Annotated in this window: 53 protein-coding genes and 6 pseudogenes (1 of these 59 only partly in view); 31 read left to right on the plus strand and 28 right to left on the minus strand. The window is 61.3% G+C overall.

Features of this window, described 5'->3' with window-relative positions; all coding sequences use genetic code 11:
- Positions 1-244: the 3' end of a metallophosphoesterase gene (locus RQ479_RS29320; protein WP_352465796.1), read on the plus strand. It extends 509 nt beyond the left edge of the window; 244 of the gene's 753 nt are visible here — the last part of the coding sequence; the start codon falls outside the window, past its left edge; the stop codon is at positions 242-244.
- 320 nt (positions 245-564) lie between these two features.
- Here the strand turns inward: RQ479_RS29320 and RQ479_RS29325 are convergent, their stop codons facing one another.
- Together RQ479_RS29325 and RQ479_RS29330 are read right to left on the minus strand one after the other, a co-directional pair.
- Positions 565-2,178, minus strand: a complete 1,614-nt coding sequence (locus tag RQ479_RS29325) for a DHA2 family efflux MFS transporter permease subunit (RefSeq protein WP_376703322.1) — start codon at positions 2,176-2,178, stop codon at positions 565-567.
- Positions 2,175-3,143 (minus strand): HlyD family secretion protein, encoded by a 969-nt coding sequence (locus tag RQ479_RS29330; protein WP_376703323.1) that lies wholly within the window; start codon positions 3,141-3,143, stop codon positions 2,175-2,177. Before RQ479_RS29330 ends, RQ479_RS29325 begins: the two co-directional genes overlap by 4 nt.
- A 474-nt stretch (positions 3,144-3,617) precedes the next feature.
- Here RQ479_RS29330 and RQ479_RS29335 point away from each other — a divergent pair, with 474 nt between their 5' ends.
- Complete coding sequence (locus RQ479_RS29335) at positions 3,618-4,049, plus strand: hypothetical protein (RefSeq protein ID WP_376703324.1); 432 nt, start codon at positions 3,618-3,620, stop codon at positions 4,047-4,049.
- Positions 4,050-4,314: 265 nt separating this feature from the next.
- Here the strand turns inward: RQ479_RS29335 and RQ479_RS29340 are convergent, their stop codons facing one another.
- The 3 genes from RQ479_RS29340 to RQ479_RS29350 form a co-directional block, all read right to left on the minus strand.
- On the minus strand, positions 4,315-5,505 hold the full coding sequence (locus tag RQ479_RS29340) for an NADH-quinone oxidoreductase subunit D (protein ID WP_376703325.1): 1,191 nt from the start codon (positions 5,503-5,505) through the stop codon (positions 4,315-4,317).
- A 66-nt stretch (positions 5,506-5,571) separates the two neighbouring features.
- Complete coding sequence (locus RQ479_RS29345; RefSeq protein ID WP_376703326.1) at positions 5,572-5,997, minus strand: hypothetical protein; 426 nt, start codon at positions 5,995-5,997, stop codon at positions 5,572-5,574.
- A 150-nt stretch (positions 5,998-6,147) separates the two neighbouring features.
- Positions 6,148-6,822, minus strand: a complete 675-nt coding sequence (locus tag RQ479_RS29350) for a DUF2161 domain-containing phosphodiesterase (protein ID WP_376706036.1) — start codon at positions 6,820-6,822, stop codon at positions 6,148-6,150.
- A 341-nt stretch (positions 6,823-7,163) separates the two neighbouring features.
- On the opposite strand from RQ479_RS29350, the gene RQ479_RS29355 reads away from it, so the two are divergent.
- From RQ479_RS29355 to RQ479_RS29385, 7 genes are all read left to right on the plus strand, one after another.
- Positions 7,164-7,991, plus strand: coding sequence for a phosphogluconate dehydrogenase C-terminal domain-containing protein (locus RQ479_RS29355; protein WP_352568083.1), 828 nt, complete (start codon positions 7,164-7,166; stop codon positions 7,989-7,991).
- Positions 7,992-8,255: 264 nt separating this feature from the next.
- The gene (locus tag RQ479_RS29360; protein ID WP_352524517.1) at positions 8,256-9,197 is read left to right on the plus strand and encodes a D-ribose ABC transporter substrate-binding protein; all 942 of its coding nucleotides are present in this window, start codon (positions 8,256-8,258) and stop codon (positions 9,195-9,197) included.
- A gap of 113 nt (positions 9,198-9,310) precedes the next feature.
- Entirely contained in the window at positions 9,311-9,964 is a 654-nt protein-coding gene (locus RQ479_RS29365) for a DUF2291 family protein (RefSeq protein WP_352516976.1), read from the plus strand.
- Positions 9,961-11,505 carry a sugar ABC transporter ATP-binding protein gene (locus tag RQ479_RS29370; protein WP_376703327.1) on the plus strand — a complete coding sequence of 515 codons (1,545 nt, stop codon included), beginning with the start codon at positions 9,961-9,963 and terminating at the stop codon, positions 11,503-11,505. Before RQ479_RS29365 ends, RQ479_RS29370 begins: the two co-directional genes overlap by 4 nt.
- Positions 11,502-12,566: an ABC transporter permease gene (locus RQ479_RS29375; protein WP_376703328.1), complete on the plus strand. Its 1,065-nt coding sequence runs from the start codon at positions 11,502-11,504 to the stop codon at positions 12,564-12,566. The genes RQ479_RS29370 and RQ479_RS29375 overlap by 4 nt, the downstream gene beginning before the upstream one ends.
- A gap of 1 nt (position 12,567) precedes the next feature.
- Entirely contained in the window at positions 12,568-13,602 is a 1,035-nt protein-coding gene (locus RQ479_RS29380; protein ID WP_376703329.1) for a Gfo/Idh/MocA family protein, read from the plus strand.
- Complete coding sequence (locus RQ479_RS29385) at positions 13,599-15,506, plus strand: hypothetical protein (RefSeq protein ID WP_376703330.1); 1,908 nt, start codon at positions 13,599-13,601, stop codon at positions 15,504-15,506. The genes RQ479_RS29380 and RQ479_RS29385 overlap by 4 nt, the downstream gene beginning before the upstream one ends.
- Before the next feature lie 77 nt (positions 15,507-15,583).
- On the opposite strand, the gene RQ479_RS29390 is transcribed toward RQ479_RS29385, so the two are convergent.
- Complete coding sequence (locus RQ479_RS29390; protein WP_352466730.1) at positions 15,584-16,552, minus strand: helix-turn-helix domain-containing protein; 969 nt, start codon at positions 16,550-16,552, stop codon at positions 15,584-15,586.
- Between the two features lie 311 nt (positions 16,553-16,863).
- Complete coding sequence (locus RQ479_RS29395; RefSeq protein ID WP_376703331.1) at positions 16,864-17,577, minus strand: transcriptional regulator NanR; 714 nt, start codon at positions 17,575-17,577, stop codon at positions 16,864-16,866.
- Positions 17,578-17,760: 183 nt separating this feature from the next.
- On the opposite strand from RQ479_RS29395, the gene oiaX reads away from it, so the two are divergent.
- Together oiaX and RQ479_RS29405 are read left to right on the plus strand one after the other, a co-directional pair.
- Positions 17,761-19,035 (plus strand): 3-oxo-isoapionate-4-phosphate decarboxylase OiaX, encoded by a 1,275-nt coding sequence (gene oiaX, locus RQ479_RS29400; protein WP_352466732.1) that lies wholly within the window; start codon positions 17,761-17,763, stop codon positions 19,033-19,035.
- Positions 19,036-19,039: 4 nt separating this feature from the next.
- Positions 19,040-20,374 carry a four-carbon acid sugar kinase family protein gene (locus tag RQ479_RS29405; protein ID WP_376703332.1) on the plus strand — a complete coding sequence of 445 codons (1,335 nt, stop codon included), beginning with the start codon at positions 19,040-19,042 and terminating at the stop codon, positions 20,372-20,374.
- Positions 20,375-20,487: 113 nt separating this feature from the next.
- Here the strand turns inward: RQ479_RS29405 and RQ479_RS29410 are convergent, their stop codons facing one another.
- Positions 20,488-20,991, minus strand: a complete 504-nt coding sequence (locus RQ479_RS29410) for a hypothetical protein (RefSeq protein WP_376703333.1) — start codon at positions 20,989-20,991, stop codon at positions 20,488-20,490.
- A gap of 278 nt (positions 20,992-21,269) precedes the next feature.
- Between RQ479_RS29410 and RQ479_RS29415 the strand changes: the two genes are divergently transcribed.
- The 3 genes from RQ479_RS29415 to RQ479_RS29425 all read left to right on the plus strand — a co-directional run bounded on the left by RQ479_RS29415 (position 21,270) and on the right by RQ479_RS29425 (position 25,049).
- Entirely contained in the window at positions 21,270-22,787 is a 1,518-nt protein-coding gene (locus RQ479_RS29415) for a S10 family peptidase (RefSeq protein ID WP_376703334.1), read from the plus strand.
- A gap of 88 nt (positions 22,788-22,875) precedes the next feature.
- Positions 22,876-24,378: a sensor histidine kinase gene (locus RQ479_RS29420; RefSeq protein ID WP_376703335.1), complete on the plus strand. Its 1,503-nt coding sequence runs from the start codon at positions 22,876-22,878 to the stop codon at positions 24,376-24,378.
- Positions 24,375-25,049, plus strand: a complete 675-nt coding sequence (locus RQ479_RS29425) for a LuxR C-terminal-related transcriptional regulator (RefSeq protein ID WP_376703336.1) — start codon at positions 24,375-24,377, stop codon at positions 25,047-25,049. Before RQ479_RS29420 ends, RQ479_RS29425 begins: the two co-directional genes overlap by 4 nt.
- Before the next feature lie 39 nt (positions 25,050-25,088).
- Here RQ479_RS29425 and RQ479_RS29430 read toward each other — a convergent pair whose 3' ends face one another.
- On the minus strand, positions 25,089-25,550 hold the full coding sequence (locus tag RQ479_RS29430; protein WP_376703337.1) for a hypothetical protein: 462 nt from the start codon (positions 25,548-25,550) through the stop codon (positions 25,089-25,091).
- An 886-nt stretch (positions 25,551-26,436) separates the two neighbouring features.
- On the minus strand, positions 26,437-26,862 hold the full coding sequence (locus RQ479_RS29435; protein ID WP_376703338.1) for a VOC family protein: 426 nt from the start codon (positions 26,860-26,862) through the stop codon (positions 26,437-26,439).
- Between the two features lie 183 nt (positions 26,863-27,045).
- On the opposite strand from RQ479_RS29435, the gene RQ479_RS29440 reads away from it, so the two are divergent.
- The gene (locus RQ479_RS29440; protein WP_376703339.1) at positions 27,046-27,486 is read left to right on the plus strand and encodes a DUF2267 domain-containing protein; all 441 of its coding nucleotides are present in this window, start codon (positions 27,046-27,048) and stop codon (positions 27,484-27,486) included.
- A gap of 117 nt (positions 27,487-27,603) precedes the next feature.
- Here the strand turns inward: RQ479_RS29440 and RQ479_RS29445 are convergent, their stop codons facing one another.
- Genes RQ479_RS29445 through RQ479_RS29475 form a run of 7 tightly spaced genes read right to left on the minus strand, consistent with a single transcriptional unit; the run spans position 27,604 to position 34,494 of the window.
- Positions 27,604-28,416, minus strand: coding sequence for an SDR family NAD(P)-dependent oxidoreductase (locus RQ479_RS29445; protein WP_376703340.1), 813 nt, complete (start codon positions 28,414-28,416; stop codon positions 27,604-27,606).
- On the minus strand, positions 28,413-29,414 hold the full coding sequence (locus RQ479_RS29450; RefSeq protein ID WP_376703341.1) for a sugar phosphate isomerase/epimerase family protein: 1,002 nt from the start codon (positions 29,412-29,414) through the stop codon (positions 28,413-28,415). The genes RQ479_RS29445 and RQ479_RS29450 overlap by 4 nt, the downstream gene beginning before the upstream one ends.
- A gap of 37 nt (positions 29,415-29,451) precedes the next feature.
- Positions 29,452-30,225, minus strand: a complete 774-nt coding sequence (locus RQ479_RS29455; RefSeq protein WP_376703342.1) for an SDR family NAD(P)-dependent oxidoreductase — start codon at positions 30,223-30,225, stop codon at positions 29,452-29,454.
- A 4-nt stretch (positions 30,226-30,229) separates the two neighbouring features.
- A complete protein-coding gene (locus RQ479_RS29460; RefSeq protein WP_376703343.1) occupies positions 30,230-31,327 on the minus strand; it encodes an ABC transporter ATP-binding protein in 1,098 nt (365 codons plus the stop codon).
- Positions 31,328-31,337: 10 nt separating this feature from the next.
- On the minus strand, positions 31,338-32,240 hold the full coding sequence (locus RQ479_RS29465; protein WP_376703344.1) for a carbohydrate ABC transporter permease: 903 nt from the start codon (positions 32,238-32,240) through the stop codon (positions 31,338-31,340).
- Positions 32,233-33,171, minus strand: a complete 939-nt coding sequence (locus RQ479_RS29470; protein WP_352466746.1) for a sugar ABC transporter permease — start codon at positions 33,169-33,171, stop codon at positions 32,233-32,235. The genes RQ479_RS29465 and RQ479_RS29470 overlap by 8 nt, the downstream gene beginning before the upstream one ends.
- 57 nt (positions 33,172-33,228) lie before the next feature.
- Complete coding sequence (locus RQ479_RS29475) at positions 33,229-34,494, minus strand: ABC transporter substrate-binding protein (protein ID WP_376703345.1); 1,266 nt, start codon at positions 34,492-34,494, stop codon at positions 33,229-33,231.
- Between the two features lie 143 nt (positions 34,495-34,637).
- On the opposite strand from RQ479_RS29475, the pseudogene RQ479_RS29480 reads away from it, so the two are divergent.
- Together RQ479_RS29480 and RQ479_RS29485 are read left to right on the plus strand one after the other, a co-directional pair.
- A pseudogene (locus RQ479_RS29480) lies at positions 34,638-34,766 on the plus strand (hypothetical protein); the annotation flags it as partial.
- Positions 34,767-34,814: 48 nt separating this feature from the next.
- Complete coding sequence (locus tag RQ479_RS29485; protein ID WP_376706037.1) at positions 34,815-35,834, plus strand: ROK family protein; 1,020 nt, start codon at positions 34,815-34,817, stop codon at positions 35,832-35,834.
- Between the two features lie 68 nt (positions 35,835-35,902).
- On the opposite strand, the gene RQ479_RS29490 is transcribed toward RQ479_RS29485, so the two are convergent.
- A complete protein-coding gene (locus RQ479_RS29490) occupies positions 35,903-36,862 on the minus strand; it encodes a DMT family transporter (protein WP_376706038.1) in 960 nt (319 codons plus the stop codon).
- A 402-nt stretch (positions 36,863-37,264) separates the two neighbouring features.
- Here RQ479_RS29490 and RQ479_RS29495 point away from each other — a divergent pair, with 402 nt between their 5' ends.
- Positions 37,265-38,614, plus strand: coding sequence for a PQQ-dependent sugar dehydrogenase (locus RQ479_RS29495; protein ID WP_376703346.1), 1,350 nt, complete (start codon positions 37,265-37,267; stop codon positions 38,612-38,614).
- An 88-nt stretch (positions 38,615-38,702) separates the two neighbouring features.
- Positions 38,703-38,879, plus strand: a pseudogene (locus RQ479_RS29500) (FAD-dependent oxidoreductase); the annotation flags it as partial.
- 95 nt (positions 38,880-38,974) lie between these two features.
- On the opposite strand, the gene RQ479_RS29505 reads toward RQ479_RS29500, so the two are convergent.
- The 8 genes from RQ479_RS29505 to RQ479_RS29540 form a co-directional block, all read right to left on the minus strand.
- Positions 38,975-39,232, minus strand: a complete 258-nt coding sequence (locus tag RQ479_RS29505) for a hypothetical protein (protein ID WP_376703347.1) — start codon at positions 39,230-39,232, stop codon at positions 38,975-38,977.
- Between the two features lie 320 nt (positions 39,233-39,552).
- Positions 39,553-40,257, minus strand: coding sequence for a GntR family transcriptional regulator (locus RQ479_RS29510; RefSeq protein ID WP_376706039.1), 705 nt, complete (start codon positions 40,255-40,257; stop codon positions 39,553-39,555).
- 102 nt (positions 40,258-40,359) lie between these two features.
- Entirely contained in the window at positions 40,360-41,100 is a 741-nt protein-coding gene (locus RQ479_RS29515; protein ID WP_023722329.1) for an aspartate/glutamate racemase family protein, read from the minus strand.
- A gap of 8 nt (positions 41,101-41,108) precedes the next feature.
- Positions 41,109-41,831: an ABC transporter ATP-binding protein gene (locus tag RQ479_RS29520; protein ID WP_292659994.1), complete on the minus strand. Its 723-nt coding sequence runs from the start codon at positions 41,829-41,831 to the stop codon at positions 41,109-41,111.
- Between the two features lie 2 nt (positions 41,832-41,833).
- Positions 41,834-42,613 (minus strand): ABC transporter ATP-binding protein, encoded by a 780-nt coding sequence (locus RQ479_RS29525; RefSeq protein ID WP_376703348.1) that lies wholly within the window; start codon positions 42,611-42,613, stop codon positions 41,834-41,836.
- A gap of 4 nt (positions 42,614-42,617) precedes the next feature.
- Complete coding sequence (locus RQ479_RS29530) at positions 42,618-43,592, minus strand: branched-chain amino acid ABC transporter permease (protein ID WP_376703349.1); 975 nt, start codon at positions 43,590-43,592, stop codon at positions 42,618-42,620.
- Between the two features lie 5 nt (positions 43,593-43,597).
- On the minus strand, positions 43,598-44,464 hold the full coding sequence (locus tag RQ479_RS29535; RefSeq protein ID WP_352466754.1) for a branched-chain amino acid ABC transporter permease: 867 nt from the start codon (positions 44,462-44,464) through the stop codon (positions 43,598-43,600).
- A gap of 76 nt (positions 44,465-44,540) precedes the next feature.
- The gene (locus RQ479_RS29540) at positions 44,541-45,743 is read right to left on the minus strand and encodes an ABC transporter substrate-binding protein (protein WP_376703350.1); all 1,203 of its coding nucleotides are present in this window, start codon (positions 45,741-45,743) and stop codon (positions 44,541-44,543) included.
- Between the two features lie 190 nt (positions 45,744-45,933).
- Between RQ479_RS29540 and RQ479_RS29545 the strand changes: the two genes are divergently transcribed.
- Complete coding sequence (locus RQ479_RS29545; protein ID WP_376703351.1) at positions 45,934-46,242, plus strand: DUF4143 domain-containing protein; 309 nt, start codon at positions 45,934-45,936, stop codon at positions 46,240-46,242.
- A gap of 103 nt (positions 46,243-46,345) precedes the next feature.
- Here the strand turns inward: RQ479_RS29545 and RQ479_RS29550 are convergent.
- Positions 46,346-46,645: pseudogene (locus tag RQ479_RS29550) on the minus strand (diacylglycerol kinase); the annotation flags it as partial.
- A 375-nt stretch (positions 46,646-47,020) separates the two neighbouring features.
- Between RQ479_RS29550 and RQ479_RS29555 the strand changes: the two are divergent.
- From RQ479_RS29555 to RQ479_RS29600, 10 genes and pseudogenes are all read left to right on the plus strand, one after another.
- The gene (locus RQ479_RS29555) at positions 47,021-47,191 is read left to right on the plus strand and encodes a hypothetical protein (protein ID WP_352466756.1); all 171 of its coding nucleotides are present in this window, start codon (positions 47,021-47,023) and stop codon (positions 47,189-47,191) included.
- 118 nt (positions 47,192-47,309) lie between these two features.
- On the plus strand, positions 47,310-47,984 hold the full coding sequence (locus tag RQ479_RS29560; protein ID WP_376703352.1) for a protein-L-isoaspartate(D-aspartate) O-methyltransferase: 675 nt from the start codon (positions 47,310-47,312) through the stop codon (positions 47,982-47,984).
- Between the two features lie 669 nt (positions 47,985-48,653).
- Positions 48,654-48,778 (plus strand): annotated as a pseudogene (locus RQ479_RS29565) (IS6 family transposase); the annotation flags it as partial.
- A gap of 304 nt (positions 48,779-49,082) precedes the next feature.
- Positions 49,083-49,520 (plus strand): hypothetical protein, encoded by a 438-nt coding sequence (locus tag RQ479_RS29570; protein WP_292659986.1) that lies wholly within the window; start codon positions 49,083-49,085, stop codon positions 49,518-49,520.
- Between the two features lie 633 nt (positions 49,521-50,153).
- Positions 50,154-50,468 carry a co-chaperone GroES gene (locus RQ479_RS29575; protein WP_352466759.1) on the plus strand — a complete coding sequence of 105 codons (315 nt, stop codon included), beginning with the start codon at positions 50,154-50,156 and terminating at the stop codon, positions 50,466-50,468.
- 50 nt (positions 50,469-50,518) lie between these two features.
- Positions 50,519-52,162 (plus strand): chaperonin GroEL, encoded by a 1,644-nt coding sequence (gene groL / locus RQ479_RS29580; RefSeq protein ID WP_376703353.1) that lies wholly within the window; start codon positions 50,519-50,521, stop codon positions 52,160-52,162.
- A gap of 42 nt (positions 52,163-52,204) precedes the next feature.
- Positions 52,205-52,279, plus strand: a pseudogene (locus tag RQ479_RS29585) (hypothetical protein); the annotation flags it as partial.
- A gap of 49 nt (positions 52,280-52,328) precedes the next feature.
- Complete coding sequence (locus tag RQ479_RS29590) at positions 52,329-52,694, plus strand: 4a-hydroxytetrahydrobiopterin dehydratase (protein WP_023676573.1); 366 nt, start codon at positions 52,329-52,331, stop codon at positions 52,692-52,694.
- The gene (locus RQ479_RS29595; RefSeq protein WP_376703354.1) at positions 52,691-53,281 is read left to right on the plus strand and encodes a hypothetical protein; all 591 of its coding nucleotides are present in this window, start codon (positions 52,691-52,693) and stop codon (positions 53,279-53,281) included. The genes RQ479_RS29590 and RQ479_RS29595 overlap by 4 nt, the downstream gene beginning before the upstream one ends.
- Positions 53,282-53,541: 260 nt before the next feature.
- Positions 53,542-53,829: pseudogene (locus RQ479_RS29600) on the plus strand (hypothetical protein); the annotation flags it as partial.
- Positions 53,830-54,711: 882 nt separating this feature from the next.
- Here the strand turns inward: RQ479_RS29600 and RQ479_RS29605 are convergent.
- Positions 54,712-55,068, minus strand: a complete 357-nt coding sequence (locus RQ479_RS29605) for a hypothetical protein (protein ID WP_376703355.1) — start codon at positions 55,066-55,068, stop codon at positions 54,712-54,714.
- A 269-nt stretch (positions 55,069-55,337) separates the two neighbouring features.
- Between RQ479_RS29605 and RQ479_RS29610 the strand changes: the two genes are divergently transcribed.
- Positions 55,338-56,081: a DUF4336 domain-containing protein gene (locus RQ479_RS29610; RefSeq protein ID WP_376703356.1), complete on the plus strand. Its 744-nt coding sequence runs from the start codon at positions 55,338-55,340 to the stop codon at positions 56,079-56,081.
- Positions 56,082-56,462: the final 381 nt, after the last annotated feature.

A 56,462-nucleotide genomic window follows, 5' to 3' on the forward strand; every position in this document is an offset into this window, starting at 1 on the left:
TGTCGTTCTGCACTACGCGCCTGTCGTCGAGACGGTCGAAGGCGAGCCGCTGGAGATATTCCCGTTTCTCGGTTCGTCACGCCTGGCCGAGACAATAGACCGGTTCCAGGTCAGCGCGGTGGTGCATGGTCATGCGCATCGCGGCGCCTATGAGGGCCGCACGCCGGGCGGGGCGCCGGTCTATAACGTTTCCATGCATGTCGCCAAGCCGACCGGCCGTCCCTACGCCATGCTCGAAATCTGACAGGCGCTGCCACTGGCACAAGCAATCGGCCGACACGCTGCAGAGCGATCACGGTAACTGCCGGCTGAAAGACATCCGCTTCGGCGGAATATCGTTTTCATCCGGATTGGGAATGGGGTCCTCGTCGGGGAGCCTGTCGGGGTCCGGCTCACGCACGGGCTTGGGATCGGGGATGGGAGGCGGCGGTACCGGGGTCGGTGTTGGCTCGGGTGTGGGAACAGTGGCCATCGTAATATTCTCCTCTTGGCGCAGAACAACGCAATGGGTCAGCTGGTTCCCGCCTTCCTTGTTTTTGGAAACCACAGCGTCGCGCCTGCGGGTCAGCCCATTTCCGGATTCGCTTGGCTGCCGCCCGACTTGTTTGACCGCAGCAGCAGCGCAAGCGGAACGAACAGGGCGGTTGCCACCGCGCAGTAACGGAAGACATCGACATAGGCGAGCAGCGTGGCTTGGCGGGCGATCAACTGGCCAAGCCAGCCGATCGCCTGCTGCTTCGCCTCGACCATCGGCGAACCCTGGGCGACGAAATGCTCGGTCGCCTGCCGAAGCACCTGCTGATAGGCGGGCGACGATTGCACGGTGTGGCCGACCAGATTCGATTGATGGATCTGGGAGCTTTGCGCAATGACGGTGTTGGACAGCGAGACGCCGATGCTGCCGCCGATATTGCGTGCAACGTTGATCAGCGCCGATGCCTGGTTGGTCTTCTGCGGGGGCAGGCCGACATAGGCCGCGGTCGAGATGGGAATGAACAGGAACGGCAGCCCGACCATCAGGAAGACACGGGCAAAGGCAAAGAAGCGGAAGCTGGCGTCCGGGGTAAGCGAGGTCATGTGCCAAAGGGCCACTGCGACCACCGACATGCCCATCATGATCAGGTATTTGGGCTGCACGATGCTGCCTACAAATCCGGACACCGGCATCAAGATCAGCATGGCGATGCCGCCCGGCATCATCGAAAGGCCCGAGAGCGTCGCGGTGTAGGCAAATGTCGTCTGCTGCAGCTGCGGCACGATCTGAGTGGTGCTGAACAGGATAGCACCGACCGCCATCATGACCAGGAAGGCCGTACCGAACTGGCGCGTGAACAATAGGCGCATGTCGACGACCGGATCGCTGCGGCTGATTTCCCATGGGATAAGCAGCAGGAACGCGATCGCGGAAATCACTGCGAAAGCGGTGATAAAATTTGAGGCGAACCAATCGTAGCGCTGGCCCCGGTCGAGGAAGATCTCCAGGCATCCCAAGGCTATCGCCACCAGGACGAACCCTACCCCGTCTATCTTCAGGCCGCCTTTCAGCCGTTCCTTGCGTTCGCGTTCGAGGACGTCCGGTTCGACCAACAGCCATTGCACCAGCGCCAGCGACAGGATGCCGAACGGCACGTTGATGAAGAAGATCCAGTGCCAGGAGAAATGGTCGGTCAGCCAGCCGCCGATCGTCGGCCCGACCGTCGGTGCGACGATGACGGCAATGCCGTAAAGCGCGAAGGCTTGCGAGCGCTTTTCAGGCGGGAAGGTGTCGGCAAGAATCGATTGCTCGCTTGGCGCCATGCCGCCGCCACCGAGGCCCTGAAGGACCCTGAACAGGATGAGCAGTTCCAGGTTGGGCGCCAGTCCGCACAGCAGCGACGCGACGGTGAAGGTCGCCACGCAGAGCATGTAGTAGCGCTTGCGGCCGATGACGCTTGCCAGCCAGCCGCTGACCGGGATGATTATCGAGTTGGCAACGAGATAGGTGGTAATGACCCAGGTGCTTTCGTCCATTCCGGCCGCCAGGCTGCCGGCGATGTTGCGCAGGGCGACATTGGCGATCGAGGTGTCCAGCACCAGCATGAAAGTGGCGATCGAAACGACGACGGCGATGAGCCAGGGATTGTGCGTCCCGGCGGCGGATCGGCTTTCGCCCTGATTTCTGGCGGTTTCGCCGCTCATCGCACCTTGACCGTCGGCACCACCGACAGGCCTGGACCGAGAAGCACATCCGGCCGCTTGTCGAAGACGATCTTGACCGGCACGCGCTGCACCACCTTGACGTAGTTGCCCGTGGCATTTTCGGCCGGCAGGAGGCTGAAGGCGGTGCCGCTGCCGGCCTGGATGCTGTCGACGCGGCCATGGAAGGACCTGTCGGGGTAGGCATCGATATCGATGTCGACCGGTTGTCCCTGCCGCATCAGGTCGAGCTGCGTCTCCTTGAAATTGGCCTTCACCCAGACCTCGTCGGGAACGAACATCATCAATACCTGGCCGGGTTGGGCGTAGGTGCCGTCAGCGGCTGAAATGCTCGTTGCCCGCCCGGCTGCGGGTGCCGTGATGGTCGTGCGCGACAGCGTCGTGCGGGCTTGCTCCTGGCTGGCCTTGGCTTGCTCGAGCTGCGCCTCGGCGCTCCTGGCCTGTGCCTGCAAGACCGAAACCTGGCTTTTTGCCGAGGCGACATTGGCCTCGGCGCTGTCCAGCGCGGCCTGATCCTGACGCAACGTCGATGCCGCCTGCTGCGCCTGCTGCTGCGTTGCCGTGCCCCTGGCCAGAAGTTCGCGATTGCGTTGATCCTCGGCCTTGGCGAAATCCAGCGCTGCCTTGGCCTGTGCAACCTGCCTCTGGGCAGCGTTCACCTTAGCGTTTTGAGCCTCGATCTGGGCGGTGACATTGACGATTTCGGCCTCGGCCGCGGCGACGCCGGCATCGGCCTGCTTCAGGTTTGCCTGATAATCGCTGTCGTCGATGCGCAGGAGGACATCGCCCGCCTGTACATGCTGATTGTCGGTAACCGCCAGCTCGGTGATGCGGCCGGCGATTTGAGCGCCGATCGTCACCGTGCGCGCGTCTATGAAGGCGTCGTCGGTCGATTCGTACTGGCGGGCGTTCAGCCACCAGATCGCGACGCCTGCCGCGACGAGCAATAGCGCAAGCGCGATCGCTGCGGTCGCATAGGGATGGCGCCTGGGAAAGCCGAGCAGACCGGCCTTTCGTTGCGAGGCATTGCCGTCGGGCCTTTCCTGCCGGGGCTCTGCCGGTCGCCCATGAGATTCTCGAACCGGGGCCGGTTGCTCCCGGGTTTCATTTACAGGCTCGACGTCTTGTTCGAGGCTTTGAGGCTTCGTGTCCAACGGAATTGCTTTCAAGACTGATATTGCAGCCGCCAGAGCGCACGCAAAGCCAAACGGCAAGCTTCCGCAAAAGTTCCTGCCCGGACAGGTTCGGTTAACGGATCGACATCGAATCCACCGGCGCGCGCGTTTGGGATTCGAGCGCCGCTTCACCGGCCAGATTGTCCGTACGCCTCATGTTGCGGCGGTCTGGCCTTGTCAGCGCTCCACGGCGCGATAATTGCTCATGTAGGCGTGGGCGAATTCACCTGTCGACAGGAGCCGATCATGAAACATCAAACACTCGACCAACTGCAGGCCGTCGCGGAAGTTGAGTCCTTCGCGGCGTATCCGGCGATGACTCGAAACCAACGGATTGAACGTTGGGCGGAACTTCTCGAACAAAACCCGACGCGATGCCTTGGGGCGCTTCCAGGCACCGAATACATGAACAGGGAAGCGCGCGACAGATCGCGTGGCGCTGGGACGCCGCTCACTGTCGCGTTCGAGGATCCGGTTCTGCGTGCCATGGGCCTCAACGATGATACCTATGGTGAGGCAAAGCGCTTCTTCGAACTGAGCGACCGGCAGTTGCACCAAATCGTTTGCCATTGCCATGTTGGCGCTACGATGCAAGCGAGATGGGCCGCTGCCAGGGTGCGCGGGATAGTTCGCGGCAACAGATTTGTTGCCTGGATGAAGGGCTTGATCGTGCATTGACGCGGTACGAGGAACGGCGGAACACGCGTTCTTTCCGCGCCGTGGAGAGCGCTTCCGAACTTGGAAGGGCTCGTGGCCCGTCAGGCCGCGCAGATTGTGAAACTCCTCGACGCTTGGCTGCGCCTTGTCGCGGCCATGCGTCCGTTTTTGATGTGAGAATTTGAGTTGGCCCGCCGCAAGTGAGAGCCTTCGTCCGACTGGCGTTCGAGCGCAGTCCAGGCAGGTGCGATCTGGCTAAGGATGGACCCGCGATCCTTCGACGTGGCTAGCGATCGATTTCTCCGAACACGATGTCTAGCGAGCCGATGATCGCGGCAACATCGGCGATCATATGGCCTCGGGATAGGAAATCCATCGCTTGCAGGTGGGCGAAGGAAGGTGCGCGGATCTTGCATCGGTAGGGAACGTTGCCTCCGTCCGACACCAGGTAGACGCCGAACTCACCCTTCGGCGCCTCGACGGCGGCATAGACTTCACCGCTCGGCACGCGAATGCCTTCGGTATAAAGTTTGAAGTGGTGGATCGTCGCTTCCATCGAGCGCTTCATCATGGCACGCGGCGGCGGCGTGATCTTGCGGTTCGGGATCGCGACCGGGCCCTGACCTTCGGGTGAGCGCAACTTTTCCAGACATTGCCGCATGATCCGGACCGACTGGCGCATTTCCTCCATGCGTACGAGATAGCGGTCGTAGCAGTCGCCATGCTTGCCGACCGGAATATCGAAATCCATCTCCGAATAGCATTCGTATGGCTGCGCCTTGCGCAGGTCCCAGGAGGCGCCCGATCCGCGCACCATCACGCCGGAAAAGCCCCAGGCCCAGGCATCATCGAGGCCGATCACGCCGACATCGACATTGCGCTGCTTGAAAATGCGATTCTCGGTCAACAGCTCTTCGAGATTGTCGCAGACCTTGAGGAACGGATCGCAGAACTTCCAGATGTCGTCGAGGAGTTGCGGCGGCAGATCCTGATGCACGCCGCCGACCCTGAAATAATTCGCGTGCATGCGGGCACCGGACGCGCGCTCATAAAAGACCATCAGCTTCTCGCGTTCGGCGAAACCCCAGAGCGGTGGCGTCAGCGCGCCGATGTCCATGGCTTGCGTGGTGACGTTGAGGAGGTGCGATAACAGCCGGCCGATTTCGCAGAAAAGCACGCGGATGAGCTGCCCGCGTTTCGGAATCGATATTTCGAGGAGCTTCTCGGCGGCAAGACAGAATGCATGCTCCTGGTTCATCGGCGCGACGTAGTCGAGCCGATCGAAATAGGGCAAGGCCTGCAGGTAGTTCTTGTACTCGATGAGCTTTTCGGTGCCGCGATGCAGCAGGCCGATGTGGGGATCGGCGCGTTCTACGATCTCGCCGTCGAGTTCGAGCACCAGCCGCAGGACGCCGTGAGCGGAGGGATGTTGTGGCCCGAAATTGATGGTGAAGTTGCGAACTGCAGCCTCGGCCATGACAGTCCTCCGCGATCAGGCGGACTTCGGTTCCGTGCCGGAACCGGCTTGTCCGCTTTCAGCCGCTCACGTCGTCGTCTGGATGATCAGCGTCAGCGTGCCGTCGCCGTCGATATTGGCCGCCACGACCTGAGTGGAATTAAGTCCGTTCGCCGCCAGTGCCGATGCCGCCTGCGGCGATGCGTCGATCGAACTTTGCAGGATGCGCAAATCCTCGGCGCTGGTCTGGGTGACGACGGCCTCCGCCTGTGCCTTGATTTCAGGAGGCAGATCCTCCATCGCCACGATTGTCACTGCGGTGAAATTCTGGGCGGAGAAGGCTTGGTCAGGTGTAGCCTGGTCGGAGGTGGCCCCTTCTGGCGTGGCTTGCTCTGGCAGGGTTTGCGGCGCCGTTGGCGGCACAGGGGCAAGCTCTGGTCCCACGGATTGCGCATAGACCGGCGAGGCAAGGGCCAGTGCCGAAAGTGTGACAATTGTCGTTGATAGGCGCATGGCCATTCCTTCCGTTTTGCTCAGCGGACGATCAATTCGGTCACGACAAAACCATCGTGTCGAAATATGGTTCCGTTACGGAGGTTGCTGTCTTGCCGAAAGCCGTGATTGTCGCGGAAAGCAGGGCGCGAAATCCGGCGTTGCCCTGTCTCAGGCAGCGGCGTGGCTGCGATCGGGCTGCGGCCAGCGCTGCAATGCTTCACGGCCCTGAGCGGTCAGTTCGTAGATCCCGCGATCGGTGCGCGCGAACCAGCGATACACGTTGTGCAGCAGGATCTTGGGTGCGTTCGGCAGGTTGGGCTTCAAGTCACGTGGCCGCTTTGGGCCGTCGGCGAGCGCTGCGGCGCATGCCAGTGCCTGCTGGCGATACGCGGTCATGATCGGCGCACGCGAGCCGCCGCCGGCGACAGGATCGCCCTGCCGACGCCGATGTTCGTCGATTAGTTTCGAGCGGCGCCGGGGATCCCGACGCGGAGCCAATGCCGTCGGGCTAAGCAGCACCTGAACCTCGCCGTTCGTTCGCACGCCAAGCAGGCCAAAGCCGAGGCGACGGCAGAGATTGCGGTATCTCACATCGCTGTCGCGGCCCTTGCCCCGGGCCGACATGCACGCCGCGAGCCAGACCTCGTCGCTCGCCGCCATACGGTCGACGCCCTGGAGGATGAGTTCGAGATTGAACTTCAGCTTTAGTTCGCAGATGACGACGATCGGTGGAGAGTCGGCACTCAGCGCCAGCAGATCGCAGCCGCCGATCTCGCCCTTGACCATAAATCCCAGGCCTTCCAGGAAGGCCTTGACCGGGCTGTAGAGTGACGTTTCGAGCATGGGCCTTTGTTCGCTGCGAATCATCCCGCCGATCGGCGGTTCAGCGCGATGATCGCTCTTTGCCGTTGAACAGGAGGTAAACGACGGCCAAACAAGTGGTCAGAGCCGTGCCACGGCCGCTTGCCAATTTGGTATGCTGGTATAATGTGTACCTGAGGTAGCATGCTCCGCGTAACTGCACTGTGCTGGACATCCGGGCGCCCGAGACATCGTCCAGGGCATCGTCATTTGAGCGGCGGCTCCCCTGCGTTTTCTAATCCGCCAGCCGGCGGCAATGTGCATACGAGTCAATGGGATGACGATCGGCAGGGCCGTCGTTGGAATTCAGGAGTAACGGACACATGACAACGATTGCGCTGTTTGGTGCAGGCGGCAAAATGGGTTACCGTCTGTCGACCAATTTTCGCGGATCTCCCTACACGATACGCCATGTCGAGGTCAGCGACGCCGGTCGCGAGCGGCTTAAGTCGGGCCTCGGCATCGATGCCGTCAGCGCCGATGAGGCGCTTGATGGCGCCGATGTGGTGATCCTGGCGGTGCCGGACACGCACATCGGCAAGGTCGCGGCGAGCATCGAGAGCAAGCTTGCATCAGGCACGATGGTTGTCGTGCTCGACGCCGCGGCACCTTTCGCCGGGCATTTGCCGAAGCGACCGGACCTGACCTATTTCGTCACCCACCCGTGCCATCCGCCGATCTTCAACGACGAGACCGACATGGCGGCCAAGAAGGATTATTTCGGCGGCGTCAAGGCCAAGCAGCACATGGTCAGCGCCTTGATGCAGGGACCGGAGGAAGATTTCGCCAAGGGTGAGGCGATCGCAAAGATCATCTGGGCGCCGGTTATGCGCTCCCATCGCGTCACGGTCGATCAGATGGCGCTGCTCGAGCCCGGCCTTTCGGAAACGGTATGCGCCTCGCTGCTCGTCGTCATGAAAGAGGCCGTCGACGAGGTGGTGGCGCGCGGGGTCGACAAGCAGGCGGCGCTCGACTTCCTGCTTGGCCATATGAACGTGCTTGGCGCCGTCATCTTCGGCGAAACCAAAGGCGTGTTCTCCGATGCCTGCAACAAGGCGATAGAGTTCGGCAAGCCGGTGCTGATGCGCGACGACTGGAAGCGGGTGTTCGAACCGGAGGAGATTGCCGCGAGCATTCAGCGCATCACTTGAGGAGAGCGACGCGTCTTCCGGAACATGTCACCTGAAATTGTCATTGACTCATTATACCAGTTGGCTTAGCTGTTCGATGGTCGGACCGTTAAGCTTCTCAGCAGGCTCAGGGGCTGGATGAGTGGAGGATAGGGGGAGCGATCCGTCGAGGTGAAGCCGGCAAAGGCTTATGAATCTGACGCGAGCCGCCGCCTACGGCCGGCTAACGAAATCGAATGCATATAGCCTTGGGATCAAGGCACGGGTTTTCAACGGGAGGAATACATGAAACTGACACGCAGAATGACGCTTGCGGCTTTTGCCGGCATGCTGGCGCTTGGCACCGCCGCACCCGCCTATGCGGCGGATTTGATCGCCATCATCACGCCCTCGCATGACAATCCGTTCTTCAAGGCGGAAGCTGTCGGCGCGGAGGCCAAGGCCAAGGAACTCGGCTACGAGGCGTTGGTGCTCGTCCATGACGACGACGCCAACAAGCAGTCGGAATTGATCGACACCGCGATCGGCCGCGGCGCCAAGGCGATCATCCTCGACAATGCCGGCGCCGACGCCACCGTCGCCGCCGTGCAGAAGGCCAAGGACGCAGGCGTTCCTTCCTTCCTGATCGATCGCGAGATCAATGCCACCGGCGTTGCCGTCGCGCAGATCGTCTCCAACAATTATCAGGGCGCCCAGCTCGGCGCGCAGGAATTCGTCAAGCTGATGGGCGAGAAGGGTAATTTCGTCGAGCTCGTCGGCAAGGAATCCGACACCAATGCCGGCATCCGCTCCAAGGGTTACCACGACGTCATCGACGACTATCCGGATCTGAAGATGGTGGCGCAGCAGTCGGCCAACTGGAGCCAGACCGAGGCCTATTCAAAGATGGAATCGATCCTCCAGGCCAATCCCGATATCAAGGGCGTGATCTCCGGCAACGACACGATGGCGATGGGCGCCTATGCGGCACTTGCCGCTGCCGGCCGCAAGGACGTCATCGTCGTCGGCTTCGACGGGTCGAACGACGTGCGCGACTCGATCACCTCCGGCGGCATCAAGGCGACAGTCCTGCAGCCGGCCTTCGCGCAGGCACAGATGGCGGTCGAGCAGGCGAACGACTTCATCAAGAACAAGAAGTCTCCGCCCGAAGAAAAGCAATTGATGGATTGCGTCCTGGTCAATGGCGACAATGCCGCCAAGCTGGAGACGTTCGCGCTCACCAACTGAGCCGGCGTAACATCAAGCAGCAAGGGACGAGCCCCCGGTTCGTCCCTTGCTTCCATTTCGCCCTTTCTTCCATTTCTCTGGGGGCTCCTGACTGCCATGCCGAACGAGCCGACATGTTCAACACGCTGACCCGGCCGATCCTTGTCGCGTTGTTGCTCGCAGCAATAGGCAGCCTGACCGCCTGCAAGATCCTGCCGACGCCGTCGACGGAAAACGGCGGCACTGGCTCCGCGTTCAATCCGGACAAAATGGTCGAGGACATCTGGGCGGCGAAAGTGATACCCTATCTACAGCAGAAGGCCGGGCCGTTTGCCGAGGTTCATGCCTTGGCCAAGACCGATCCCGCCGCTGCCGGCGCCAAATACGGCAATCCGAAGAAGCAGGCGAATTCGCCATGGACCTTCGCGGTTCGGCTCATGGGCAAGGTCGTTGCAGCCAATACACAGTCACGCGCGGCGACGATGGACATCGATGCCGACGGCGACGGCAAGGCGGATGCGCGGGTGCAGATCGGCCCCGCCATGCGCGGAACCGCGCTGCGCGACAGCCTCGACTTCATCCAGTTCAACGATTTCACCAATCAGATTGACTTCGCCCAGTTCGGCAAGGCGTTCAACGCCTATGCCGACAGGGCCGTGCTTTCCAAGCTGCCGCGGGAGGCACTCGAGGGCCGCAGCGTCGAGGTACTTGGCGCCTATACGCCGGGTAGTGGCCAGGACCTGCCGCTGGTGACGCCGGCGGAGGCAGAGATCGGGCCGAAGCCATGAGCGGCGATCAAGATGTCATCCTGAAGCTGGAGGATGTCTCGAAAGTCTATTTCGGCACCGTCGCAGTCAAGCGGGCGAATTTCGAGGTGCGCAAGGGCGCGGTCAACGTGCTGGTCGGCGAAAACGGAGCCGGCAAATCGACGCTGATGAAGATCATCGCCGGTGTCGAGCAGCCGACACTCGGGCGCATCCTGCTGGACGGCGAGGAGGTTTCCTTCTCGTCATCCGGGGATGCGGTGAATCGCGGCATCGGCATGGTTTTCCAGGAGCTGAACCTGTTCGGCAATCTGACTGTCGCCGAAAATATTTTCGCCACCCGCGAGATCACCAATCGGTTCCGCAAGATCGACCGCAAAGAGCAGGAGCGCCGCGCGGCGGAATTCCTTGAACGCCTGGAAGCCGGCATCCGGCCGGACATGCTGGTCGAGGATCTGCGCATCGGCCAGCAGCAGCTGGTCGAGATCGCCAAGGCCGTTTCGCTCGATGCGCGCATCCTCATCATGGATGAACCGACCTCGGCGCTCAGCGCGGCGGAAGTCGAGATCCTGTTCAAGGTGATTGCCGACCTCAAGGCGCGTGGCGTGGCAATCGTCTACATCTCGCACCGGCTCGAGGAACTGATCCGCATCGGCGACACCATCACCGTGCTGCGCGACGGACGCATCACCGGCCAGGCGGAGATGAAAGACGTCGACACCCAGTGGATCGTGCGGCAGATGATCGGCTCGGACGCCAAGGACTTCGCCAAGGCCGACGGCCATGTGCCGGGCGAAGAGATATTCCGCGCCGAGGACATCTGCCTGCCGCGTGTAACCGGCGGGCTCGCGGTCGATCACGTCTCGCTGTCGCTGCGCGCCGGCGAGATCCTCGGCATCTACGGTTTGATGGGAGCCGGACGCAGCGAGCTGTTCGACTGCATCATGGGCCGCCACGGCCATTCGACCGGCACGATATTCATTGCCGGCAAAAAGGTGCACGAGCGCGACACGACGCGGCGCATCCGGCGCGGCCTGGCGCTGATCCCCGAAGACCGCCAGCGCGAAGGGCTGGTGTCGATCCTCTCCGTCGCCAGCAATCTGACTCTGGCCAGCCTGTCGCGGTTCGTGCGTCTGTTCCACATTCGTGGTGCCGCCGAACGGCAGGCGGTGACCCAGACGGTGCGCGAACTGGCCATCAAGGTCGCCGATCCGGCGCAGGAAGTCTCGTCGCTGTCGGGCGGCAACCAGCAGAAGGTGGTGATCGGCAAAGCGCTGCTCACTGGACCGAAGGTGCTGCTGATGGACGAGCCCAGCCGCGGCATCGACGTCGGCGCCAAGGCCGACGTGTTCCGCACCATGCGCAAGCTGTCGCGCAACGGCCTGGGGATCCTGTTTGCCACCTCGGATCTTGATGAGGTGATGGCGTTGTCCGACCGCATCGCAGTGATGAGCAATGGAAAATTGACCGGCATGTTCGACCGCGCCGAGGCGACGGAGGCCGCACTCGTCGCTGCCTCGGCCTTCGGCCACGGACCGGTCCCGCACGGAGAGCAAGGCGCATGACTGACATCCCAGCCAAGGCGACGGTCAACTCCATTTCGAGCGGCTCGGTCCTGCTGATGCTGATGAAGGCGAGGACGTTCATCGCGCTGATCGCCGTACTGTTATTCTTCTCGATAGCTGCCCCCAATTTCCTGTCGGCCGCCAATCTTATCCTGATGTCGAAGCACGTGGCGTTGAACGCATTCCTCGCAATGGGCATGACCTTCGTCATCATCACCGGCGGCATCGACCTGTCGGTCGGCTCGATCGTCGGCCTGTGCGGCATGGTGGCCGGCTATCTCGTGCTCAACGGCATCGACCTGCAGGTCGGCTATACCATCTATTTCAACGTCTTCGAGATCGCGCTGATCACGCTTGCCGTCGGCATATTGATCGGCGCCGTCAACGGGTTGCTGATCACCAGGCTTAACGTTGCGCCGTTCATCGCCACGCTCGGCGTGCTCTATGTCGCGCGCGGCCTGGCGCTGCTGTCGTCCGACGGGCGCACCTTCCCCAATCTCGTCGGCAAGCCGGAGCTCGGCACCACCGGGTTCGGCTTTCTTGGCGCCGGCCGGCTGCTTGGCCTGCCGGTCGCGCTGTGGATTTTGCTCGTTGTTGCGCTAGGGGCGGCCTATCTCGCCAAATACACCCCGCTCGGCCGCCATATCTTCGCCGTTGGCGGCAATGAGCGGGCGGCGCGGATTTCGGGCGTCCGCGTCAACATGGTGAAGATGTTCGTCTACATGTTCTCCGGCTTCTGCGCGGCGATCGTCGGGCTGATCATCTCGTCCGAACTGATGGCCTCGCATCCGGCGACTGGAGAGAGCTTCGAACTTAACGCCATTGCCGCGGCAGTGCTCGGCGGCACCTCGATGTCGGGGGGACGCGGTACCATCGGCGGCACCATTGTCGGCGCCTTCGTCATCGGCATCCTTTCGGACGGGCTGGTGATGATGGGGGTGAGCTCGTTCTGGCAAATGGTGATCAAGGGCCTCGTCATCATCGTCGCCGTCGTCGTCGACCAGGCACAGCGCCGGCTGCAGAGCCGTGTCACGCTGATGCAGATGGCAAAGGCCGGCTGACATGGAGGAGCTGCGTGGAGCGCTGATCGGCTGCGGCTTCTTTGCGGTCAACCAGATGCATGCCTGGCGCGACGTGGAGGGCGCCTCGATCGTCGCTATCTGCGACCGCGATCCGGACCGGCTGCGGGTCGTCGGCGACCAGTTCGGGGTCGCGCGGCGCTATACCGATGCGGCCGCGCTGTTTGCCGGCGAAAGGCTGGATTTCGTCGACATCGCCACCACCGCACCAAGCCACAGAACGCTCGTCGAGATGGCGGCGCAGCACGGCGTTCCGGCTATCTGCCAAAAACCGTTTGCGCCGACGCTTGCCGACGCCCAGGCGATGGTGAAGGCCTGCGCCGACGCCGGCGTGCCGTTGATGGTGCATGAAAATTTTCGCTGGCAGTCGCCGATCCAGGCGGTGCGTGCCGTGCTCGACAGCGGTGAGGTCGGCACGCCCTTCTTCGGACGGATCTCGTTCCGCTCGGCCTATGACGTGTTTTCCGGCCAGCCCTATCTGGCGACCGGAAGACGCTTCATCATCGAGGATCTGGGCATCCACCTCCTCGACATCGCCCGCTTTCTGCTGGGCGACGTCTCGACCGTCACCGCGCGAACGGCGCGCGTCAACCCTGGCATTGCCGGCGAGGACGTTGCGACGATGCTGATGGACCACACGAGCGGCGCCACTACCGTGGTCGATTGTAGCTATGCGACTAAGCTCGCTACCGAGCCGTTCCCCGAGACGCTGATCGAGATCGACGGCAGCGACGGCACGATCCGGCTGGCGCAGGGCTACCGCCTCACCGTCACCGGCAGGAGCGGGACGGCTGTCAGCGATGTCTCGCCACCGCTGCTGGCCTGGGCATCACGGCCGTGGCACAACGTCCAGGAAAGCGTCGTCGCCATTCAAAAGCATTGGGTCGATTGCCTGACCAACGGAACCGAGCCCGCGACCTCGGGCGCGGACAACCTCAAGACATTGGCGTTGGTCGAGGCAGCGTATGCCGGCGCCGCAAGCCGGGAGCCGGTGCAACTCGACGCCTTGCTGAAATGACAGCCGACGCCTTCCTCCTCTACGGCACACGTGCCGTTGAAGCCGAACCGGTCAGGCTGCGCGCCGGCGCGCTGACAGCGGACTTCGTCAACGGCAATCTGCGCACCATCCGGCACGGCGACACCGAAGTCCTGCGCGCCATCGCCTACATCGTCAGGGATCGCGACTGGGGCACCTACGAGCCGACGCTCACCGATTTAGTCATCGACCAGGGCGATGACGCTTTCTCCGTCAGCTATTCGGCAGGTTGTTTCGGGCCAGAGGGAAGCCGGCTCGACTTCCGCGCAACAATCAAGGGCTCCGCCGATGGCCAGTTGGTCTTCGACGTGAGCGCTCGTCCCGACAGCGATTTCGAAACCAATCGCTGTGGTTTCTGCATCCTGCATCCGATCGCCGGCGTGGCCGGCAGCCCGGTCACGGTCGAGCATACCGATGGCAGCGTGGTCGCGACCAGGCTTCCAGAGCTGATCGATCCCTGGCAGCCGTTCAAGGATCTGCGGGCGATCACCCACGAGGTCCGGCCCGGCGTCACCGCCGAATGCCGGATGGAAGGCGATACTTTCGAGATGGAGGACCAGCGCAACTGGTCGGATGCCTCCTACAAGACCTATGTCCGGCCGCTCGCGCTGCCATGGCCATACGTGCTGCCGGCCGGCGAGGCCTTCCGCCAAACCATCAGCTTGCGTATAGCGGGTCGCGGGAAAGTGCCGGCCGCCGCCGCGCGCGCCGAACCGATTCGTGTCAGGCTCGGCCAAGCCGGACCGGTGCTGCCGGATATCGGCGTGATCATCTACCCGGATGAGGTCGAGGCGGCGCTGGACAACCTGTCGGTGCTGTCCGAGCTTGGCCCGCAGCAATTGATGTTCCACTATGACCCGACGCGCGGCCACGGGCTTGCCGCCTTGCGGCCCTACGCCCGGCTCGCCGCCGCCTATCCGGTCCAGACAACGCTCGAATGTGTCATTGCCGGCGACGGCGATCTCGACGCCGAGCTTTCAGGCGTCGCCGACAGGGTGCGCCAGGCCGGGCTCAAGCTTTCGGCCATTGCCGTCTCGCCCTCGGTCGACCGGCAGTCGACGCCGCCGGGCAGCGCGTGGCCGCAATGCCCGCCGCTCGAAGATGTCTATGCCGCGGCGCGGCGTGCCTTTCCCGACATCCGCCTCGGCGGCGGCATGTTCAGCTATTTCACCGAACTCAATCGCAAGCGTGTGCCGGCCGACCCGCTCGATTTCGTCACGCATTGCACCTGCCCGATCGTGCACGCCGCCGACGATCTCAGCGTCATGCAATCGCTGGAGGCACTGCCTTTCATCACGGCGTCTGTACTGGCGGTCTTTGGAACAAAACCTTACCGGATCGGGCCGTCGACCATTGCCATGCGCCAGAACCCTTATGGCGGCGCGACCAAGGCCAATCCCGACCGTCTGCGCATTGCCATGGCCGACCGCGACGCTCGCCACACCGGGCTGTTCGGCGCCGCATGGACGATCGGCTATGCCGCCCGCGTTGCGCCGGCCGGGCTCGAAATGCTCACGCTCTGCAGCTTCACCGGACCATTCGGCGTACTGGCCTCGTCGGGCGAACCTGTCGAAGAAGGTACACCTCGGCCGATTTTCCACGCGGTGAAAGGACTTTGCGAGCTGGCCGGCCATGCGCATGTGGCGGCGACAACGACTGATGAGACGCGGATGCTGGCACTGGCCGGCCGCTCCCAGACAGGCAAGATCATCGTCTGGCTGGCGAACCTTACCCCGGACGACGTTCCGGTCGACGTTTCCGGGCTCGGCTCCGATCAGGGCCCTCTCAAGATTTGGGATGGACGAATGTCACGCCAGATTCAGCAAGACGCGTCGGGCCGAGACCGTCTTGTGATGACGCCCTATGCAATCGTGCGGGTCGGCTGAAGTCATTTGCCGAGGCTCACGGGTAGCCGCCTTCCGCAGCGGTTGCCCGCAGCCGCAGCACTTCCGTTGCCGACTTGTCACCGGATTTGCTTTCGAAACTCGCCTGGCGCCATTCCAGTTGTCCTGGAAAAAAGACGGCTGAACGAGGCGACGTCTTGATATCCCACCCGATAACAAATTTCTGAAACGCTCAGTTTCGTTTCCTCAAGCATGGATTTTGCCAACTCCAGCCGCCGTTCCTGGATCCATTTTCCCGGCGTTGTCTGGAGTTCGTCGAAAAATCTGCGAGACAGGGTTCGCGAAGACATGCCCAATTCGGTTGCGAGAAATTTCAGATCGATTTCCGACATCTTGTCTTTCGAGAGCTCGCGCAGCCTATTCTCGAATGGGCTGGCCTCGTTCGAAATTCCATCGAGAGAAAATTCATAGGGACTCTGGAATGTGCGCGGCGGAGGGAGAACCAGAAGTTTTCGGATGATCCGCTCCTCCTTTGAGAAGCCCAGATCGATCAGCAAAGCCCTGGCGAGTTCGAGCCCGGAAAACCCGCCTCCGCATGTGTAAAGGCGGTCCTGGCGAATGAGCAAGCGGGAAGCGTCCCATCGCACTTGCGGAAACCGGCGGCTTGCCTCGGCTTTCAGCCACCAGGATATCGTTGCGCGTTTGCCGTCCAATAATCCTGAATTGGCGAGTAGATAACATGCACCGCAATGTGCTGCGATGATTGCGCCCTGCTGTTGTGCGAGCGCGATCAGCGGTTTTGAATGTTCACTCTCGTCGTCGAGCGAGCGCAGAAGCTCCGGAATCTCGACACCCGGCATCGCAATGAGAATCAGGACATCCATTTTCCGGGATGGTTGAGCCTTTGTCGGGAAGGAAATTCCGGTGCTTGATGCCGACGGCGCGCCCCTTGAAACGAACTCACAGGAGAGAACCTGCGCACGGCAGACGTCATTCACAAGCTGAAACATTTCCACGAGCGTCGAGACGACGGCCGAATAGAAATTCGACGGCAGCCAGATCACAACGTGGAGGCTCCTGTCAGCCATTGCGGTTCTCCCGGTGTCGTTCTCGTCGAGTGGCAAGTCTAGCATAGTCTTTGTCAAAATTGCCAATTCAAGAAAAAGCGCGGCGCCTCCCGAAGGGCCTAAGCGGGCTTGCTGACGAAAGCGGGCCGCGGAAATCCATGGCTGGGAAGATGCGAATGCTGAAATCGTTGAATGAAAACACGCGGCAAATTCATCGGATTCAGACGGCAACAGAAAACTGCGTCGGTCCGGGCTCGGGCTGATCTGTGGTCAGTCAATAGGCCGAGAACACGGTCCCGACCGCGACGCCAGTAGGAACCTGCACTTGATTTTCAGTTGCCGGAATTCATGACGTAGAGCGCACGCGAGCGTTCGAGGTGCTTGATCATCGCCTTCTCGGCGCCATCAGCATCCTTGGCTTCGATGCGTCCGATGATCTCTTCGTGCTCGGTCAGCGTGAACTTTTCCTTGCCGGTCCAGATCAGCATTTCGGTGTGGTATTCCTTTAGCCAGCCAAGCATTGCATCGCTGATGGCGACATAGATCGGGTTGCCGGATATTGCCGCGATCTGGGTGTGGAATTTCATGTCGGCGGATATGAAGGCTTCCGAGTCGCCACGATGGCTGCGCTGCTCGGCGACCGTTGCCCGCAGCCGCTGCACGTCCTCGGCGGTTGCCTTCTCCGCGGCTTCCCTCACCATGCCGCGCTCGAAGAAGATGCGCGCGTTCTTGAGGTGCTCGAGCGTGTCCTTCGATGACGACAGGATGATCTTGGCCGCGCCGTCGACCTGCTTGATGATCGACTTGGCGGTCAGCTGCAGCACCTTGGCACGCTCACCATGCGAGATCGCGACCAGCCCCATATTGCTCAACGCCTGCATCGCCTCGCGGATCGCTGGCCTGCCGACCTCGAAGCGCTCCATCAGTTCGCGCTCCGACGGCATGTCATCACCCGGCAGCAATTCGCCGCTGGTGATCAAGCGCTTCAGCCTTAGGAATACTTCGTCGGAAAGCTTGCGCCGGACGATCGGCTCCGAACGGTTCATCGTCGCGAATCACTCCTTTGACCGGCCTATACCTAGCATTTCCGACGTGAATCCCGGAACGCCTGTTGCCGGCTCGCCCTTACCTGCCAAGCCGGATAGGGCTTGCAATGCTTATGTACTCATTATACCAGATTTCGAGGGCCAAGGAACCTTTTTCGAACCATCCCGGCAGGCCGCGCGAATATGATTGTTCTCACCTATCGCATCGAAACGCCCGGCAATATCGAGGCGCTGGCGGCCAAGATCGCAAGCGACCAGTCGACCGGAACCTTCGTCGCGCTGGCCGGCGAGACCGAAGAGCTCAAGGCCAGGGTCGCGGCGAGGGTCCTGGCGATACGGCATCTGCCGGATGCGGATCGGCCGTCTCTTCCCGAAACCGGTTCCGGAGCAAGCCCCGAATCCAGCAACGGCCCGGTCAAGCGCGCCGACGTCGACATCGCGTTTCCGCTGGACGCCATCGGCACCGACCTGTCGGCGCTGATGACCATCGCCATCGGCGGCACGTTTTCGATCAAGGGCCTGTCCGGCATTCGTGTGGTCGACATGAAGCTACCCGAGGAGTACCGGGGCGCGCATCCGGGCCCGCAATTCGGCGTCAGGGGCAGCCGCAGGCTGACCGGCGTCGCGGATCGTCCGATCATCGGGACCATCGTCAAGCCGGCGCTGGGGCTCCGTCCGCACGAGACGGCCGCGATGGTGCAAGAGCTGATTGCCGCCGGCGTCGATTTCATCAAGGACGACGAGAAGCTGATGAGCCCGGCCTATTCACCGCTGTCGGAGCGGGTGAGGGCAATCATGCCGCTGATCTTCGACCACGAGCAGAAGACCGGCAAGAAGGTCATGTATGCCTTCGGCATTTCACATGCCGATCCCGACGAGATGATGCGAAACCACGACCTGGTGGCAAAGGCCGGCGGCAATTGCGCGGTGGTCAACATCAATTCGATCGGTTTCGGCGGTATGGCTTACCTCCGAAAACGCTCCAGCCTGGTGCTCCATGCCCACCGCAATGGCTGGGACATTCTCACCCGTCATCCCGGCCTCGGCATGGATTTCAAGGTCTGGCAGCAGTTCTGGCGCCTGCTTGGCGTCGACCAGTTCCAGATCAACGGCATCGCCTCGAAATACTGGGAACCCGACTGGTCCTTTGTCGAATCCTTCAAGGCGGTGACAACGCCGATCTTTTCGCCGGCCGATTGCGCATTGCCGGTCGCCGGCTCCGGCCAGTGGGGCGGGCAGGCGCCTGAAACCTTCCAGCGAACCGGCCGGACGGTCGATCTTCTCTATCTCTGCGGCGGTGGCATCGTCAGCCACCCGGACGGGCCGGGCGCCGGCGTCCGCGCCGTGCAGCAAGCCTGGCAGGCGGCGGTCCAAGACATCCCGTTGGCGGATTATGCCTTGAGCCATGTCGAGCTGGCGCGGTCGATCGAGAAGTTCGGCGGCGGCGAGGCGGCCTGACGCCATGCAAAACCTGCTTCTGAGTTACTATGGCGACGACCTGACCGGCTCGACCGACGTCATGGAGGCGCTCGAGCTCGGCGGCGTGCCGACCGTCCTGTTCATGCGCCAGCCGGACGAGGCGCTGCTTTCGCAATTTGCACATTACCGCGCCCTCGGACTGGCCGGCACTAGCCGCAGTGAGACACCGCAGTGGATGGACACGCATCTGCGAGATGCCTTCGCTTGGCTGAAGACCGTCCACGCCGAGATCTGTCACTACAAGGTCTGCTCGACCTTCGATTCCAGCCCAGCAATCGGCAGCATCGGCCGGGCGATCGAGATCGGCCGCTCGGTTTTCCGGCAAGACGGCGTGCCGCTGGTGGTCGGCGCGCCGCAGCTGAAGCGCTACACCGCCTTCGGTCATCTGTTCGCAGCCTATCGCGAAAAATATTTCCGCATCGACCGCCATCCCGTGATGAGCCGCCATCCGACCACGCCGATGGACGAATCCGACCTGCTGATCCATCTGTCGCGCCAGACCGACCTCAGCTCTGGGCTGGTCGACCTGGCGACGCTGCAGTCTGCGTCGCGGTCGGAAGCATTCGACCGGCTTGTGGAGAATGGCACAGGTATCGTGCTTGTCGATGTCGATAGCCTGGAAACCCAGGCGCTTGCCGGCAAGGAGATTTGGCGCGCTCGCAAGCCGGGCGGTTATTTCGTCGTCGGCTCTTCGGGCATCGAATATGCCTTGCTGGCCGAATGGGCATCGAACCGGATCGTGGATGCCAAACCCGCATTTTCGCCGCCGGGCGCTGCCGACAGGATCGCCGTGGTCTCGGGGAGCTGCTCGCCGACGACGGAACGACAGATCCGGCATGCCCTTGCCGAAGGCTTCGACGGGATCGAGCTCGACCCGGTCGAACTGGTTTCTGAGGCGTCGAACGACGCTATTGCGCGCGCGGTTGCAACCGGCCGCTCCAGCCTACGGGCCGGGCGGAGCGTCATCCTCTACACCGCGCTCGGACCTGCGGCCGACCGCGGTGCAGAAATCGATCTCCGGGAAGGCGCCCGCCATAAGCTCGGCCGCGGCCTTGGCGAGCTTCTCCGCGGACTGACGCTTCAAGAGAAGCTGCTGCGTGTGGTCATCGCCGGCGGCGACACGTCGAGCCATGCACTTGGCCAGATGGGCGTCGACGCGCTGACTGTGCGAATGCCGCTGCCGGCATCGCCGGGCTCGCCACTTTGTGTGGCGCATTCACGCATAAAGGCGATCGACGGGCTGGAAATTGCCCTCAAGGGCGGGCAGGTCGGAACCGACCGCTATTTCTGCGCTATTCGCGATGGGGTCGGCGGTTGAGAGCGGGGAATATCAGGTCAAATCGGTGATGCTCATCCAGATCTAGGATAATCATTAGCCGGCAAACCAGAAAACTTCAGGCGTTTAGATCGGCGGCAATGCCACTCATCCCGCTATCTTGTACGGCCTATTGCCCTGCTTGGATGATACTGACGGGCATAGGCGACACAGGCGTCCACCGTGCTGACACAGAGCGCATCGCGGTTGTTCGGCAGGTTATTGTCGCCGGCGTAGGCAACCTCGGCAACATGACCGTCAACCATTCGAATTTGCGTGTTGCAATAGCCGCCGGGGGCGACGTTGACGGAGCCTCCGAGCGCCGGGACGGGGCCAATAGCCACGGTCGGAACGACAATGTTGAGATTGCCGCGCTGAACGACGCGCTGATAGGTCCAGATCTGGCCGGATTTGCCGACATCGGCAGTGGCGGTCGGAAAGCCGGCGCACATTCGAACGTCCGCCTCGCTAAGGCCGACCATCTCCTTGCGGGCGGCCGCCGCCGTGGCGTCTTCCTTCGCAGTGCTCGAGGTGTCGTCGGGCATGACGCAGGAAGACAGGATGGCGGCGCTTGCCGATAGAAGGAGAAGGGCAAGCTTTCGGGTGTGGAAAGATGTCATACCAACTTCGGATTGCACGGGAGCCCCGAATGCCAACCTAGGAAGTGGGCCAATCGAGTCAACCGGTAGAAAATTCACGAAGCCGTTTGGTACGCCACTCCGTCGCACGCATCTGCTGCAAGAGGTTGAGGCTGCCGCCGTGACCTCGCGCCCTATCTTCCGCCCGGGCATCGGATTTCCCAAACTGATCCCTTCTTGTCAGATGTGCTGGCGCACGGTGCTGTGACTTTGGTTCGGCCGACGGTGTGCTAGTTTCAGCCAATTGCTCCGGAGACGTCATGCCTATCAAGCTGCAAGAAATCGCCCTCGCTCTTCTGCTGTTGGTTGCCGGAGCTGGGGTCGGTCATGCGGAGACGGCCCAGCGGCCGCCGCCCACAGGCGGGGTTCTCTCGCTCCTGCCACCGCCGCAGACTTCCGATCATTCGATCGTCATTGCCGGACGCACGCTCGATTACGAGGCCAAGGCCGGCACGCTGTCATTGCCGTCCGGTAAAGGCGATATCACCGCCGAGATTTTCTATGTCGCCTATGCTCTGCACCCCGGGAAAGACATGGGACCGGATCCGCGGCGCCCGATCACCTTCGTGTTCAATGGCGGTCCGGGAGCAGCTTCCGCGTATCTTCATCTCGGCGCGCTCGGTCCGCGGGTCCTGGCGACGGCGGCCGATGGAAGTTTCCTGCCGCCGCCACAGAGGCTGTTCGATAACCCCGACACTTGGCTTGACATGACCGACTTGGTCTTTGTGGACCCTGTCGGAACCGGTTACAGCCGTGAAGCGCCCGGCACGGAAGCACACAGCTTCTGGGGCGTCAGTCAGGACGCAGCGTCGATAGGCGCGTTTATCCGGCTTTATCTGGCGCAGACTAACCGAACGGCATCGCCAGTCTTCCTGGCTGGCGAAAGCTATGGCGGCTTTCGAGCAGCATTGCTCGCCAGGAAGCTTCAGGAAGACATCGGCATCAGCCCGAGTGGCGTCGTGCTGATCTCGCCGGCGCTCGAATTCACACTGGTGCGCCCGGACGAGTTCCAGCCGCTCCACTGGGCGCTGGAACTGCCGTCGCTGGCGGCAGTGCGCCTGCACAGCGAAGGCGTTTCCGGCCCGGCTCTGCAGGAGCGGCTGGCCGAAGTCGAACGCTATGCGCTCGGCGATTATCTGGCCGCGCTGGCCGGTGGGCTGGAGCAAGGTGGACGCCTGGCGAGCCAGCGTGTCGCCGCAATCACCGGTCTGCCGCTCGATCTGGTTCAGCGGCACTTTGCACGCATTCCCATAGGGCTCTTCGCCAAGGAGTTTGCACGGGCAAAGGGCAATGTTCTCAGCGCCTATGACGGCAACATCGCGACAGCGGACGTGGCGCCAGAGAGCCTGGGAGTCGAGGGTCCCGATCCGGTGCTCGATCGAAGCGTGCCGGCGCTCACCTCCGCTTTCGTCGGCTATGTGCGTGATGAATTGAACTTCCGCACGGATATCAGCTATCGGCTTCTCAACCGCGAAGTCAGCGGCAATTGGGACTATGGAACTAGCCCGACGCGTCAGGGCTATGCGGGTGTTATGGACGACCTTCAGCAGGCGCGCACGCTGAACCCCAGCCTCGGCGTGCTGATCGTCAACGGCTACAGCGATCTGGTGACGCCGTACATGGGCTCGCGCTACCTGCTTGGTCAAATTCCTTCGCTTGCCGGCGCAAAGCCCATTCGCAGCGAGGTGCTGGAAGGCGGGCACATGATGTATCTGAGGCCGGATGGGCGGGCGGCACTGAAGCAGGCTGCGTCCGAGCTTTACCGAACGACGCAATGAGACGGTTTGTGCAAAAAAGCGCCGGATGCGCTGTTCGCCCTCTCATCAGGCCCTAGTTCCATCGCGATTGATCGGTTACACACCTAGGATGGCGTCTTTTAGCGACGTTCGACAGCGAATTAGCCGGCTCTCAAGAATCGCGCCACTGGCGCGGCGTGCTGCCGAGCGGGCCATTCGGAATACCAGGCCACACAGGCTGACAAGCCTTGTCGACCGCTGGAATGCGCTGTCGCTGGCCACGCAGTTCCTGCTCGCGGGTGGTCTATTCTCCCTGTCGGCCATGGTGGTGGTGGGGATTTCAGTCACGAGCCACATAGAAGCCGTGGTCACGCAGAATTCGGCTTCCGCTACGGCTCTTTACGTGGACAGCGTTATCGCGCCGCTGCTTCCGGATATGCGCAAGAGCGAACTCCTCGACGAGAGCGTCGCCCATGCGCTCGATGAAACGCTGGGGCAAGGGGCACTCGGCACAAGGCTCGAATCCTTCAAGCTCTGGCGTCGCGACGGAACCATCCTGTATTCGACGGACAAGACATTGATGGGCAAGCGCTTTGAACCCAGCGACAATCTCCGGGCGGCATTCGCAGGCCAAATGGTTTCGGAGTTCGACAAGCTCGACGATCCGGACAGCGAGGCCGAAAGAGCCAGCGGCTTGCATCTCCTCGAGATCTACAATCCGGTGCTGCAGCCATGGTCGGGGGAAGTGGTGGCCGTTTCGGAATTCTACGAGGTCGCCACTGATTTTGAAAGAAACCTGCATCAGGCACTCATTCGAACCTGGCTGGACGTTGCCGCCGTCACAGCGGCCTTCTTTCTCGGGCTGTCGGCAATCGTGTTCCGTGGCAGCCGCACGATCAGTTCGCAGAGCCGCTCGTTGAAGCAGCGCATTGCCGAGCTTTCCGATCTGCTTGCTCAAAACAGACTGTTGAGGCTGCGGGTGCAGCGTGCCTCGCAGCGTGCCACCGCAGTTAACGAACGCTATCTCAGGCGCATCGGTGCGGACTTGCACGATGGCCCCGCGCAACTGGTTGCTCTCGCGGCGCTGGGGATCGACAGCCCCGTCATTGGCGATCCCGCTACGCCGCAATCGAAGCGTGCACAGGAATTGCTGGCCATCAAGGCACATCTGGACAATGCCATGCGCGAGATCAGGAGCATCAGCAAGGGCCTTGTCCTGCCGCATATCGAGCATGCCGAACTGGGTGAAATTCTCGAGCTTGCCGTGCAGGCGCACGAAGAACGAACCGGAGCCAAAGTGAGATTATCGATGACCGGCGGCCATGCGACGTTGTCGCCGGCGGCCAAGATCTGCATCTTCCGCTTCGTCCAGGAGGCGCTGAACAATGGATTCCGTCATGCCGGAGGTGAACGTCAGTCGGTGGAGCAACATTTCGACGGCGAGCGCGTTTGTATCGAAGTGTCCGACGCCGGCCCCGGCTTTGACCCGCAAATCGTACGTCCCGAGAGGCTGGGGCTCGTTGGGCTACGCGAGCGGGTGGAAAGCCTCGGGGGCCAGTTTACCGTGACTTCCTCGCAGAGTGGCACAGTCGTAAAAATGGCTCTCAACATCGTTGAAATGGGGCAGACATGACAGCAGCCATCAAGCTCGCCATCGTCGACGACCACCCGCTGTTCAGAGAAGGCGTTGTGCGCACGCTCGATCAGATCGGCGGGTTCGAGATCGTCGGTGAAGGAAGCAGCAGAGACGATGCCCTGCGGATAATCGTAGACCAGCGGCCCGACATTCTGCTGATGGACATCTCGGTTCCTGGCGGTGGCCTTGGCGTGATCGGACCGGCCCTGGAGCGGCATCCGGCACTGAAAATCGTGATGCTGACCGTTTCGGAAGAAAACCAGCACGTGATGACGGCGTTGCAGAGCGGGGCAAGGGGTTATGTTCTGAAGGGGGTCGGCTCGAGGACATTGGCCGCTATTCTGCGCACGGTAGCGTCGGGCGAGCGATATGTCTGTCCACAATTATCGGCGCGCCTGTTGGCCGATCTGTCGGCTCAATCAAAAGAGCCGGCGAAAGCTGACGGACTTGCCTACCTCACCAGCCGCGAAAGGGAGATCCTGACGCTGGTGGCCGCGGGACTGAGCAACAAGCGGATCGGGCTTCGGCTGAACCTGCATGAGAAAACGATAAAGCACCACATGACGCGAATCCTGGCCAAGCTCAACGTCAGCAACAGGACCGAAGCCGCGATGACCTTGCGCGACGCGACTGAGCGCCGGCATCCGCCTGTTCGTGATCATGCTTGAGCCGAAATTGCCGCACGGCGCGGCAATGTGAACTGGCCCTCAGTTGATCATTTCAAGCAACCTGTCCCGATCGGAACGCGTCGCCAGGCGCCGAATGATGGTGCGGCCCTTGGCGTCCCGCATTTCATATTGGCCGCTATCAATGCGCTCGCTGAGGCCGTTCGAATGCACCACGCCAATGCTCGGCCCGCTCACCTCGACCCGGTCTCCCGTGGTTGCATTGATGAAGAGTTTCGGCTTGCTGTCGGGGTTTGCCGCAGGGGCCAGATCAGGGGGATTGTCCACCTGCGACTTTGCTTTGTCCTTGCCCGCATTGCTATTCGAGTTTGAGTTGCCAGAGTTTCCACCTGGATCGCCGGAATTGCCGTTCCCGTTGCCATTGCCATTTCCGTCCCCGCTGCCACTACCACCATCTTTGGCCCAGGCAGTTTGCGGGCCGAGCGTCGGCGACGGTCCGTCGAACATGACGCGATAGGGGCTCACGACGAGAATGAAGGTCAACACGACTACAGAAAAGCCGACACGACGTCCTCGTGAAGATCCGGTCCTTCGTCTCCGGGTCGTCATCAGTGAACTTGCCAGTCGCATGTCGGAAATGCCCTCAACCATACGGCTCTGTCGTACTGCCTCCTGTTCGAATTCGTGTGATGCTTAAAACAATGGTTTGCATCCGGGACGTCAAGACCCACCAGTTCCACGATGGTAACTGGTGGGTCTCGCTAGCGCAGGAAGGGACTATTTACTGCGCAAGTTTTTTGCCTTCCTTTGGTTGCGTCTCTCGGCGAAAGCGCCGACTTCCCACTATCAGCCAACTATGAATCCAATTGCCGTGATCCCGAAACACAGGCCAAATAACGGAAAAAGCAGCCAACGTGCCTGGTGAACGCTCGGGTCCATAGCGGCCTCCTGTAACAGTCGGCATCGCAACGGGGCCATCGGAACTCGGTTCCTGAAACTGTCGCGTTTCGGGCTTTTGCGATAGCAGCCTCGGACCAAAGTTTGGCCATGCAGGTCCTTGGTCGACAGTCTTACAGACTGAAGTCCAATACCAGGGGCAATGGACCCCGCCCTGCGTTCGGCGCCCTTTGTATCCACCTGGCGGCAGCGATCCACCGCTTCCCTCGAATGCTTTGCGTTCCTGGCACTATGGCAACAGCGACGTTGGTCCACTGCTATGTCGTTGAAACGTCATCAATACAGACCCATATCTAAGCTGCGTCGGATGTCTCCTCCCATTGCGTCCGGCGCGTTCCCCTCTGGAGGTTACAGACCTTCACACTTGGCCGGGCTCAACAGTCCGGCCTTTTCTTTGGCGATTGCTTTTATCGGCACCGGCACCGAGGACTATTTCAACACGGCATGGTGCCCGACACAGTAGCGCGCCGCCTCAGCTGCGAGGTGGAAGTTGCTGGACAGACCAGGTGTTGCCGTCGGGATCCTCAAAGAAGACAAATCTGCCCCAGGGAAAATCCTTGATATCGCTGACCTCGATACCTTGAGCGGCCAGGTACCGGTGTGCCTCATCGATATCGGGCACGACCAGTTGCAGGCCCTTTATGGATCCCGGGGGGCTGTCGACGAGGCCCTTGCCCATGGCAATCGAACAGGCCGAACCGGGCGGCGTCAATTGCACGAAACGTATCTCGTCGCTTACGGTGTGGTCGTGATCGAGATGAAAGCCGACCTTGCCAACATAAAAGGTGATTGCTCTATCGACGTCCGATACTGGGATCGGGACTAGTTCCAGCTTCCAATCCATGACAGCCCTTTCGCAGCTTGATTGCCAAGTGGTGCCGAACACCGTGGGCGACATCCCAGCATCTTCCCAATGCCATTGTCGGCGCGGGCCGCTCAATCAGTCAAGAGATCCAGGGTCCGGTCGGAGACTTCAAGGCCGGGTCGGCCAAAGCTCCCCACGCCAGGCGATTTTCACAGGACCACGAAACAATTATCTCCGGTCGCCGTTTTGCCCGCAGAACCTTTCGAGGAGGCGACGATGAGCGCAACCGCCTTGGACGTTTTTGACAAAACGCTGCAAATAACAAACATCTGGCTTGACGAGATCATGGCAGATCTTGGTCCGGATCGACACGTCGCCTGGCATGCATTGGGCGCCGTTCTGCGAACCCTTCGCGACAGGCTACAGATCGGACTGGCGGCCAAATTGGGAGCGGAACTGCCGCTGCTCGTGCGCGGCGCCTACTATGATCGCTATCGGCCCGCCGACATGCCCGACAAGACACGCTCGCTCGAGGAGTTCCTGCAACACATCGCCGATGAATTGAAATCGACCCGTCCTGTCGATCCCGAGGATGCGGCACGCTCAGTGCTGCGTGTGCTTGCACGGCATATCGACCTTGGCCAGTCGGCAAAGGTGCGGGATGCGCTGCCAAAGGAAATCCAGGTCCTCTGGCCTGAAAGCGTGGGTGTAAAATAGCGGCGATCCTGCTCATGCGGACGCGCGACGGACCGAAGCTTCGAACGTAAGCGGGTCTGGTCGACCCCCGGTGGCGCTACGTGCCGCCGGTGGGCAGCCGACGTGAGCTGTCGTGGCTTAACCTGGAAAGATCGTGAAGCCGCCGTCGACGCGGATTACCTGTCCGTTGATGAAGCGCGCGCGCGGACCGGCGAGGAAGGCCACCGCTTCGGCGATCTCTTCAGGCTCCGCATACCGGTTCAGCGATTTCTTGCTCGAATCCATGCGCTGCGGATCGACCACGCGGCTCGCCTGGAACCGTGCCGTCTTGGTGGCGCCAGGGCTCACCGCATTGACGCGTACGCCATCGTCGATCAGTTCCTTGGCGAGGCAGCGCGTATAATGGACGACGGCTGCCTTGAGCGTCGAGTAGACCACTTCGGGCGAGCATCCGATATGCGCTGCCGCCGAGGCAATGTTGATTACCGAGCCCGAGCCGCGCTTGACCATAGGCGGAACGAACGCCTGGCAGACCAACATCGTGCCGATAAGGTTGTTCTCGGTTAGAACCTTGATGTCTTCGTAGTCGATGTCGAGCGCGTTGTTGGGACTGGGCTTTACGCCCTTGGCGCCGATGTCGCCGCCGGCGCAGTTGACCAAGACGTGCACGTCGCCGAGATCCGCCTCGATCTTCCTCCTCATTTCGGCGACGGCCTGCTTGTCGCCGATGTTGCCGGTGACCGCGGTGATGCGCGTCCCATGCTTCTCCAAGCCCCTGGCAGAGTCGCCGAGGTCCGCGAATTCGCCATATTGAGATGGCCGGGTCCAATCGAGGTCGTGGACCGCGACGTTTGCGCCAAGTTCGGCCAAGCGGTCGGCCATCACGCGGCCGAGGCCGCGTCCCGAGCCGGTGACGAAGGCGGTCAGGCCGCTGAGTTCTCGGGCAGTCATGCTGATTTCTCCATTGCAATGAAATCGAACTTCATCATGTTGGCGGCGCTGCGCCGGATCATGTCGAGCTCGTACGAAACGAGCGCACCGTCATCATCGCGCTCCCATGGCGTGCGGTAGTCGGCGTCGTCCGCAAGGCGGTTCAGGCGCGCAGCACTCAGGCAGGCCGCGAATTCGCGGGCGGTCTTCGGCGCATATCCGTTCCACCAGTCGTCGGTGAGACAGCGAACGTGACGGGCCTCCAGCGCGCCGGGCTCAAGCACCGCCGTCAGCGTGTCGTGGTGCTCGCCAAGGATGGCTGCCAGTTCGGCGAATGGCACGGCGCCGTCGCCGATCGCGCAGCGGACCAGACGGTAGCCGGCATCCGTGAACTGGACGCGATAATCCTTGAGGTGAACGTGGCGGACATGGGGCGCGATCCGGCGCGTGAAGGCAAGCGGCGCCTCGCCGACAGGAAAGGTGTTGCCGGTGTCGTAGGTGATGCCGACACCCGGCCCGCCGAGTTCGCAGAACGCAACCAGTTCGTCGCTGCCGAAGTCCTGATGGTTCTCGATGCCGAGCACGCGGCCCTCCGCCGCCGCACGCGGCCCCCATTCCGTCAAGGCAGCGCGAATCGTTGCGTTGAACTCGCTCCATTTCGGACCCCAGGCATTGCGGTCGCCGCACAGGACAGGCGTCAGTGCGATACGGATCGTCGTCGCCTCGAGCAGGCGCGCAGCCCGAAAGGCGTTGTCCAGCGGACCTGCCACGAGCAGTCCGCCGCTCACTACCGGAATGATGTCCAGCGCGGCCAGACGCCTGCGCAGCGCGACAATCTCGGCGTCCGTTAATTCGGTCAACCAAGGCTCGTAGATCTCGAGCGTGCGCGCGCCCAGTTCCTGCGCCAGTGCTATGAAGCCTTCCAGCCCCGCGCCGTCCGGATTGTGCCGCGGCGTGCCGCGGCCCTGCAGGCCGAGATAGTAGGTCAGTCCGTAGGGGTTGAGGCCGAGACGAAGCATCAGCTTCGCGGTTCCAATGGAGAGCGGAGAGGCGTCACTAGCGCAGACCGGCATCGACGGTTATGGACTGTTTGGTGATCATGCGGCTGTCGTCTGCCGCAAGGAAGAGCACTGTCCGTGCAATCTCCTCGCCCAGGAGGACGCGGCGGATCAGTTGCCGCTGCATCGTCTGGTCGACTGCCTCCTGCGTCTTGAACCACAGCTCGCGCTGTCGCTCGGTCATGACGGCGCCGGGTTCGACTGCGTTGACGCGGATGTTGTCCGGTCCGAACGACCGCGCCAATGCACGCGTCAGCGCCACCACAGCCCCCTTTGCGGTGGCATAGGCCACCATCTGGTCCGCTCCGAACCGCCAGGCGATGGAAGAGAAGTTTATGATCGAGCCGAAGCCGAGTTCCTTCATATGCGGATGCACTGCTTGCGCGGCGAAGAAGTGATGCCGGAGATTGACGTCGAAGCTGCTGTCCCAATATTCGGCCGTCACCGCATCGATGGGATGGCGCTGATCATTGGCAGCGTTATTCACCAGGACGGCAATCGGACCGAGCCGCGCGCGCACGGCTTTTATCGACGCCTGCAGCGCATCGACGTCGGTTACATCGCAGTGGAGATATAAGGGAGGCTGCCCGGAGGCACCACCGAGCTCGCGCACCAACGCCTCCGCTGGCTCATCCTGCACATCGAGAAAGGCTACCCGGGCGCCATTCGAGGCGAAGGCGCGGACCATATCGGCCCCGATGCCGGAGGCGCCGCCGGAGATCAGCACGACCCGATCGGTCAAGCTCGGATAAGTCGCGAATTGTACGGACATCAAACTACAGAAGCGCCTTGGTTGTTGGATCGAACAGACAGGCACGCGACATATCGATGCCGAGCGTTATCGTCTCGCCCATGACGGGAGCGTCGTCCGGCTCGAAACGGCCGGTGATCTCCAGGTCACCCAGCCTGAGCACGGCAAGCGTCTCGGCCCCGGTCGGCTCGACCAGTTCGACCGGGGCCTGCATGGACGCCACGGCCGGTTTGCGCGACTTCAGGTCGGTCGTGAAACGGTAGACATGTTCCGGCCGGATACCGAGCACGACCTCATTTGGCGCACCGGCGGGCATCGGCGCGGCAAGGGCAAGGCTGGCGTCGCTGCCGTCAGCGGCGCGTACCGAGATGCTGGTCGAGCCGGTAAGCCGGGCGGGGATGAAATTCATCGCCGGCGATCCCATGAAACCGGCAACAAACATGTTGGTCGGCCGGTCGTAGATCCGCTTCGGCGTGTCGAACTGCTGTACCGAGCCCTGGTTCATCACCGCAATGCGGGATGCAAGCGTCATCGCCTCGACCTGATCGTGGGTGACGTACACCGTGGTCTTGCCGACCCGATGGTGAAGCTTCTTGATTTCGGTACGCATATCGACGCGCAGCTTGGCGTCGAGGTTGGACAGAGGCTCGTCGAACAGAAACAGCTTCGGGTCGCGGACGAGGGCGCGCCCCATAGCAACGCGCTGCCGCTGGCCGCCCGAGAGCTGGCCGGGCTTGCGTTTAAGCAGCTGTTCGATCTGCAGGAGTGCGGCAACCCGCTGGACAGCTTCCGCTTGCGCCGCTTTTGGCACGCCGCGGCTCTCCATGCCGAAGGTGATGTTTTGGCGCACCGTCATCGTGGGATAGAGGGCGTATGACTGGAACACCATCGCAATGTCGCGGTCCTTGGGTTGCACCGAGTTCACCAGCCGGTCGCCGATCCAGATCTCTCCCGACGTGACGGTTTCTAGTCCGGCGATCATGGCGAGCAAGGTTGACTTGCCGCAACCCGACGGGCCAACAAGGGCGACGAATTCTCCGGTCTTAGCCTCGAGATTGATGCCGGCAAGAATCTCGAGCGAGCCGTAGCTCTTGTGAAGGTTGCGGATCATCAACGCGGACATAGGCGACGCCTCATTTGATGGCGCCCTGGGTGAGGCCGCGCACGAAGTATTTTCCACCGAACAAGTAGATCAGCAGCGGTGGCAACGCGCCGATCAGCACGGCTGCGCTCATCACATCGTAAGCACGTGCGGTCGTGCCGCCGGCCGTGAGCGCGACCAACGCCGCCGTGATCGGCTGCTGCTGGCCCGATGTGAAGACGACGCCGAACAAATACTCGTTCCAGATGCCGGTGAACTGCCAGATGACTGTGACGATCAGAATGGGCGGCGACAGGGGCAGGATGATCTTGCGGAAGATCCGCCAGAAGCCAGCGCCGTCGATGCGTGCCGCCTTGATAAGGTCGTCCGGTATGCTGACGTAGAAATTGCGGCAGAACAGGGTGGTGAACGAGATGCCCTGGACGACATGTATCAACACCAGCCCGTATGTGGAGTTGGTGAGGCCGAGCTTGCCGAGCAGGAACGCCCACGGCATCAGCGAAATCTGGCCGGGCATGAATACGCCGAGCAGCATCAGATTGAAAATCAGTTCGGAACCTCTGAAGCGCCATTTGGAGAGGATGTAGCCGTTCATGGCGCCGAGAATGGTCGAGATGATGGTGGCGGGGATCGTCATCGCCAGCGAGTTGAAGAAATTGCGCTTCATCCCCTCGCAGGTACCGCTGACACAGTAGGATCCCCAGGCCTGCGCCCACGCATCGAACCGGAAGCTGCGGGGCAGGGAGATGAGGCCGTTGCGGGCAATCTCCGACTGCTCGCGCAATGAGTTGAAGATCACCACCAGCAATGGCACGAGATAGACGACCGCGAAAAGCGTCAGCACGGCATAGACAAGGAAGCGGCTCCAGAAATGCCGGCGCGTAGCCGCGGCAGCTTCCGGATCAAAACGGGCATTCGGGGCAATTTCAGCCATTGCGGCCCTCCGCCCGCCGGCGCCAGACGATCCACAAGGAGTACGGCACCAGCACCACCGCGACCGCCGCGAGCATCATCATCGCCGCGGCGGCACCCTCGCCGATTTGGCCGCGCTGGAACATCAGGTCGTAGACATAGATGGCGGGGAAGGTGGTGGACACACCTGGCCCGCCCCGCGTCAACGCCGCCACCAGGTCGAAGGTCTTGATGGCGAATTGTATCTGAATGACCGCCACCGCCAGGAATATCGGAGCGATGGTTGGCAGGATGACCCTGCGATAGGTCCGGAAAACCGACGCGCCGTCGATTTGCGCGGCTTTGACGAGATCCGGATCGACGGACCGTAGACCAGCCAGGAAAAGTGCCATTGCGAAGCCGGACGACTGCCAGATACCGGTTATGATCACCGCATAGATCGCGGTGTTGCGGTTGGCCGTCAGGGCGAAGCTGAAGTCGGTCCAGCCAAGCCCTCGAACGAAGGCCTGGATACCGTCGACAGGATTATACAGCCAACTCCACACCGTGCCGGTGACGATGAAGGACACCGCCAACGGATAGAGGAAGATGGTGCGCCAAACCGCCTCGCCGCGGACGCGCTGGTCGATCGCGATGGCGAGCAGCAGGCCAACCGCCATCGAGCCAACGATATAGAAGCCGCTGAACAGGAAGAGATTCGTATAGGCGATGTTCCAGCGCCGGTTTGCCCAGAGCGAAGCGTAATTGTCCAGGCCGACGAACCCATAGGTCGGCAACAGCGACGAATTGGACAGCGAGATGTAGAGCGTCCAGAGCGTGAAGACGAAAACATAGATGAAACTCGCCGCTATCGACGGCGCCAGCACCAGAATGGGCACCATCGTGCCCAGGCGCTCGCGCCACGGACGGGCCGCGGCAGCTGCAGCTGGTACTATCAGATCATGGGTGGACATCGGGCTGCTCCGGCGAGGTCTGGCCGGGCGCTTCGCCCCCGGCCATCATCGGCAGCGTCACTTCTGCGCTTCGGCCGCATCCGCCATCGCATTGGCCGCGTCCTGCGCACTCATATCCGGCGTGGCCACAAACTCGGTAATTGTATCCATGATTGCGCCGCGGACCTTTTGCGGCACCGTCATGTTGTGCGCCATCGAACGCACGAGCGTGCCGGCGGCGATCGAGGCTTGCAGATCCTTTTGCGAGAGTTGCTGGCAGGGATTGAAGCCGTTCGAGAGATCGACGTCGAGACGGGCTGGTATCGAGCCTTTGGTCTGATTGAAAATGGTCTGGAACTCGGGCGACAAGATAGTGCTCGCAAGCAGCTTTTGGCCCTCGATATAGTCCGGGTCCTTCTGCTTGAAGAACACGACCGAGTCTGAATTCAAGATGAAGCCAGGCTTGCCCCAATCGGTCGGCGCCTGGGCGCAGATATAGTCGGTGCCCTCCTTGAAGCCGCCGGCCGTCAGCAGGCCGAGCGTCCAGTCGCCCATGATGTGGAAAGCGGCCTCGCCACGGCCGACCAGGTGCGACATGGTATCCCAGTCACGCCCGTTCATGCCGGGATCCATGTACTTCGAAGTCATGGTGCGGAACTGCTCGAAGGCCTTGACCATGCCGTCGCTGCGCATGGCATCGACGTCGCCCTCAACGAAAGCTTTCCTGTAGAGATCGAGGTCCTGACCGTACACGACCACTTCGAAGACGGTCGAGTCGGTCCAGTCGGCGGTCGAGTGCGAAATGCAGATCTTGCCGCTGGCCACGATCTTGTCGCAGGCGGCGTTGAATTCCGCCCATGTCTTTGGCATCTCGGTGACGCCCGCGTCCTTCATGACCTTCGGCGATGCCCACAGCCAGTTGATGCGGTGGATGTTCATCGGCGCCGCCACCCAATTTCCGGTCGGCTTCATCACCGGCAGCAATTCGGGAGCGACGACCTTCTCCCAATTTTCGGCCTTCGCCAGGTCGTCGAGATTGGCTGTCATGCCCGTCTCGTTCCATTCGGCGATTTCGGGGCCCTTGAGCTGCACAGCGGGAGGAGCGTTGCCGGCGATCACATCGGCACGCAGTTTGGCCAATGTATTGGCCGTATGGCCTGCGATGGAGGTCTGCTGCCAGGTGCCGCCCTTGGCGGTAAACATCTCGCCGAGCTTGGCGATAGCCTGGGCGTCCGATCCGGTGGCCCATTGATGCAAGAGGTTGGTCTTGGGCTCCGCGAGCGCTGTTCCGGTAGCCAAGGTGAAGGCGGTAGCGGCCGCAAAGGCCGTCCTCAGATATTTCATCGTTTCACTCCCATATGTGATGCACGGTTCGTATCGACCGCTTGTGGCCCGCGATTTGAGGTCGTGGCCGGTGAGATGCCGTAATCTCCGTTCTTTCCAAGATGACATATTTGAGCTATCAGTCAACGTGCTTTGTGCTCATCATGAACAAACCTTCGCTTAGAAATTGGCTAATCGACAGGCCGTCCGCGTCGCCGGAGAGCCTGATCGTCCGATGCCTGCGTGAGCGCGGCGTGCTTTCTGCGTCGCAAATTACCCGCATTACCGGTTTGGCGCGGTCGACGGTTTCAACCGCGCTCAATGGCTTGAGAAAGTCGGGGATGGTGATCGAATCCTCGGCCCATCATGACGCGGCCAGGGGTATTGGCAGGCCTGCCGCGACATTGACGCTCAATCCCGCCGCGGGCACCTGCGTCGGCATCCATCTGGGCCTCGACGAGATGCGGTGCGTCGTCGCCGACGTCTCGCATTCTTTCGTTGCCGAACAAACTATCCCCATGGGTCTGGACTACCAGCCGCAACAGGCGGCCCAGCTCGCCAAGTCAGTAATTGCCCGATGCTACGAAGAGAACGGTCTGCCGATGGCGGGGCTCCTGGGGGTTGGGGTCTCCGTCTCGGGCCCAGTCAGCCGCGAAGGAGTGGTGCTGCGCGCGAGTATCGTTCCGACCTGGGCCGGGGTCAACATCCGCGATGTGTTCGGGCCGGTCCTCGAACAGCCGATCTTCGCCGACAATGAGAGCAACTGCTCGGCCATTGCGGAGTTGATGTGGGGTGCGGCCGTCGGCCAGGACGACTTCGTGCTGTTCAAGGTCGATCTGGGCGTCGGCGGGGCCATTGTCCAGCACGGCCGGCTGGTAAGCGGCATCGCCGGCGGCGCCGGAGAATTTGGGCACATCAGCATCGATCCCGGCGGCGACCTTTGCCGGTGCGGCAATCGCGGATGCCTGGAGCTCTATGCCAGCTTTGCCCGGCCGCTCGAGCAGATTTCGCGCATCGTGCGGCGGCCGGTCACGATGGACGATGTGATCATGATGGCCGAGCAGGGCGACGTGAGGGCGCTGCGAATGATCGAGGACACCGCCGAGTTCGCCGGCCGTGGCCTTGGCTTGATCGGTTCGGTGCTCAATCCGCCGCTCATCATCATCGGCGGCCGCATGGCCTTGGCGGGCGACATTCTCCTGGCGCCACTGATCGCGTCATATGAACGCCACACGCTCATCAAGTCCCGCGATGTGGTGCCCGCGCTGCGCACACGGATAATCGTTGGCAAGCACACGGAGAACGACGCATTGCTCGGCGCGGTCGGCCTCGTGCTGCGCCACAACAGCCGGCTTCAATGATCCGGCTTCGCTTCGAGCGGTGCTCTGATTTTACGAGTTGCTGACCGAAGCGGCGGTGCTGATGTTGCTTACGCGACACGCACCGTGCGCTGCCTCGGCTTGATCGCGGTGGCGAGCAGCAGGCCGGCGACGATGAAGGCGGCGCCGGCGAGATCGTAGTCGTGCAAGCTTTCGCCAAGGAACAGATAAGCGAGCACGGCGACGAAGGCAGTCTGCAGATAGAGCAGCATGCTGGCCCGCCCGGCGCCAAGCGTCTCGACGCTACGGTTGTAGAGATAGTACATCAGAGCGCCGCCCGGGCCAGCAACATAGGCGAGGGCCAGCAGGCCGTTCGCATGCAGCGCCGAACGATCCCCGGAAAACAGTTCCCAGAGGTAGAGGGGCAGTGCGGCCAGCGCGCCGGCTCCCAGCAGCAGGACCACCATCGGCAGAAGCTCGATAGCGAATTTCGCGCGACGCAGCAGCACGGTGTAGAGGCCCCAGCAAAACGCGCTGCCGACGATCCACAATTCGCCGGGATTGAACTGCAGCTGCATCAGCGCGGCAAGGTCGCCGCGCGCCACGATCACCACCATCCCGGCCAGAGCGACCAGCGCTCCAAGCGCTTTCCAGACACCGAGGGGCTCGCCGAGCACGAAGCGGGCAAGCACCATGGTCATGATCGGCGACAGCGCCATGATGATGCCGGCGGTTGTCGCGTTGGTGTAGTTGAGGCCCGTGTAGATCATGCCCTGACACAAGGTCAGCCCGATAGTGCCGATGACCAGCACCTCGATCACCCGGGATTGGATCAGCACGAGCATCGCCCCGTGATGGCGATGGACGATAGGCAGCAGGATCGCGCAGGCGAGCGTCAGCCGCCAGAAGCAGAGCGCCCAAGGCGGCATCTCGGGGGCAACCCACTTGGCGGCGATATAGACGCCGGCCGACAGGAGCCAGCAGAGCGTCGCGAGGGAATAGGCGAGCGGAAGTGAAGCGTCGGGTGTCGCCTTCGCTACACTTGGATGTGCTATAGGCAGCGATTGGATATCCGTCTCCTCCCACCGCAGAGTTTAGCAGATTTGCAGCGTCTTGCTAAGCAGCAGCAACAGCTGTTTCACCAGCTAGTGCAATCGGTGGGTCATTGTGGGTCCCGCCGTTCATGGTCTCGTTCCATTCGAACGCATGTTGGCCCATGAGCAACTCGATACCGAAAAGCGCAAGCCGTATCGATTTCGCGCGATACGAATCTGAGATTCATATCGCGCGACAGATATTCGCGCGGTTGCCACAATCTTCTCGCGCCATATTTCTGCCGAGAGCAGATCTGTCGCGAATTCCTGGCCCTCGGATCACGAGCGCCGCTGTTTTTTTCGAAGCAATTGGAAGAATAAGCCACTGACTTCCGTTTACACAAAGAGCGCGACACAAATCCATGCGGAGGACGTCCGATGCATGCCGGCTTCCGAGGAAGCGTACTCGTAGCGGTGTTGGGCGCCGTCATGGCAAGCTGCGCTGGCATTCCGGCGCAAAAAACCGGGCCGGCGCAAAAAACCGGGGCAATAACCGGCTATGGCCCCAACCCCACCTTACCGAAACCAAGACCGACGCTGATCCCGACTGTTAACATCGCCGAGGCGAAAGGCTGGCAGAAAGGAGGTATGCCGACCCCGGCGAAGGGGCTGACAGTGAACGCCTTCGCCACCGGCCTCGACCATCCGCGCTGGCTGCATGTGCTTCCGAACGGCGACGTGCTGGTTGCTGAAACCAATGCCCCTGCCAAGCATGACGAAGGCTTTAGTCTTAGAAAGGTCTTCATGGATCTGGCTATGAAGCGGGCTGGCGCCGCGACCAAAAGCGCCAACCGCATCACGCTCCTGCGCGACACCGATGCCGACGGCATTGCGGATGTGCGCACGACGTTCGCGGAAGGCCTCAATTCGCCCTTCGGCATGACGCTGTCCAAAGGCAAGCTCTTTGTCGCGAATACCGACGCGCTCGTCGCTTTCCCCTACTCCAATGGCCAGACCCGAGTCAGCACGTCGCCGGAAAAGATCATCGACTTGCCGGCCGGGGACCTCAACCATCATTGGACCAAGGACGTGATAGCAACTCCGGATGGACGCAAGCTCTATGTCACCGTTGGTTCCAACAGCAACGTTGGAGAAAACGGCATAGCCGCGGAGAAGAACCGCGCCGCTGTCCTTGAAGTGGATCGGTCGACCCGCCGCACTCGGGTCTTCGCCTCGGGCCTGCGCAACCCGAACGGGCTCTCTTGGAATCCTGAAACTGGCGAGCTTTGGGTCGCCGTGAACGAGCGTGACGAGATCGGCGACGACCTTGTGCCGGATTACATGACCTCGGTTCGTGACGGCGCCTTCTACGGCTGGCCCTACAGCTACTACGGACAGAACGTCGACGAACGCGCCAAGCCGCAGCGCCCCGATCTCGTGGCGACAGCGATCAAGCCCGATTACGCCCTGGGCTCCCATACCGCCTCGCTGGGACTGACCTTCTCCAAAGGCGCCCGGCTCGGTCCGGCCTACGGCAACGGCGCCTTCGTCGGCCAGCACGGCTCGTGGAATAGAAGCGTGCACAGCGGCTACAAGGTGATCTTCGTGCCGTTCCATGGTGGCCAACCGAGCGGTCCTCCGAACGATGTGCTCACTGGCTTCATCGGGCGTAATGGCGAGGCGATGGGCCGTCCGGTCGGCGTTGCTATCGATCAGACTGGCGCACTGCTCGTCGCAGATGACGTCGGTAACGTCATCTGGCGGGTCCGCCGGGCGAATGGCCGTTGAGCGCAGGTGCCTTTCTGATTCCGACCTCACCAGCCTTCGGCTACGGCGCCACGCCCGATATGGCTGCATTCGGCTACGGTTTCGATGCATATGCCAGGTGACGACATCGCGCCTGCCGCATGTCGGTCGCTACGGCGAGGTCTATTTTGCGCATGCCTATTCGGGCAAGGGGGTGTTCCTGTCGACGCTGTCGGGCAAGCTGCTCGCTGAGGCGATCACTGGTGATGCTTCGCGGCTCGATCTGTTTTCGACCCTAAGCCCGCTACGCGACCAACGGTCCGCAGGCAATGTGGCCGCGTGTCGGTCCTTGCCTTGCTCCCGAAGCCTGGACCCCGATAGACCGGCCTGCTGTTTCCTCAGCTAATAGATCGATATGATTGCAGGATTAACCGTTTCATAGCCCAGGCGCGGCTCCGATTTGTCTTTCGAAATTGCGCTGGAGACAGTTCCGGTTGAACTGCAATCCACCTTTGTTTCCCTGTTTTTCTTGATCGTGCTGCCCGACAGGTCGGCGCAGGCCGACGTTACTTCTGTACTGACCACCTTCTTTTTCTCGTGCGCAACGGCGGCGGTGGATACGGCAATCACAATTGCCCCACAAATAATCGTCAATCTCATTGGTTTCCCCCTTAGAGCACCGCAAACGTGTGGTCGACTGCTTTGAGACGCCGGCGAAGACGTACTCGCGCCTGGCCGGCCCATGCGGCTTTCGACGGCACAAGATTGTAACTACATTAGCTGCAGCGCAAGTAACCATTTCGGACTAGGGAACGGGTTCACCCTTCGAGGGCAGCGCCGCGGACTCAACGAGCGCTACTGTTATGACGGCAGGAACGAAGAAGCAGTCCTCATGGACCGATGCATGCTATGCATTGCTTCGATCACGCCCCGCACGTGCGGACATGGGCGAACTCCGGCGAAGAGTTTGACAGCGGAGATCAGCGCAAGATGTCCGACAGGCTCTCGGGCTTCTTCTCGCCAAGCGACAGATCAAGGCCCGACAGAAGGTCGATGAGATGACTTTGCATCAGGTCGGACGCGTTTTTTGCGTCGTGCTTTTCGATGGAATCAACGAGGGCGTGATGGGCGTGGCTTTCGCAGGTGGTGTCGCGGCGGCGCCAGTAGAGCGCGATGATCAGCGACGACCGCGACAACAGGTCCTTGACGAAGCCGGTCAGGATCGAATGGCCGGCGATTTCAGCGATGCCGACATGGAATCTTGCCGACAGCATTATGGCGTCGCTGTCGCGGCCGGCATGCAGGGCCTCGTGCTCTTTTTCGAGATGAAGCCGCAGTTGCGCGATCTCGGCCGGCTTTGCCACTTCGGCGGCAAGCGCCGCGACCTTGGGCTCGATCAGCGCCCGCGCTTCGAACACCTCGCGCGCTTCCTGCTTGGTCGGCTGAGCGACGAAGGCGCCGCGGTTCGGCTCGAGCCGAGCCAAGCGGTCATGCGACAGCGCCTGCAGCGCCGCGCGTATCACCGCGCGGCTCACCGAATAGATCGAGGCGAGCTCGTCCTCGGGCAGCTTTGTGCCCGGTGCGAGGCGGTGGCTGACGATGGCGTCGCGCAGGCCGGCATAGACCGGAAACCAGCGCATCGTCGGCTTGTCGCCATCCCGTGTCTTTGGTCCAAGCAGGTCCATCGTCTCATTGTCCCGGCGGCCGGATCGCATAGCGGCGCGAACACCGCGTTTCCGGCCGGACATCGAACATCCTGTGTGGGAGTGTCAACAATTTTGCACGCATCAGGATACACGGCCGGAGGGCGAAAAGGGCGCAAAGATTCCGGCGAAGGATTTTTCGAGTGGAACCTGGTAGCCGCCGCGCTTCGAGGTCGACAGGCCAAGGCTGACGAGGCTCTCGCAGAGTTGTACGGCGCAGGCGACGCCGTCGAGCACAGGAAGGCCATGTTCGCGGCTGAGCGCGGCGGCGAGGTCGGCCATGCCGGCGCATCCCAGCACAATCGCTTCGGCCCGGTCGTCGCGGATGGCGCGCTCGATCTCCTCCGAAATTCGATGGCGGGCGTTGGAGCCGGGCACTTCGAGCTCCAGAACGGGAACGTCGCTTGCCCGCACCCTGGCGCAGCGGCTGGCGAGGCCGTAGCGCACCAGATTGTGCTCGATCGCCGGCACCGAACGCGACAGCGTCGTCACCACGCTGAACTTGCCGGCAATTAGGCTCGCCATGTGAAACGCCGCTTCGCCGATGCCGACCACCGGCATCTCGCCGACGCAGCGTACTGCGTCGAGGCCGGTGTCGTCGAAGCAGGCGATAACGCAGGCGCTCGCCGCCGGATGTCTCTGGATCTCGCCGATCATTCCCGGGATGGCGAAGACCTCGTCGAAATAGCCTTCGACGCTCGGCGGCCCGTCCTTCGGATTGACGGCGATGATCCTGGTGCCGGCCGAAGCCGCGCCGCGCGCCGCCTCGCCGATCTTTTCGGTCATGGACGCGGTGGTGTTCGGATTGACGACGAGTATGTCCATTTGCGCTTTCATATTTCGCCGCCGAGATAGAGTTTCTTGACCCGGTCGTCGCCAAGCAGCTCAGCCGAATGTCCGGCCAGCGCTATCTTTCCGGTCGTCAGTGCGTAGGCGCGCTGCGAGATGCGCAGCGCCATGCGCGAATTCTGCTCGACCAAGAGAACGCTGACCTTTTCGTCGCGATTGATCGCCACGATGGAGCGGGCGATGTCCTGGACGAGCTTCGGCGCGACGCCGAGCGAGGGTTCATCGAGCAGCAGAAGCTTCGGTTTCGCCATCAGCGCCCGCCCGATCACCAGCATCTGCTGTTCGCCGCCGCTCATCGTGCCCGCCGTCTGGGAATAGCGTTCCTTCAGGCGCGGAAAGCGCGCGAGCACCATGTCCAGCGTCCTTGCGATTTCGGCCTTGTCGGTGCGGGTGAATGCGCCCATCATCAGATTGTCGCGCACCGTCATGTAGGAAAAGACGCGCCGACCCTCCGGCACCATGGCGATGCCCATCCTGACCAGCTCGTCCGGGCGCGTTCCGTCGATGCGGTGGCCCCGGAAATGAATCTCGCCGCTGCGGACTTTCTTCAGGCCGGTGATGGCGCGCAGGATCGAGGATTTGCCCGCGCCGTTCGCGCCGATCAGCGCGACGGTCTCGCCCTCGTTGACGTTGAGCGACACGCCCTTCAGCGCATAGACATGGTCGTAGTAGAGTTCGACGTCGGAGACTTTCAGCAGTTCGCTCATGGCTAAAATCCGATCGTCTCATCTTCGGCGCCGAGATAGGCCTCGATGACCTTTTCGTTCTCCTGGATTTCCTTCGGCGTTCCCTCGGCGATTTTCACACCGAAGTTCAGGACGACGATGCGGTCGGAAATGTTCATGACGGCGGGCATATCGTGCTCGACCAGCAGGACAGTCACGCCGCGCTTCCGCACGTCGCGCACCATCTCCACCGCGCGCACGGTTTCGTCATGGTTCATGCCGGCGAAGGGCTCGTCGAGCAGAAGCACGGTCGGGTTGGTAGCGAGCCCGATAGCAATCCCGAGCGCGCGCAGATGGCCGTGCGGCAGCGTGCTGGCGATCTCATGCCGTTGCGCGCCGAGATCGAGGAAGTCGATGATCTCGTCGGCCGAGCGGCCGAATTCATCCTCGTCGCGCCGTGCGGTGTTCGTGCCGAGATAGAAGCCGGCAAGGCTGGCATTGGAACGCAGGTGATGCGCGATGATGACATTGTCGCGCACCGTCATGCCCTTGAAGATCGTCGTCTCCTGGAACGTGCGCACCACGCCCTTCCGGGCGACGATATGCGGCGCCAGGCCTGAAATCCGCTCTCCCCGGAATAGCACTTCGCCCGAGGTCGGATTGAGGAAAGAGGAAATCAACTTGAACAGCGTCGACTTGCCGGCGCCGTTGGGGCCGATGACGGAGAGGATTTCGCGTTCGCGGACCGCCAAGGAAACATTGTTGACCGCGACCAGCCCGCCGAAGCGTTTGGTCACGGCCTTGATCTGGAGAAGCTCAGTCATGGTCCTAGCCCTGCTTCTTGCCGAACAGCCTGAGGCTGAGCAGGCCGTTGGGAAGGAACAGCATCAGCGCGATCAGCACCGAAGAGAAGATCAGCAACTGGAACTCGCCGGTCTCGAACAGGAAATCCCAGCCGAAATAGAGCACGAAGGTGCCGATCATCGGCCCGAAGACGTGGCCGAGCCCGCCGAGGAAGCAGTTCAGCATGAAGTTCACCGAGTCGGTGACGGTGAAGCTCGACGGATAGATCGACTGCGAGATGGCGACGAACATCGCACCGCCAAGACCGCCGAAGAATGAGGAGATTGCGTAGGCGATTACGCGCAGATAGGCGATGTTGACGCCGATCGAGGAGGCCAGTTCCTCGTTCTGCTGCAACGACTGGCAGAGTTTGCCGATGCGCGAATGGACTAGGCGGTAGAGCGCCGCAAAGCACAGCACCATCAGCACAACCGACACCAGATAGAAGGCGGGACGCGGATTGGCGAGTGTCGCGAAATCTGGAAGGATGGTCAGCCCGAAGATCGAGATGCCGCCGGGGAGCGGAATGCTGACCATGCCCTTGGCTCCATTGGTGATCGGCAGCGCCAGCGCGAGCAGCCGTGCCACTTCGGTCAAAACCAGCGTGACCATGGCGAAATAGACGCCGCGAAGCCTGAGGATGGGCAGTCCGATCAGCACGCTTGCAGCGGCGCAGAATAGCCCAGCCAGCGGCAGTGTCAGCCAGAACGACACACCGTACTGGACGACAAGAATGGCCGAAACATAGCCGCCCATAAGCGCGAAGGCCCCCTGGCCGATATTGATGCGGCCGATGTAGAAAGTCACCCACACCCCGGCGCTGGCGATGCTGAGCAGCGCGACCGAGGTCAGCGTGTAGTAGAGGTCGAGCCGACCGGTCGCCTCGATCAGCCAGGGCACGCCGACGAGTACGACCAGCAGGAAGACAGCCACGGCGAGGATGTTGCGTGTACGCTTCATGTCCATCATCCCCACGGCTTGCCCATGAGCCCGTTCGGGCGGATGCTCAGGAACACCATCAGCGCGGCGAAGATGACGAGATAAGTGACGTCGCCATATTGGCGTAGGACCGTCAGGCCGACCGATTCCATCATGCCGAGGATGAAGCCGCCGGCGATCGCTCCGCTGACCACGCCGGCCCCGCCGATCATCACCATCAAGAACGCCTTGATCGAGATCGGCCCGCCGATGCCCGAATTGACGCCGGTGATGGCGACCAGCAGCCCCCCGACTATGCCGGCAAGCATGGCGCCGAGCGCAAAGCCGATCATCGAATAGCGGTCGACCTCGACGCCCATCAGCTGCGCCGCGACCCGGTCCTGCGCCAGCGCCCGCATGGCGCGTCCCGGCTTGCTGTACTGCATGAAAAGCACGAAGGAGGCGATGAACAGTATGGCGAGTGCGCCGACCAGCAGCCGGTCGTAAGGCATTATGAGGCTGTCGGAGACGAAGACGCCTTTGACGATCTTCGGCACGCCGCGCTGCTTTTCGCCGAACAGGAGGAGGATCACGGCGTCGAGGAAGAATGCGACCGCCGCCGCGAGAAGCATCGTACTTTCCTCCCGCACGCTTCGCTTAATCACCGTCCTGAAAAGGAATTTCTCGACAAGCGCTCCAATGACCAGCAGCGTGATCCCGGACGCGACGAGCGCGACGACGAAAGGCATGCCGAGCTGGCCATAGACGGTGTAGGTGACGAAGCCGCCGAGAACGTACATCTGCCCATGGGCAAAGTTAAGCACGTTCATCAGCGCGAAGATCAGGGTCAGACCGAGCGCGATCAAAGCGTATTGCGCGCCAAGATAAAGCCCGTTGGCGATGACTTGTTCCATCAGGATGGTTCCGGCCGTTCAGAGGCTGAAGACGAATGCTCGAGCCTCTGCGGCAATCCGCTTCGGTGCAGTTGCGTCAATCGACTTGAGCGACGAAGAGCGTCTCGAACTTGCCGTCGCGGTATTCCGTGACCACCATCGGAACCGAAAGCTGGCGCTTCTGGCCAAACGACGTCATTCCGACATAGGTCAGCTTGGCATCGTCCTTCAGATAGGGATTGGGCGCCGAGAAAGTGTCGATCGTCTTCTTGAACTCCCCGACATTGTCGATCGCGGCCGGGTTCGCCTTCAGCGTCTCGATGATGTATTCGAGCGCGTAGACCTTGGTGTTGGACTCGTCATTGTATTCGCCGAACATTTTCGTATAGCGTTCGACGAACTCCTTCATCGTGTCGGACGCGATTTCGGGCGTCGATGCGCCGCCGACCGAGATGAAGCCGTTGGCCAACTCGCCCGCGCCCTCTTCCAGCACCTTGGCATCCTGCGCCGTTTCGGTGGAGATCAGGCCTTCGTAGCCGAGCTCGCGCGCGGCGCGGATCAGCAGCGGCGCATTGCCCGGCGCGACGCCCGAAAGCACCAGCAGGTCCGGTTTTTGCAAAACGATCGGCGTCAGTACCGGCGTGAAATCGCGGGTATCGTTTTGGTAGACATCCGTGGCAGCCACAACCTCGAGCCCGAGCGCCTTTGCCGCGGCAACACCGCCATCCCGCTGGCTCAGCGGATCGGATTCGTTGGCGGCGACAAAGGCAACTTTTTTCACGCCCCTGTTTTCCATGAGATATTTGTAGATCGCCGGAGCCGACTGGTAGTTGGCGATCATCCCGAGCACGGCGTTGGACGCCGGCGGGGTGTAGAGTTCCTTCGGGAATGCGTAGGGAAAATAGATGATGCCCTTGGATTCTGCCACGGGACGCACCGCCGCCGCGCCGTCGTCGACATTCGGACCGACGACATAGTGGATGCCCTCCTGGGCCATCTTCTCCATGCCGGCGATCGCCCGCTTCGGGTCCTTCTGGTCGTCGAAGGTGACGATTTTGATGTCATAGGTCTCGTCACCAATCTTCACACCGCCGGTTTCGTTGATCCAGGCGGCGCGCGTCTGCATCGAGCGGACGTTGGATGTGCCCCACGCAGCGGCCGCGCCACTCGTCACGCCGACAAAGCCGATCTTGAGTTCCTTGTTGGCGGCGTGCACCGCGATTGTGCCGCCGGCCATGATTGCCAGCGCGGAGACCGCGCCGCGCGCCGCGGATGTGATTATTGAACGTCTGTTGATCATTGTTCTTTCCCCTTTGGAGGCCGCGCATTGTTGCGACAGAACTCGACCGATACGCGGACTTTTGTGAGTGAAGGCTCAAATCAATCACCTGTCAACAAAACTTTCTCAGATTGTTGACAATCTTGTGAGCGGCCGTAGACGAAGAACGTAGGACCGATCGCGGTTCGGTGCTTTGCTCGAGAGGTTCGTGGTGTCGGAATTCCTGAAGCTCGCATGGTGGTCAGAGCGACGGGTGTCTTTCTCACACTACCGGACCAAGGATCAGGACGAGGTCGGCGTCGTGATCGAGGATCGACGCGGTCGGGTCGTCGGTATCGAGGTCAAGACCTCCGCAACGGTTCCGCAGGACTTTCGGGGGATTGCGCCAGTTGCAGGAAGGAGTCCGCGATCGTTTTGTGCGCGGGCTGGTGCTGCACGACCATCACCGTGTGACGCCGTTCGGCGAAAAAATTGCAAGCTGCACCGCTGTCGGTTCTGTGTTCGATGTAAAGTTGCATAAAATGCGGTCTGGAACTTGGGTCGCGAGGTGGTCTAAATAATCCCAGATCGATACGAGCCGAGCCTTCATTGGTCGCGGTGATTTCTGGCAACTTCGCCACCCCCGTAAGCCATCTTGCATCGAACCAGCGGTCCGCCGGCCCGTCATAGGGCAGCCGCGTGACATCCCAGTGGCTGACGAAGCGCGCGTAGGCGTCCCAGACCGGTGGACCGCCGCCGATGAAGACGACACGGCCGGCAAAGCGCTTGAGCGTGTCCTCGGGATCCATACTGGAGTGAACGACGACAAGTTCCCGATCCGCGCGAGCAAAATCCGGAACGCTTGCGATCGTCTTGGGACCGGCGAGCAAGACGTGTCCTCTCGTGACGTCGAAAAACCGTGCAACGTCGGCTACGAACTCCGGCGAGCCGAAGCGATATTGGCAAACTGAAACGTCAGAGCGGGCATCGCGCAGATGCCCGCCACCAAGGGTACGGATGCACGCAAGGGACCGAAGAAGCGCCGGCGACCCCCCACCGCTCGAAGAACAGGAGAGGGGCCAATAGTGCGAAACCCGCTTTCCAAGCCGTTTGCCGATCCAGAAGGACAGCCGGTCCCCCAGTGCCGCGCCAATGGCGGCGGCAAGCCATCACGAAATTCCGGTTCTTCTCAGCAGCGCCACGCGGGCTAACGCTGATTATCGTATGGCCGGCCTGCAGCGCGAATAGCGCTGCTGGCTCGCCCAGGTTCGGTCATCGGCAATCGCCAGATCACGCACGATCAGCACGGGATGGAGCCGGTGAGCGACAGCGCAGGGTTCGGCGTCGTTTTGGCCTTCGGCCTATTGGTGCTCAACTGGCTGGCGATCCGCTATATCGATGTTGTCGCCTGGGCTGGCGAGCTTCTGATGCGCACGCCGTTCCACCCCGGTGCGAGGAACGGGAGAGCACCAAGGACGGCGACGAAATAGCAGGGCGGTACAACCCGCCCCAACCGAAGCCGCGTTCTCGACGACATGGTTACTGTGACAAGACGAACAGGGTATAAGGCTATCAGGCAGCAGACTGGTTGAGGAGCGCCCCACCGTCATGAAGCCGATGAACGAAGAGCACCTCGCGGTTCTACGCAGGCACATGGTCGAGATGATTGCAATTCACACCGATCTTGCAAGCGAAGAACTTGGCAAGGTGGCGCTCGATGAGCGGGTATTGGCGGCGATGAGGCGGATACCGCGGCACCTCTTCGTGCCAGCATCAGTTGCGCCTTATGCCTACCAAGACATGCCGCTGCCGATCGGCTTTGATAAAACCGTCTCGCAGCCCTTCATCGTTGCTCTCATGACCGATCTCCTTGCGCCGCAACCGCACGAGGTAGTGCTCGAGATCGGCACCGGCCTAGGCTACCAAACCGCAATCCTCGCGGACCTTGCCGGGCAAGTTTGGAGCGTCGAAATCATCGAGGAATTCGCAAGCCATGCCGAGGCTCTCCTGCGGGGTCTCGGCTTCTCCAATGTCGGCATTCGTGTCGGAGACGGGTCTCGCGGCTGGCCTGAGCACGCCCCATTCGACAAGATCCTGGTCACCGCGGCCGCTGAGCGGACACCGCCGGCTTTGCTTGAGCAGCTCAAGCCGGGGGGACGCCTGGTTCTGCCTTTGGGACCTGGAGAAGCGCAGTTGCTGACGGTCATCGACAAGGATGCGGCAGGGCAACTGAAGACTCGCAAACTCATCCCGGTTCGGTTCAGCCGTCTCGAAACGGTCTAATGAGGGGTGCGGCTGCGCGGAGCCGTACTGGAAGATCAGGATAACGCGCGCCGCATCGATCACACAGGCGCTGGATGGCATCGCCGATCTTTTGACATCCATGCCGCAACGCTACTCATCGAGCACGCCTGCAGCCGCCGGTCGCAGCCGCTGGCGATCATGCCGGCGCGGTCGTATTGCGCGCTTCTCAAAGACCCCTTATCCAGCCTACTGTGTGCCTACCAGAGGGCAAATGGGTCGCTCATCCGGGAAATGACGGCCAAAGGCTCAAGGAATTCGCCCAGTGGCCAACACGTAGCGGGCAGGAGGTAACGATGGATCTCAAGGACAGGCGCCTCTAGTACGGCGTGGTATCCGTGATCGTGGTATTGGTCATGATTGCGTATGCGGCTGGTTGGTTTGGCGGCACACCGATACCAGCGCCGCAGCAGTGAGAGCGATCGTCATTCTCGCTTGGCGGCAGCTGACTGCTCAGTCTCTAAAGGTCGAAGGAAGGGACACCTGATTGGCTGTTTCGCTGGTTCGGCTACCATCCTGACGACGCACAGCCTGGACCGTTTTTGAGATGGCTTCGGCTCAACTTGTTGGTTGATGGACGGACCGGTCCTTGGATTGCGCAATCCGCAACACACCGCCATCGGGCCGGGTAACTTCGATAATGGTTTCGACACGGACAAACTGCGATCCTACGGAGTAGCCAGGCGCCAGGTCATGCCGGAAGTCGTACACTGGAGCCACAAGGGCCCAACGACCGGGCGGAGAACTCGCATCAGCCCGGCCTTCGGCGGTTTCGAAGCTAAACTGCCACTCGCTTGATCCCGCTGCCCGGCCAGCGATGGAGCCGGGCTACTCCAGCACAGACTCTGCCCGTCGATCAGCTCGATCGGCACGGACTCCAGACCGACATCGTCGAACAGCCGCGCATTTGACCGCGTTCGCCAAATTAATGGCCGGATCTTTGCGAAGCCTCCGCATTTTCGTGGGGGGAAGCCCTCCTAGCATCATCGTGATTGGACTTCACGGTCGGTCGGAGTCACGCTGGCCGCAGGTATAAGAAGGATATGGGTGGGCCAACTATCGTCCGAATAGGAGGCTAAAATGAAGCACCAGACGCTTGAGCAACTGCAGATTGTCGCCGAGATCGATCAGGACTACCTGCGCCAGGCCATGTCGCGCAGCGAACGTCTTGAACGCTGGGCGGAGCTCCTTGAACGGAACCCTGACCGGCGACTCTCGACGCTACACCAGACCGAGTATCAGCCGGTTAGATCACGCGGGGCCATGCGCGGCGACGGCTCGCCGATCTCAGTCGCTTTCGAGGATCCTGTCCTCCGCGCCGCCGGGTTGGAAAACGACAACTACGGCGAAGCGAAGCGGTTCTTCGAACTGACCGACAGGCAATTGCATGAGATCATCTGCTATTGTCATTTCGGCGCGACGGTGAGCGCCGTAACGGCCGCCCGTCACATCCGTGCGGCGATTGCCGGGAGACAGCCCGGCATGTTCGCTCGGATGCGTGAGGCGTTCGTCGGATAAAGCCGGAGCCGTTTCGCAGCATCATTTTTGAAGCGGCTCGCATGGAAAGCCGCCGCCGTAGCGCAGGCAAGCGCTCCCCACGCGGGGAGGCTGCGTTGCATGAGGGGGTGCGGCTTTCCGCAGGAGCACGCCGACCTGCATCTTTTCCATCCGAACCGGAAAGATCCCAATGCTGCCAGGACATCCGTGGTCAGCGCCGTGGTTCAAAGGCTCGAACAGAGCGACATGCGCGCCGGATAAGCGCTATACATTCGCTGTCGAAAATTCGATGCTTCATGGTGGGTCGAAGGTCGCGGACCTATGTCGATCGGGACCGGGAAAGCCAAATCGTGCCAAATTTTCGCGAACTGCATATATCTCTCGATGCACATTCAATCAAGGCTCAATAGGTTTGGTTCGTAATTGCGGATTAATATAGCTGTTGTCGGCAAAATTAAGAGGGATGAATTACAATAAAATTGCTTATGGCTCCGCCTTTCGGACGGCCAAAAGCGCCGGTAACAACGACTGATTTACATTTCAAATATTTTCGGTTTGAGGAATTAAAAATTTGGCACTCCTATCATTCGAGTGCTAAAGGGGCTACGTTAAGTGTTGCAGTCGCTCTATGTGCGGCGGCAGAAAGAACCCCCAATGAAATTCCGGCCACTCCACGACCGCGTCGTCATTCGGCGCGCGGAAGGCGATACCAAATCCAAGGGCGGGATCATTATTCCCGACACCGCCAAGGAAAAGCCTCGGGAAGGCGAAGTGATCGCCGTGGGCCCGGGCTCGCGTGACGAGAGCGGCAAGCTGATCCCGCTCGACGTCAAGGCCGGCGATCTCATCCTGTTCGGCCAATGGTCCGGCACCGAGGTCAAGATCGACGGCGAGGACCTCCTGATCATGAAGGAGAGCGACATTTTGGGCATCGTCGAGAAGACCAAAGCGGCCAAGAAAGCCGCCTGACCGGGCGATTTCCGATCCCGCAATTTCAAGACTGAACTGGACGTAAAATCATGTCTGCCAAGGAAATCAAATTCGCTACCGATGCCCGCGACCGGATGCTTCGCGGCGTCGAAATTCTGAACAACGCCGTCAAGGTGACGCTCGGCCCCAAAGGCCGCAATGTCGTCATCGACAAGGCCTATGGCGCGCCGCGCATCACCAAGGATGGTGTCGCCGTCGCCAAGGAAATCGAGCTTGCCGACAAGTTCGAGAACATGGGCGCCCAGATGGTGCGCGAAGTGGCCTCGAAGACCAACGACCTCGCCGGCGACGGCACGACGACAGCCACGGTGCTGGCCGCTTCCATCCTGCGCGAAGGTGCCAAATTCGTTGCCGCGGGCATGAACCCGATGGATCTCAAGCGCGGCATCGACCTTGCTGTGGCTGCTGTGGTGAAGGACATTCAAGCCAGGGCCAGGAAAGTCAAATCTTCGGACGAGATCGCCCAGGTTGGTACGATCGCCGCCAATGGCGACGCGTCAGTCGGCGCCATGATCGCCAAGGCGATGAACAAGGTCGGCAATGAGGGCGTGATCACCGTCGAAGAAGCCAAGACAGCCGAAACCGAACTCGATGTCGTCGAAGGCATGCAGTTCGACCGTGGCTATCTCTCGCCCTATTTCGTCACCAATGCCGAAAAAATGCGCGCGGAGCTGGAGGACCCTTACGTGCTCATCCACGAAAAGAAGCTCGGCAATTTGCAGGCGCTGCTGCCGATCCTCGAAGCCGTGGTGCAAAGCGGTAAGCCGCTGCTGATCATCTCGGAAGACGTCGAAGGCGAGGCGCTAGCGACGCTGGTCGTCAACAAGCTGCGCGGCGGCCTCAAGGTCGCAGCCGTCAAGGCGCCAGGCTTCGGTGACCGGCGCAAGGCGATGCTGGAAGACATTGCCGTGCTCACCGCCGGCCAGATGATTTCCGAGGATCTCGGCATCAAACTCGAGAACGTCACGATCGACATGCTCGGGCGGGCTAAGCGCGTGCTCATCGAGAAGGATACGACGACGATCATCGACGGCGCCGGCGAGAAAGCCACCATCCAGGCGCGCGTCCAGCAGATCAAGTTGCAGATCGAGGAAACGTCCTCGGATTACGACAAGGAGAAACTCCAGGAACGTCTCGCCAAGCTGGCTGGCGGCGTTGCTGTCATTCGCGTCGGCGGCGCGACCGAGACGGAAGTCAAGGAAAAGAAGGACCGCATCGATGATGCGCTGAACGCCACTCGTGCAGCCGTGGAAGAAGGCATCATTGCCGGCGGCGGTGTTGCGCTTTTGCGCGCCAAGGCAGCTTTGACTGAGCTTACTGGCGCGAATGCTGACATGACGGCAGGTATTTCGATTGTGCTGAGAGCACTTGAAGCCCCGATCCGCCAGATTGCCGAGAATTCCGGCGTTGAAGGTTCGATCGTCGTCGGCAAGCTCTCCGACAGCAAGGATCACAACCAGGGCTTCGACGCCCAGAACGAAGTCTATGTCGACATGATCAAGGCCGGTATCGTCGACCCCGCCAAGGTCGTTCGGACGGCCCTGCAGGATGCCGGCTCGATTGCCGCGCTCCTGATCACCGCTGAAGCAATGATCGCGGACATTCCGCAGAAGGTTTCGCCCGCTATGGGTGGCGCGGGAGGTATGGGCGGAATGGGCGGAATGGACTACTGAGCGGCGCCTGAGACTATAGCCAGGACGACGGAAGGCCAGCGACGCGGGCACATGCGAGCCGATATCTCGGCGATCATCGGTTCGCTCGACATCGTGTTCGGGGAGATCGATCGATAGGCTCGTCGCTGTCGTATTTGCTGCTAAAAATGGTCTTGGAGACAAGAACATGACCGACACTCTTGCCGAGAAAACATGTACGCCTTGTCGCGGCGGCGTCCCGCCGCTCACGCGTGATGAAGCCCAACGGTTCCAGGCACAGGCTCCTGATTGGGAGCTGGGTGACGATGCCCACCGCATCCAGCGGAGCTTTCGATGCCGCAATTTCCGGGACGCGCTCACCCTTGTTCAGGAGATCGGTGAGCTCGCCGAAACCGAGGGCCATCACCCCGACATCAGCTTCGGCTGGGGTTATGTGACGGTTTCCCTGAGCACCAAGAAGATCAAAGGACTGCACGAGAACGATTTCATCATGGCGAGCAAGATCGATCGGATGCTCGATCGCGCGGGGCGGCCCCTCGACCGCCAACGGTGACACGGCAAATCCATTGCCAATCAAGTGAGGTCGTTTATGCACTGTCGTCCGAGATAAAGATTGCGCGGATCGAAGGTGAGCGGCAGCGCAACATTGATCTGGTAGTCAAGGGTGTGATTGGCGATGACGATGCTCGGGAACGCATCGCCGAACTCAAAGCTCGACGTTTTGAGGCCGAGGCGGAACTGGCCAATCTTGAAGAGGCGCCATCAACCCTCACTCTCCATCCAACGACAATAGAAAAGTATGTCGAAACGGTCGATGCGCTGGCTGCGGTCTTAGCTCATCACGCTGAGGCGGACGACGATCGGGGCGCTTTGGTGAAGAGTTTCCGCGCGCTTGTACACAGCGTGACGATCCACCCGAAAGGGTCGCGAGAGGGTTTTGAAATCGAGGTCAAAGGCAAGCTTGCCGCCCTCATCGGCGGGAACACATTCCCCCAAGCGCGTTATGCTGGGGAACGCATGGAAGCCGGAGGCTACAGGCATGAACCCACTATTACGCACGATAGTGGGTTTAGGCTGGTAGCGGGAGAGCGCTACCGCCTTTCCCCACATCCGCGCTACCTACTTCGTTGCGGCGGGTGAGGACCCAACTGGACTCCATTTGGGCGTATCCCGCAAAAAAACGCCTCTGAGGCGATGATCGAAAACGCACTCTTGTTTTTGATGGGCTCAGCAGGAAAAAACGCAATAGTATTAGAATTTGCGGATCGTATTATCTAAGTATCGATAAGAGGTCATTATCGATAGTGATAAAAGACCCCAGAGAAAATCCCCTGCAAGTCAACTTAAGTGCCGGATAGCTTGACTAATGCGAATCAGCCATCATGAAAACAATGGCTTACATGCTCGACAAACTGCCCCTGGAAACCCTGATCGGACCGGTTGCCGGCGCCACCGAGGTTTTGGCCCGCCTTGACGAGCGGCTGGCTCGTTCCCCCGTCCGCGACGGTTTTGTCGAGCGCCAGCACTTCGCCGACGCTGCCGCCGCGCTCTGGCTCGAAGGCGAGCTCGTCCACCTCGAGGACCTTGTCCTGCACGACGCCCACATGGACATTCGCACCCCAACCCACGAACTCACCCGCGCGCACGCGGTGCTGCGTACCCGTCGGCGCAGGTTGCGGCGGCAGCCGAACTCCTTGCAGTCTGGTTACACTCCGGAGATGCGCTTCTCGAAATGGGGGAGTTGGACTTTCCCGGGAAGTTCGCGGACGAGATAGCTCGACTGGATGTGACCCAGGTAGAATAGGCGCGCTTGAACGCGGCATCCCGGTCGCTGCCGAGGCTTATTCCTGCAAGCCACATGTGTATCAGCCATCGGCGCCTTCCTATGCGGCTCCGCTCTACAGCGCACCAGCTGCCCCGACATATCAGGCACCTGTGCACCTGGTGCGCGCCGTACCTCTTACCGATCCAAATACGACGACGCGAAGTCGATCGGGACGCTGTCTGGCTCGTGGCGCAGCATAGACCTAGTGGTGAGGACTCCAGCGTGATTGCTATGGATCCGGTCGCACCGGACAATCAGTTCGCGCTTCCATGTGTCCGCCGATGTTTCGCCCCGAGATGCGTCGTACAGAGTCTGCCGCAACGAACTGCGCGCGCATTGCCAACTCCATCAGTTGCACCCGCGTGAGCCCATGCACAGAGTATCGCGTTCCAACGTAATCGGGGAACTTTCCGACCGCTGTTCGCAAGCGGTCGTCGGTGGTTGCGGGTTTGAGCTTGATTAGTGCCTCGGCCAACTTAGGCAGCCAGTGCGAAAGCCTCTTTAGTCCATCTTCGTTTGTGCCAAGGTGCGCGAGTACCGCCTTCATCGATAGTTCGGCGGTCAGGCAGGCTGTCTGGACCGCGGCGTCAATGTCGATGTCCCCCGACAAAATGCGGGGTGTGGCGGCGAGGGACGAGCGCGCATTTGTTAGCAAGTGTGGTGCAGGAGTTCCCATTGCTAGGACGTCGTCAACGCCGTACGCGAAGTCCCAAAGGTCACAGACACCGTAGAATGCGCGCCAGGCCTAGTCCGGGTAATGTTTGAAGGCGAGTTCTAGCTCGCTCTGTGAAATCTCGATGCATTTGAGCGGCTCCACGCTAAACGTGCCGTAGCCAATGTCGACGCGGGCCAGATACATCTGATCGCGTATCGCGACGCCTCCGACGAGTATCGCTGGGATCGAAAAGTCGCCTGTTGGGTATAGGCGGCGATACACTTCCATGAGCGGATCCCAAATGCGCCTGTCGAAAAGATCCCCAGCTACACCTTTCGACCTCATCCAAGCCATGACGACGTGGAAGGGCCGCTGATGCAGCTTCACATCCTGCGCTAAAAGGGCGCTGTCTTTTTCGATGACGAACTTCTCATCAATCGGCTCCATAGTGCACCCGCGCTTGGTTATAGAAGGAGCGAAAGTCTGGAAAATGAGTCGCTCTGGGGGCTAGCCGGAATGTCCTATTTTCGGGGCAAACTCAATGCCCGCTAGTGGCGCGTCCCGCTGGTTCAAACTCCTGAGCCGTAGAACGCCAGAAACGAGCGTCGAAAGAATGCTGGGGTGGGGAGCGGACCTTCAGGTCAGACGCATTGCATCGCCAATGCAACAGCCAGATAATCTTCGCCTTGCGCCGAGCTGATGAAGTGGAATGGGCTGTGAGTGCGTCCCTTTACGAGCCGGTGAACGTCTACAAACCTCAGGGACCCGATATCGGCGTCGTTGACGGTCCGTTTGAGTATCTGACGGTAGCAGGAATAAAACTTCCGCTGCCATTCACCACTCGGATGACGGTGGTGCGCCTGTCCAACGGCGATCTGTTCCTTCATTCGCCCATCAAGTTTGCTTCGACGGTGGCCGAAGAGTTACGGAACTTGGGCAGAATTCGCCACCTCGTCTCACCCAACCAGTTTCACTACGCTCGTGAGTGGTCGAAAGTCTTTCCAGAGGCAATCACATGGGCATCGCCCGGAGTCCGCCAAAGAGCCCGCGCACGGCATGCTGATGTGACGTTCGCTCGAGATTTGGAAGCCGATCCGCCGGAGGAGTGGCGGCGGGACATGGACCAGACACTGTTTCCCGGTGGCTACTTCAAAGAGTTCATATTCTTCCACCAAGCGTCAAAGACGCTGATTCTTACAGACACGATCATCAATCTCGAATTGGACATGATCGATGAGCCTTGGCGCTCGGTGACGAAGCTGACTGGGATGGCTCACCCGCACGGGCGGACCTTCCTTGGCATGCGGCTGCCAATTCTCCTGCATCGGCAGAAAGCACGGGCAGTAATAGGCAAACTCCAGTCGTGGCAACCGCGGCGAGTGATTCTCAGTCACGGCCGCTGCTTTGATGCGAATGGCGACGAGCTTGTCCGTAGAATATTCGGAAAGACGGCTTGGTGAGGCAGTGGTTTGGGGGAAGCCAAATGTCCATTTCGGCTCGGCTCGGGCTGTAGCGCGAACGGCAGGTTTGGAGAAGCGCAATGAAGGTCAGCAAATGTGCGCATTATGCCGTTTCGGAACCGGGCCGACCTTGGGCAGGATCGCAATCACCTAGGGTCATGTCAAAGTCGCATAAGATGGCAGTGCGGAACTTAACGGCGACTTGTGCCGGGGTCGCCTCGTCTCACCCTGTCCAAAGAGAAGATCTGACCCCTGTCAATACACTTTCCTTCGACCGCCCAGCGGCAGGCCGTGACCCTAGGCAGATCTTGGTGCTGCGCTCGGGGGAATAGCAGCTTTGCGCCTAATCTCTGCCGTTGAGGTCAGCTTTGCCGCTGCCTG

Origin of the sequence: Mesorhizobium sp. ISC25 (assembly GCF_042295465.1) — a bacterium.
Lineage (GTDB): Bacteria > Pseudomonadota > Alphaproteobacteria > Rhizobiales > Rhizobiaceae > Mesorhizobium.

Bases quoted from the DNA above. Each gene is read 5' to 3' on its own strand.
- RQ479_RS29325 (WP_376703322.1), bottom strand. From the start codon at position 2,178: ATGAGCGGCGAAACCGCCAGAAATCAGGGCGAAAGCCGATCCGCCGCC.
- RQ479_RS29335 (WP_376703324.1), top strand. From the start codon at position 3,618: ATGAAACATCAAACACTCGACCAACTGCAGGCCGTCGCGGAAGTTGAG.
- RQ479_RS29340 (WP_376703325.1), bottom strand. From the start codon at position 5,505: ATGGCCGAGGCTGCAGTTCGCAACTTCACCATCAATTTCGGGCCACAA.
- RQ479_RS29345 (WP_376703326.1), bottom strand. From the start codon at position 5,997: ATGCGCCTATCAACGACAATTGTCACACTTTCGGCACTGGCCCTTGCC.
- RQ479_RS29350 (WP_376706036.1), bottom strand. From the start codon at position 6,822: ATGCTCGAAACGTCACTCTACAGCCCGGTCAAGGCCTTCCTGGAAGGC.
- RQ479_RS29355 (WP_352568083.1), top strand. From the start codon at position 7,164: ATGACAACGATTGCGCTGTTTGGTGCAGGCGGCAAAATGGGTTACCGT.
- RQ479_RS29360 (WP_352524517.1), top strand. From the start codon at position 8,256: ATGAAACTGACACGCAGAATGACGCTTGCGGCTTTTGCCGGCATGCTG.
- RQ479_RS29365 (WP_352516976.1), top strand. From the start codon at position 9,311: ATGTTCAACACGCTGACCCGGCCGATCCTTGTCGCGTTGTTGCTCGCA.
- RQ479_RS29370 (WP_376703327.1), top strand. From the start codon at position 9,961: ATGAGCGGCGATCAAGATGTCATCCTGAAGCTGGAGGATGTCTCGAAA.
- RQ479_RS29375 (WP_376703328.1), top strand. From the start codon at position 11,502: ATGACTGACATCCCAGCCAAGGCGACGGTCAACTCCATTTCGAGCGGC.
- RQ479_RS29380 (WP_376703329.1), top strand. From the start codon at position 12,568: ATGGAGGAGCTGCGTGGAGCGCTGATCGGCTGCGGCTTCTTTGCGGTC.
- RQ479_RS29385 (WP_376703330.1), top strand. From the start codon at position 13,599: ATGACAGCCGACGCCTTCCTCCTCTACGGCACACGTGCCGTTGAAGCC.
- RQ479_RS29390 (WP_352466730.1), bottom strand. From the start codon at position 16,552: ATGGCTGACAGGAGCCTCCACGTTGTGATCTGGCTGCCGTCGAATTTC.
- RQ479_RS29395 (WP_376703331.1), bottom strand. From the start codon at position 17,577: ATGAACCGTTCGGAGCCGATCGTCCGGCGCAAGCTTTCCGACGAAGTA.
- oiaX (WP_352466732.1), top strand. From the start codon at position 17,761: ATGATTGTTCTCACCTATCGCATCGAAACGCCCGGCAATATCGAGGCG.
- RQ479_RS29405 (WP_376703332.1), top strand. From the start codon at position 19,040: ATGCAAAACCTGCTTCTGAGTTACTATGGCGACGACCTGACCGGCTCG.
- RQ479_RS29410 (WP_376703333.1), bottom strand. From the start codon at position 20,991: ATGACATCTTTCCACACCCGAAAGCTTGCCCTTCTCCTTCTATCGGCA.
- RQ479_RS29415 (WP_376703334.1), top strand. From the start codon at position 21,270: ATGCCTATCAAGCTGCAAGAAATCGCCCTCGCTCTTCTGCTGTTGGTT.
- RQ479_RS29420 (WP_376703335.1), top strand. From the start codon at position 22,876: ATGGCGTCTTTTAGCGACGTTCGACAGCGAATTAGCCGGCTCTCAAGA.
- RQ479_RS29425 (WP_376703336.1), top strand. From the start codon at position 24,375: ATGACAGCAGCCATCAAGCTCGCCATCGTCGACGACCACCCGCTGTTC.
- RQ479_RS29435 (WP_376703338.1), bottom strand. From the start codon at position 26,862: ATGTCGCCCACGGTGTTCGGCACCACTTGGCAATCAAGCTGCGAAAGG.
- RQ479_RS29440 (WP_376703339.1), top strand. From the start codon at position 27,046: ATGAGCGCAACCGCCTTGGACGTTTTTGACAAAACGCTGCAAATAACA.
- RQ479_RS29445 (WP_376703340.1), bottom strand. From the start codon at position 28,416: ATGACTGCCCGAGAACTCAGCGGCCTGACCGCCTTCGTCACCGGCTCG.
- RQ479_RS29450 (WP_376703341.1), bottom strand. From the start codon at position 29,414: ATGCTTCGTCTCGGCCTCAACCCCTACGGACTGACCTACTATCTCGGC.
- RQ479_RS29455 (WP_376703342.1), bottom strand. From the start codon at position 30,225: ATGTCCGTACAATTCGCGACTTATCCGAGCTTGACCGATCGGGTCGTG.
- RQ479_RS29460 (WP_376703343.1), bottom strand. From the start codon at position 31,327: ATGTCCGCGTTGATGATCCGCAACCTTCACAAGAGCTACGGCTCGCTC.
- RQ479_RS29465 (WP_376703344.1), bottom strand. From the start codon at position 32,240: ATGGCTGAAATTGCCCCGAATGCCCGTTTTGATCCGGAAGCTGCCGCG.
- RQ479_RS29470 (WP_352466746.1), bottom strand. From the start codon at position 33,171: ATGTCCACCCATGATCTGATAGTACCAGCTGCAGCTGCCGCGGCCCGT.
- RQ479_RS29475 (WP_376703345.1), bottom strand. From the start codon at position 34,494: ATGAAATATCTGAGGACGGCCTTTGCGGCCGCTACCGCCTTCACCTTG.
- RQ479_RS29485 (WP_376706037.1), top strand. From the start codon at position 34,815: ATGGTGATCGAATCCTCGGCCCATCATGACGCGGCCAGGGGTATTGGC.
- RQ479_RS29495 (WP_376703346.1), top strand. From the start codon at position 37,265: ATGCATGCCGGCTTCCGAGGAAGCGTACTCGTAGCGGTGTTGGGCGCC.
- RQ479_RS29505 (WP_376703347.1), bottom strand. From the start codon at position 39,232: ATGAGATTGACGATTATTTGTGGGGCAATTGTGATTGCCGTATCCACC.
- RQ479_RS29510 (WP_376706039.1), bottom strand. From the start codon at position 40,257: ATGGACCTGCTTGGACCAAAGACACGGGATGGCGACAAGCCGACGATG.
- RQ479_RS29515 (WP_023722329.1), bottom strand. From the start codon at position 41,100: ATGGACATACTCGTCGTCAATCCGAACACCACCGCGTCCATGACCGAA.
- RQ479_RS29520 (WP_292659994.1), bottom strand. From the start codon at position 41,831: ATGAGCGAACTGCTGAAAGTCTCCGACGTCGAACTCTACTACGACCAT.
- RQ479_RS29525 (WP_376703348.1), bottom strand. From the start codon at position 42,613: ATGACTGAGCTTCTCCAGATCAAGGCCGTGACCAAACGCTTCGGCGGG.
- RQ479_RS29530 (WP_376703349.1), bottom strand. From the start codon at position 43,592: ATGAAGCGTACACGCAACATCCTCGCCGTGGCTGTCTTCCTGCTGGTC.
- RQ479_RS29535 (WP_352466754.1), bottom strand. From the start codon at position 44,464: ATGGAACAAGTCATCGCCAACGGGCTTTATCTTGGCGCGCAATACGCT.
- RQ479_RS29540 (WP_376703350.1), bottom strand. From the start codon at position 45,743: ATGATCAACAGACGTTCAATAATCACATCCGCGGCGCGCGGCGCGGTC.
- RQ479_RS29560 (WP_376703352.1), top strand. From the start codon at position 47,310: ATGAAGCCGATGAACGAAGAGCACCTCGCGGTTCTACGCAGGCACATG.
- RQ479_RS29570 (WP_292659986.1), top strand. From the start codon at position 49,083: ATGAAGCACCAGACGCTTGAGCAACTGCAGATTGTCGCCGAGATCGAT.
- RQ479_RS29575 (WP_352466759.1), top strand. From the start codon at position 50,154: ATGAAATTCCGGCCACTCCACGACCGCGTCGTCATTCGGCGCGCGGAA.
- groL (WP_376703353.1), top strand. From the start codon at position 50,519: ATGTCTGCCAAGGAAATCAAATTCGCTACCGATGCCCGCGACCGGATG.
- RQ479_RS29590 (WP_023676573.1), top strand. From the start codon at position 52,329: ATGACCGACACTCTTGCCGAGAAAACATGTACGCCTTGTCGCGGCGGC.
- RQ479_RS29605 (WP_376703355.1), bottom strand. From the start codon at position 55,068: ATGGAGCCGATTGATGAGAAGTTCGTCATCGAAAAAGACAGCGCCCTT.